Genomic DNA, 57671 nt, shown 5'->3' on the forward strand with positions numbered 1-57671 from the left:
CCTGTGCAGCTTTTTAGTGGGTCAATACAATTGTTAAGAAACATAAAGCTTAGTAAGCCTCTCAAAACACAACCAAAGCAAAGATGGCTTTGATTACAACCATGATCACACCACGCAGCGCCTCCAAGTTCGACCTATTCGCCCAGGCTGGGCGCCATCGCAAGCTTGAAGAGGAGGGCAATCCACCAAGCGATTGCCAAGCATTTCGCCTTCAACGCGCTAGCGGCTTTGGTGGTGCCATTTCTTGGCCGAGCATGCGGCAGCCAAGGTGGCAGTTCAGCCTACCCAGTAGATGTGAGGCTTGAGTCAATCCTGCACATTGGGCCGCCCCAAAGCGGCTGCCGGGTGATAACTGCGTCTGGGGCTGGGGACTTTGGCCTGCACTTGATTGACGCAACAAAGCGCCACAAGATTGCTTCAAACAGGGGCTCCTGTTGATGACATCGCACAAAAATAGGCATTCCCTCCTGTTTCGGCATACATTTAAGGACAATAGTGGCCATGGCTGAAACATGCTTTTCTAAGATGGCCTGCCACAGTTGGTCAGTTTGGATGTCAAGAACGTCTTTGCCAACCTCTAAAGAGTCCGAAGCCTTATATGTCGAAACCTCCTCTCCATCGCGTCATTGTGGTTGGTGCAGGCTTTGGTGGCCTGGAGGCCACCCGCGTGCTGTGCAAAATTCCGCATGTGGAAATTACCTTGATCGACAAGGCCAACCACCACTTGTTCCAGCCCCTGCTCTACCAGGTGGCCACGGCCGGTTTGGCCGCGCCCTCCATTGCGGCGCCGGTGCGCACCATCATGCACGACTTCCCACAGGTGACAACTTTGCTGGCGGAGGTTGTGCAATTCGATGCGGCCAATAAACAAGTCGTGCTGGGCAATGGCGAGCGCCTGTCGTATGACTGGCTGATTGTGGCCGCTGGCGCTACGCACAGCTATTTTGGCAATGACCATTGGGCCGCCCATGCGATTGGTCTGAAGACGCTGCGTGAGGCGTTTGATATTCGCCGCAAAGTGGTCGAGGCGTTTGAAAAAGCCGAGCTGGAGCAAGATGCCAGCAAACGCCAGGCAATGCTGAACTTTGCGATTATTGGCGCAGGCCCCACAGGCGTGGAGATGGCTGGCACGATTGCCGAAATTGCCCGGCATACACTCAAAGGCGAATTTCGCCGCATCAACCCTGCTGATGCGCGTATCTACCTGATTGAAGGCGGCAATCGGGTCTTGCAAACAATGCCTGAGCGCTTAAGCCAGCGGGCCAAAGAACAGCTTGAAAAACTGGGGGTCATGGTGCTGCTCAATGCACGCGTCACCCACATTGATGCCCAAGGACTGCGCTACAACACACCGGGACCGACAGCCGATGCAGCCAAGGAACATGCAATGCCCAGCAGCTGCATCATTTGGGCCGCTGGCGTAGCGGCCTCGCCACTAGCCAAACTATTGGCCCAAGCCACAGGCGCAGACACGGACCGCACTGGCCGCATTGTCGTGACACCGGAGCTGACAGTGGATGCCTCGCAGTCCATTTTTGCGATCGGTGATTTGGCCGCTGCCAAAAGCCATGATCCTGGCGCAGAACCCAGCCCCGTGCCAGGTGTGTCACCGGCAGCAAAGCAAATGGGAAAACTGGCAGCGGCCAATATCCAGCGCCAGATTCAAGGCCAGGCGATGCAGGTCTTTCGTTACAAAAACTACGGCAACCTGGCTACGATTGGGCGCAGCGCAGCCGTAGTGGATTTGCCATTGCCTGGCGGCAAGCACTTGCGCTTCTCAGGCCTGCTGGCTTGGCAATTCTGGCTGTTTGCCCACGTGTATTTCTTGATTGGCTTTCGTAACCGTTTGGTGGTGCTGATGGATTGGGCCAGCGCTTACTGGACTTATCGCCGCTACGCACGCGTGGTGGCCTCTACCGCTGCGAATCAGCCTGTAGAACCGGTGACAGCCCTCCAAGATCCGCCAGTTGCTGTCAACAGTGCGCCCTCAAACCACGGGCCTGTCGCTGAGGCTGCTCGCACAACAGATTCTGGAGCAGCAGTGCCCAACACACCAGACTTGCCGCGATGAAGCAAAGCAGCACAATTGCAGAAAGCCCCAGGCACACGCCTGCCGAAGAGTGTCCAAATAGACTGGAGATCTCCGGTTTGCAGCTGCTAGGCAATGACGGCGCGCCCTTATTGGATATCGGACGCTGGCAGATGCCAGCCGGCGTGCATTGGGTACATGGGGCCTCAGGCGCGGGAAAAACCCGCTTATTACGCCTTTTGGCCGATCTGCCTGCAGCAAATCACAATTCCAACACAGCCCATTGCTCACGAGCGCAGCCAACACAGTCAAGCGTTGGCAGGCCTGCGATTGACTGGCACAGCCCACCTGCCCTGCCACGCCCGCTATCACCGAAGGATGTGTTCTTTGCCGAGCCAGAGCAGCCCATCTGGGACCCGATGACCATCGCGCAGGTGCATGACCAGCTACTCGTGCCCACTGCAGAAAGTGCCGGCTATTTATCTGTAGCTAGCCACGCACGGATGCAGGCAGACTTGCTCGCAGGCTTTGGTCTTAACCCGCACCAGCACAAAGCAATGTCTATGCTGTCCACAGGCACACGTCGCAAAGTGTTTCTGATGGCGGCTTTGCTAGCGCCCCACCCGCTCGTCTTACTTGACGAGCCCAGCGCCGCTCTGGACCAGCGCTCTATCCGAGCGTTGTATTACGCACTGGTTGTGCGCAACCGCATCGCACGACACCAGGTGACGCTGGTAGCAACCGCGCTAGAGCCACACCAACACGGCCAAATCGGCCGTGGCCACTGGCATCTTGGTTGAAGCTACAGGCAATGCATGCAGCTGCGTTAGTAGCTCCTTGACTCAATGGCCATCGTTGCCTGACTTTATCGCAGAATGCAGCGCAGCAGTCTTCGATTGGCGCTGCAGCAAGCCGGCTGCAAGCAAGCTGCTCAAGCAGGCCTGACACTGCACCCAGGATGCTCCGGTCGCACTGGCTACCTCGTTGAGCATCAGGGACTTTTGTGCTAGCAAAGAAGCCACGCGCATACGCAATGCATCTTCTTGCAACCATTCTGGCGATGGCCAGCTTTTGAGCTTGTAGCGGGCCATCGAGTCCACTTTGACGCCAGCATTGTTCCAGTCAGCCACTGCACGCACCAGACGCTGATAACGCAGCGAGGCTTTGGTTTCCTGCGTAGGCCGCGAGACTTCTACAGCAGCCACAACCGCAGGGCCAGACTCTACAGCCTCCTCCAGCACGGGCGCGCGCGCTTTGCGTACTTCGAGCTGCGCCTCTTGCTGTGCACCATCGCCAAACGCAACGGACTGTGCCGCTTGTTGCAGCATGGCTGCATCGGCTGCTGCCGCTTTGGCTGCTGCTGCTTCGGCGGCTGCTGCTTCGGCTGCTGCTGCTTCGGCGGCTGCTGCTTCGGCTGCTGCTGCTTTGGCGGCTGCTGCTTCGGCGGCGGCTGCTTCGGCGGCGGCTGCTTCGGCGGCGGCTGCTTCGGCGGCGGCTGCTTCGGCGGCGGCTGCTTCGGCTGCTGCTGCTTCGGCTGCTGCTGCTTCGGCTGCTGCTGCTTCGGCTGCTGCTGCTTCGGCTGCTGCTGCTTCGGCTGCTGCTGCTTCGGCTGCTGCTGCTTCGGCTGCTGCTGCTTCGGCTGCTGCTGCTTCGGCTGCTGCTGCTTCGGCTGCTGCTGCTTCGGCTGCTGCTGCTTCGGCTGCTGCTGCTTCGGCTGCTGCTGCTTCGGCTGCTGCTGCTTCGGCTGCTGCTGCTTCGGCTGCTGCTGCTTCGGCTGCTGCTGCTTCGGCTGCTGCTGCTTCGGCTGCTGCTGCTTCGGCTGCTGCTGCTTCGGCTGCTGCTGCTTCGGCTGCTGCTGCTTCGGCTGCTGCTGCTTCGGCTGCTGCTGCTTCGGCTGCTGCTGCTTCGGCTGCTGCTGCTTCGGCTGCTGCTGCTTCGGCTGCTGCTGCTTCGGCTGCTGCTGCTTCGGCTGCTGCTGCTTCGGCTGCTGCTGCTTCGGCTGCTGCTGCTTCGGCTGCTGCTGCTTCGGCTGCTGCTGCTTCGGCTGCTGCTGCTTCGGCTGCTGCTGCTTCGGCTGCTGCTGCTTCGGCTGCTGCTGCTTCGGCTGCTGCTGCTTCGGCTGCTGCTGCTTCGGCTGCTGCTGCTTCGGCTGCTGCTGCTTCGGCTGCTGCTGCTTCGGCTGCTGCTGCTTCGGCTGCTGCTGCTTCGGCTGCTGCTGCTTCGGCTGCTGCTGCTTCGGCTGCTGCTGCTTCGGCTGCTGCTGCTTCGGCTGCTGCTGCTTCGGCTGCTGCTGCTTCGGCTGCTGCTGCTTCGGCTGCAGCTGCTTCAGCGGCTGCCGAAGCAGCTGCTTTGGCGATGGCCTCTGGCTTTGCAACCATGGCATCTGTTTGTTCTTGCAGCGCGAGACCACCGGCGATTTGCTCAGTGTTTGCCAAGCTTTGAATTTCAAACTCAAACAAGGAGTTGGCCTTAAACCCTTCTTGCTCTTGCTCTGCCGCATTTTGTTCAAAAATACCGCTCAGCTCCTGCAGCACCTCTGCCGAGAGCAAGGGGGCTGCGGGAGGGGCTTTGCTGCGTGCAGCATCATCTAAGCTGGGCAGCACTCCCATATCGGTTTGCAAACCAAACCCGTCTGGTAGCGCCGCCATCAAGCTGGTGCGCACTTGTTGGTCGTCATAAGACGCCACCAGTTTTTGCAGGAAAGCCGCCTCTTCATCGCGCCCAATCCCCGCGTCCTGAAACACAGGCATGCCATCTGCATCCGTGTCAGCCAGTCTGGTACGGGACACAGCCCGGATCAAAGGCGGCAGCGCGCCCAAACAGGCCAACTGAACTTCTGGCGCGACACGTGAAATGGGAGCCAGTGCTTTGATGCACACAGCCAACACCTCAGGACTTAAGGGCCGCGGCAACACAATCGCCTGCGGCATAGCCTGCCGCACCGACGCATGCACTTCACTATTGGCATCTAGCTGTGCGATCAAGAGCACAGGGCAGCCAATTTTTTTCAATTGGGCCACACGCTGCGGCACCAATAAACTGTCCACATCAGTGGTGATGGCGGAAAACGGGCCCTTGCGCACTAATTCAACGCGCACAGGCAATCTCGATTGCGCTGTTTCAACCCACTGCCGCAATTGCTCCAAATCCTCGGAAGGAAGGGCAAAGTACCCCAGCCGAAACGTCGGGGGCACGGATACCTGATCGCTCATTGGCAATCTCCCAAACGACTTAGATACTAGTAACGCCTGTTAGTTTACATTTATTTGCAAATGAATTGTCGCTTTTCCCACTGCTGCATGCAAATGGGAAAGAAAAACAAACGCACCTTACTAAAAGCTACTTAATCAGCATCGAATGGGGAGCCATTGCTCAACAAATATGGATGGCCTCGTGACCAGGCAGATTGTGACTGGGCCGCATGTGCCCGCTACAGCCGACAGCCTGCTCTAGGAGCCAGTTCAAAACTTGCGCTCAGTCGCGCAATGCAAAAAAGAGGCCGTGCAAGCGCCTCTTTTATGCCGTGTGCGACCGTGAAAAGATCGTAAACAAACTCTTCAACACGCCACGCACTGAATATTCAAGTATGGAAATGCGTTATTTCTGCACGCACTCGATTGGAAGCATCCGGCCAATTTCCAGTGACAGCTCCTTGCCTTTGCCACGGATGGTATTGGGGCCGTTGCTGTAGATCATGCCCGAGCCGCTGGGACGCTGCTGCAACTCAATTGCATCGCCATTGCGCTCAAGCAATGCCTTTTCCTGGTCAATAAAGTACGACACACGCACTGACTCACCGTTTTGGCATTGGTAATCCACCACGTTCACACCAGACTGGGCTGCCTTAGCCTGGTCGTCATGCTTGGTCAGGGTACTGGTACATGCTGCCAAGGCCGCGCAGCAGGTGATCAAAAGTAGGAGTCTCATGTTTCAAATATAAAAAAGTAATGATTTCAGTATAGCCAGATCACGCTGTCTGTCCAAGTCCGATCGGTGCTTTGTAAGCGCCTGCTACCTCTGCTTCCCAGTCAGTGGCGGCCTGCGGCATCGTCAGCCCCCGGCTCGCAGCGCCTGCCCGGCTTGAGCGGTCTACCAAGCATCTGCATCTATACTAGAGAAACTCTGCTAAACCTCGCCTCTGAGATATATGTATACATTGCGCTCACTTTTCAGCTTTGGCCACAGCCCACTGTCCCACTACATCGGCGCAGCCTCTACTGCCCTGTGCATTGCTTTGGCCGCTCTGGGCAACGCAAGCGCGCAAACCAATTCGCATACACAAATTCAAGCCTTGCTGCAAAGCGGCCAAGCCCAACAGGCCCTGGTGCAGGCCGAGCAAGCTCTGGAAAAAACACCCCGCGATCCACAGTTGCAATTTCTCAAAGCAAACGCAGAGCAAGCGCTGGGTCAGACTGAAGCAGCAGACGCCAGCCTGACCGCTCTGACCCAAAATTTTCCTGAGTTGCCAGAGCCTTGGAATAATTTGGCGCAATTGCGTGCCGCGCAAGGCCGTTTGGCAGAAGCGCAGCAATTGCTAGAAAAAGCGTTGATCAGCAATCCGCAGTTCGCCAAAGCCCATGCCAATCTCGCCCAGGTCCTGCTGGCCCAAACGATTGGCCATTTGGAGCAGGCCCAGCAAATTGCCCCTAACGCGCAGCAAGCGGCACAAATCCAAGCCTTGCGTGCTGCCTCGTCTGCCCAGGCCAGTCCTGCGGGCGAAGCCACAATCGTCAATTAAGTCCTTAGTTCAGACCCCATTTTTCTGAAAAAACCAGTTTCGCGATATCCGCGTTTATGATGCGGCAGTGCGCAGACGCGCTCTGACGGCACGACTGGCTCAGCCCAGCTTGGACGCATCAGGCCATCGGTGCTATTGAGCGCCCGCTGCAATTGGATGCTCGCTTCACTTGTCTGCACAACAGGCTAGCGTGCATTGACTGACATTTCTTCTCATCACCGTATTCCGTACTTATATATGCCAACCATTCCATCTAAACGCAACACCATTCGCGCCCTGTTTGCTGGGGCCTTGAGCGCACTCGTCTTGCTGCCTGCATTAGCACAAACGGCAGCGGAAACACAGCCACGGGTGAAACTGGAGACCTCGCAAGGCGATATCGTGGTTGAGTTGGCACCGCAAAAAGCGCCCAAAACAGTGGAGAACTTCTTGCAGTATGTGAACGACAAACACTATGACGGCACGATTTTCCACCGCGTCATCGACGGCTTTATGATTCAAGGCGGAGGGTTCACCGAGGACATGGTGCAAAAACCCGTGCGTGCGCCCATTTTGCTGGAGTCGGACAATGGCCTCAAAAATGAGCGCGGAACCATCGCGATGGCCCGCACAATTGTGCCAAACTCTGCAACCAGCCAGTTCTTCATCAATGTGAACAACAACACACCGCTGGATTACCAACCAGGCACCCCAGGCAACCCAGGTTACGCCGTATTTGGCAAAGTGGTTGAAGGAATGGATGTGGTCGACAAAATCAAAGCCACGCAAGTTGCCAACAAAGGCATGATGGAGAAGGTCCCTGTTGAGGCGATCACCATTATTTCAGCCACCAAAATTCAGTAACACTGGTCTGCCAACAGGCAGGCTGAAGCCATTTTTATCCCTCTGGACCGCGGTACACCACCACGGTCCATGACCACTTCACACAAAGGAAGACCATGAGCAACCCACAAGTCGAACTGCAAACCAGCCTAGGCAACCTCACCATCGAGCTGGACGCAGCAAAAGCGCCTATTTCTACAGAAAACTTTCTGAACTACGTGCGCAGCGGCCACTATGACAATACGATTTTCCACCGTGTAATTGGCAACTTCATGATCCAAGGCGGTGGTTTTGAGCCAGGCATGCAGCAAAAATCCACCAATGCCGAAATTCAAAACGAAGCCAAAAACGGCTTGAAAAACGACAAATATACGGTCGCCATGGCCCGCACCAGCGCGCCACACTCGGCCTCTTCGCAGTTTTTCATCAACGTGGGCAACAACGACTTCCTGAACTACCCAGGCCAGGACGGCTGGGGTTACGCCGTATTTGGCAAAGTGGTTGATGGCACAGCCGTGGTCGACAAGATCAAAGGCGTGGCTACCGGCCGCCGTGGCTACCATGACGACGTGCCAAAAGAAGACGTGGTCATCATCAAAGCCGTCGAAATCCCAGCTGCAGCCTAATGCACAAGGATTGTGCTGCGCCATGAATGCAGGACAGTTGACGATAGACCCCGCTGCAGAGCCCAAGGCCACGACGATTGTCGATTGTGTGGCCGACATGCACCTGCAGCGCAGCCAGCCAGCCACTTGGGCTGGCTTTCGCCATTATTTGGCAAGCACACCGGCACAGCACATTCTGATTCTGGGCGATTTGTTTGAAGTGTGGGTCGGCGATGACGCCCTGCTCGAATCAGGCAGCTTTGAGGCAGAAGTCGCCAGCGCATTGCAGCGCACCAGCCAGTCAGGCAAAAAGCTGTATTTCATGCATGGCAACCGTGACTTTGTCATTGGGCCTGCGTTTGCTGAATTCACCGGTGTGCAATTGCTGCAAGACCCTTGCATTGTGCGCATTGGCACGCAGACCGCTGGCACCGCAGCGCCGCACTGGTTGCTCTCGCACGGCGATGCGCTGTGCACCGACGACCTGCCTTACCAGCAGTTCCGCGCGATCAGCCGCAACCCAGCCTGGCAGCAGCAGTTCATGGTGCAGCCTTTGGCTGCGCGCCGCGCCTTTGCCGCCAGTATTCGCAGCGAAAGCGAGAACCAGAAGCAAGGCCAGAGCCTCGACAGTTACGTCGATCTGAATGCCGATGCAACACGCAGCTGGCTGACAGCGCTCAATACCAACACCTTGATTCACGGCCACACGCACCAGCCGGCCGTGCACGATCTGGGCGACGGTTTGCAACGCATTGTCATGTCAGACTGGGATTTGGACTGCGCCAAGCCGCGCGCAGAAGTGCTGCGCTACAACACGCAGCAGCCCGAGCAAGGCTGGCAGCGGGTGGATATCAGCACCACCCCAGTGGTGGCCTGATACCCGGCTCTACAGCACAAAGCAAAGCGCCTGTCTTCACAGACAGGCGCTTTTTTATGCTTTGAAGGTCTGCCCGCTCATGCGAGCAGGCTCAAGCTTGCATTAAACCTTGTCCAAAGCCTGCTGCAAATCGGCCAGCAAATCGTCAATGTGCTCAATACCAACCGACAAGCGCACCATGCCTTCGGTCACGCCGGCGCTGGCCAGCTCTGCGGCATCCAATTGGCGGTGCGTCGTCGACGCTGGATGCGTAGCCAAAGACTTGGCATCGCCAATATTGACCAAACGCGTGAACAACTGCAGCGCATCCAAGAAACGCGCACCGGCTTCGCGTGCGTTATCGCCCTTGAGGCTGAATGACAAAATGCCCGAGGCTTTGCCGCCCAACTGGCTTTGCACCAAGTCATAGTCAGGATGGCCTGGCAAAGCCGCGTAGCGCACCCACTCGACTTTCGGGTGGGCCTGCAATGCTTCAGCAATGCGCTCGGCATTGCTGCAGATACGGTCCATGCGCAGTGGTAAGGTCTCAATGCCTTGCAAAATCATGAATGCATTGAATGGCGACAGCGCACCACCGGTATTGCGCAGCGGCACCACGCGGGCGCGGCCGATAAATGCAGCAGGGCCCAAGGCTTCGGTGTAAACCACGCCGTGGTAGCTGACATCAGGCTCATTCAGGCGTGCAAAACGCTCACGGTGCTCGGCCCACGGGAAGTTGCCGCTATCCACAATCGCGCCGCCAATGCTGTTGCCATGGCCGCCGAGGTATTTGGTCAGTGAATGCACGACGATGTCCGCACCATGCTCAATGGGGCGCAACAGATAAGGCGATGGCACCGTGTTGTCAACGATCAGCGGGATGCCATGCGCATGGGCAATATCCGCCAAGGCACGGATATCGGTCACATTGCCCAGCGGGTTGCCAATCGATTCAATGAAGATCGCCTTGGTGCGGTCGTCAATGTGGCGCACAAAGCTCTCGGGGTCACGTGCATCGGCAAAGCGCGTTTCAATGCCTGATTGCGGCAGGGTGTGGGCAAACAGGTTGTAAGTGCCGCCATACAGCGTGCCGGCCGAGACGATGTTGTCACCAGCCTCGGCAATGGTTTGGATCGCATAGGTGATGGCCGTCATCCCAGAGGCCACAGCCAGTGCGGCAATGCCGCCTTCCAGCGCAGCGATGCGCTTTTCCAGCACATCGTTGGTCGGATTCATGATGCGCGAATAAATATTGCCCTGGACTTTCAGGTCAAACAAATCCGCGCCATGTTGGGCGCTGTCAAACGCATAAGCGACCGTTTGGTACAGAGGTACGGCCACGGCTTTGGTGGTTGGGTCTGGGCTATAACCAGCATGGACTGCAAGAGTTTCGATACGCATGGCTGTCTCACTTTCAAAGGGTTGTATTGGCAATAAATAAAAAAGGGGCCAGTTGCACAGTGCAATGGCTGTCAGCCACAACAATGCGGCGGCTGTTGTAACGCTGGTGAACGGTGGCGTTTGAGTTCAAGCAAGCGCCGCAGCTCCTGCGTCAGACTCAATGCGGCCAGCCACGAGCTTTTGGGATTGCTAGGCAAAGCCTCATTGGCGATGCGCAAGTGCAGGCGTCCAAAAGCGCCCTGCGCCTCCAGCTCATGCACATTGGTCTGCACCTCGGGGTCAGCAACCAGCTGCACCTCGGTGCGCTCAAAGCCAATACCCGCCAAGGCCACGGCCGCAGCCACATTGGCATTTTTGGGATAGGCCAGCGCCGCGGCTCGGGCTGAGCCCGTATAAATCGTTTCAGCCTGGCGCAGCTGCGTCAAGTCGCGCCCTTGTGCCGCAGGCGTGCCCTGCCAGGCCAATGGTGGTTTGCGGCCAGTGTAGCGCACCCAGTCGAGTCCGGCAGGAGCCGCTGCGGCCAAGGCATCCAAGCCTCCAATCGCGCCGCTGACCGTGCGCAGCAAAGCGCCAGACACATGCGCATGCTGCAGCAACAAGCCATGCAAGGGCGCATCGGCCAATGCGCCCACCGAAGCAACAATCGCATCCACACCTTGCGCCAGCAGCGGTACCACATACTGCGACACGGCGGCATGGCCTGCGCATTCGACCACCAGATCAGGCTGCCAAGCCAGCAAGGCCTGCACATCGGTGCAAACCGCCAAAGGCGTTTGCGCCACTGGTGGCAAAGGCAGGGCTTGCCTGCGCACCACACAAATGGCCGCCTGCGGCGCCACCTCATGCGCAATGGCTTCAATCAGCTGCTGCCCAATCGCGCCATAGCCCAGCACAGCAATGCGCACCGCACGCTGCGGCGTGGCAACTTCGGCTGGCTCAAACACAGTCTGTGACATGGACAAACCCTGGTTTAGCGGTGAATGCCGGTAGGCAGCGTCAGCTGCGCACGCAAACTGGCATCGCGCATGAACTGCGCGGTCAAGGCCAGAATATGCTCGACCTCTTGCGGCGTGTTGTAGGCGCCCAAAGAAAAACGGATCGAGCCGGTATCGAGCAAATTGCACACGACGCCATTGGCATACATGTGTTTGCGCAAAGCGAACGCCTGTGGGTGACGAATGCAGACAATCGTGCTTTGCTCAGCCGCATGGGGCGAGGACAATACCTCTACGCCTTCAGCCCGCAACCCCGCATCCAGCCGGGCGGCCATGGCCAAGGTCCAGGGTGCCATGCGCTCGACCCGCGCCTCGTCAATCATCAGCAAAGCCTGGGCCAGACCGGCTACCGCTGGGTAGTTGATATTGCCACCCTCCAGTACCCGCGCATCGCCTGGTTTGTGGCGCAAGGCCCAACCCGGTTGCTTGCGGTCAACGCTATTGGCGTAAGACGGCCCCATAAAAGCCGGCTGCAACAAGGCCAGCAAGGCCTTGTCGACATAGAGAAAGCCCAGGCCCAGGGGGCCTTGCAAGGCTTTATAAGCGCCGCAGGACAACGCAGCAATGCCCCAGCCTTGCACATCAATGGGCAGCAAGCCCACAGCCTGAATGCCATCGACCACCAGAAAAATGCCTTTTTCCTTGCACTTCCTGGCCAGCGTTTCGATATCGGCGCGCACACCGGTGCTGTATTGCACGTAAGACACCGCAATGATTCGGGTGCGCTCATCGACCTGTGACCAGATCGAGTCGACGGTGACACGGCGCTCTTGCGTGGGTGCCACGCGCACCTCAACCTGGCGCTGGCGCAGATTCAGCCACGGCACCACATTGACCGGGTGTTCCTGGTCATCGAGCACCATATTGTCACCAGGCTGCCAAGGGAAGCCTTGGGCAACGATGTTCAAGCCCTCGGTGGTGTTTTTGGTAAAAGCAATTTGTCGCGCCTGGCCTTTGATCAGCTTGGCCACCTGCACGCGTACGCCTTCGGCAGCCGCCAGCCACTCTGGCTTGTCGGCTCTGGCCATGCTGAGGTTATTGAAAAACTGCTGAATCGCCTGGCTAACTCTAGGCGCGATCGGGCTGCAATATGCCTGGCACGCATACACCCGCTCTTGCAAAACAGGAAAATGGGCACGGAAAGCCTGCTGCCAAGCAGGCGCGTCGGGGCTGTCAATGAAAGACATGGATGGATCTACCTTTTCAACACTTCGCATTATCGATTTTTGGTCGGATCTAAAGAGACATTTACTTATAAATATTATTTATAAGCGCAGCGCTAGAATACGCTCGAATGAAACAAAATTGACATTTTGAATCGTTTTAATCCCCCCCTCTTAATCCTGTTTGGATGTTGTTGTATGAAACTGAGCTTGACCTCCCTCTTCGCTGCGGTCTTGGCCGCTAGCGCGCTTATGACCGGTGCAGCCCACGCCCAAGACTCTGGCGCCACGGTAGCAGCCATTAAAAAACGCGGCGAACTCGTGTGCGGCGTCAGCCAGGGCTCGGCAGGCTTGTCACTGGCCGACAACAATGGCCAATGGAAAGGTCTGGATGTCGATGTCTGCAAAGCGCTGGCGACTGCCACACTGGGCTCGCCCGACAAGGTGCGCTATGTGCCGTTGAGCTCGCAGCAGCGCTTCCCGGCACTGCAAAATGGCGAGATCGATGTGCTCAGCCGCAACACCACCATCACCTCAGGGCGCGACTCGGGCATCAAAATCACCGCGCCCGCCATCGTGTTCTATGACGGTCAGGGCTTTATGGTGCCTAAGAAGCTCGGCATCACCAGCGCCAAAGACCTCAATGGCGCGCAAGTGTGTGTGCAGCCGGGCACCAATAATGAACAAAATCTGGTGGACTGGTTCAGCTCCCACAAGCTGGAGTACAAGCCGGTGGTGATCGAAAACCTGGTCGAGCTGGAAAAAGCCTTCTACGCCGGTCGCTGCGACGTATATCTGTCTGACAAATCCACGCTGGCGGCCAGCCGCTCAGCCCGCGCAGACAATCCAGACGACTTCATCATCCTGCCCGAGAACATCAACAAATCGCCACTCGGCCCTTGGGTGCGTGACAACGACAGCAACTGGATTGCGATTGTCAAATGGACCGTCAATGGCCTGGTGGCCGCCGAAGAGTTGGGCATTAGCAGCGGCAACGTGGACAGCTTTGCCGACTCCAAAGACCCGCAAGTGCGCCGCCTGCTGGGCCTGGATGCCGGCATTGGCAAAGGCTTTGGTCTGGACGAAAAATGGCTCTACAACGTGATTAAAAACGTGGGCAACTACGGTGAAGTCTGGGAGCGCAATGTAGGCCAGAACACACCCATCAAGCTCGATCGCGGCTTGAACAACCAATGGAACCAAGGCGGCTTGCTGTACGCGCCACCATTCCAATAAGCCATTAACCGCGCTGATACAGCTATTTCAAGGCCTCTTGGTTTAAGCCCCAAGAGGCTCTTTGTCGTTTCTCCCAGCCTGTTGGCAGCCTTTTTTATCCGAACGCGCTGGCGTTCCCATTGCAAAGCGAAGACCCATGAATGCCTTGGATCTAGGCTGGCTAAGCCAACGCGCCGGCTTCCAGCTCTCAGAGAGCCTGCTGCGTGTCAGTCCTGACGACAGCTATGCACAGCTGATACTGGCTGGCGCGGTGAACACCTTGGCTGTAGCCGCCATCGCCATTCCGCTCGCCACGCTGCTGGGCTCCTTATTGGGCGTGCTGCGCCTGACCCGCCACCCATTGCTCGACCGCAGTTTGAGCCTGCTGATTGAGCCGATCCGCAACACCCCAGTGTTGTTGCAACTGTTCCTCTGGTATGCGCTGCTGCTGGCTTTACCGCCAATTCGAGAGGCTTGGCAGCCGCTGCCGGGCATCAGCCTGTCCAACCGGGGACTGAGCCTGCCGGCACTCAGTGGGCTGCGCTGGAGCCCCATCGTATTGGGCTTGTTGTTACTGGTACTGGCCCCGTGGTTCAAGCGGCGCTGGCATTGGCCGCTCTGGCTATCTGCGGCCTTGGCCCTGATCGTGGGCGCCCTTGGCCAATACCAAGCCCCACTGCAATGGAGTGTGCCCCAACTGGTGGGCCTGGGCGTGCGCGGCGGCTGGACGCTCAGCCCCGAGCTGACAACCTTGTTGGTGGGCTTGTCGATCTTTCATGCCAGCTACATCTCGGACGTGGTGCGCGGCTCGATTCTGGCTATACCTGCCGGCCAGGTTCAAGCCGGCCTGGCACTGGGCATGCGCTGGCCCAGCCTGGCCCAGACCGTAATCTATCCCTACGCCGCACGCGTAGGCATTCCGCCCTACGCCAACCAATGCCTGATGCTGCTCAAAAACAGCACGCTGGCGATCGCCATTGGCTTTCAAGACCTGATGGCCATCATCAACACCGCGATCACACAAACGGGCAAAGCGGTTGAAGGCATGACGCTGGCGATGGCGTTTTACCTCTGCATCGGCATGCTGGTGGCAGCGGCCTTATCGGCCTACAACCGCCGCATCACGCGCGCCAGCCTGCTCTCATCTGGTGGCATGCGCTTGGGCCACATGCTGCCAACACCAAAGTGGAGCTATGCCGCGCTATTTACTGGTGCTTGGCGCAGTGCGCTGACGGTCGTGCTGGCCGCCGCGCTGGCCTGGCTGGCCTGGCGTAGCATGCAATGGGGCTTGCTGGATGCCGTCTGGACTGGTGGCGCCCAATCATGCCGCGCAGCAGCCGGAGCCTGCTGGACCGTCATCAGTGCCAACATCCAATTGCTGATGTTTGGCACGATTGCCAGCGCCCAGCGCAGCCAGGCCGCAGTGTGCTGCGGTTTGCTGGTCTTGGTCGTACTGGCCTTGTTCTATTTGCCACTGCGCCCGCGTTATCGAGCGCTGGCCGTTGTCGTGCTTGGCAGTCTGATCGTGGCCATTTTGCAGGGTTTTGGGCCATGGCCTGCGCTGCCCACTGTCTCCTGGGGCGGCGTTTTATCGACCTTGACGTTGGCCTTACTGGCCATTGTGCTGTCGATTCCTTTGGCGATTGTTTTGGCGCTGTTGCGCATGCAAGCACCCAGTTGGCTTGCCTGGCCGGTAGCAGCCTGCATTGATGCGATTCGCAGCATTCCGCTGGTGGTCTTGCTGCTGGTGTGCTCGTTTTGGATCCCGCTGTTTTTTCAAGGCGACTGGAGCGCCTCCAAACTCTTGCTGGCGTTGATTGCATTGGTTTTGCACACCAGTTGCATGCTGGCCGAAGTACTGCGCGGCGCGCTGCAGGCCGTGCCCACCGGGCAAACACTGGCCGCTAAAGCACTCGGTATGAGCCAGCTCACCATTATCACCACCATCGTCTTGCCACAAGCCAGACGCTTGGCCACACCGGCGGCGCTGGGCGTGTTTGTTGGTGCGATCAAAGACACCTCGCTGGTGGCCATCATTGGCGTGTTTGACACCTTGGCTGCGGCCAAAGCCGTGATTGCCGCCACCGAATGGCGGCCCTACTTTGCCGAAGTCTATTTGTTTGCTGCGGTCTTTTATTTACTGCTGTGCGTGCCGCTGTCGATCATGGCCAAACGCTCGAATCGGCATTAAGCCCCCATTCGGAGGCCATCAGCAAGCCACAAAAAAGCCACTGTTTGTCAGTGGCTTTTTTGTGTCATTCAGGCAAGCAACTCTTACCAACGATCACGGATAGTGCTGGCAGCCCAGTTACCAAACTGGCGATGCAATGCGGGGGTCAGATACACTTCATCGGCGAAACCGTAGCGGTCGTAATTGGTAGAGACCAAAGTGCTGGTCGTGCACAGTGCGGAGTCGACTTTGCCATTACCAATCCCAATGCCTGGGCCGGCTGCAATGGAGTTGCAAACCGGTGATGAGAAGTTGTCCAGCGCGTAGTACTCAGGCTGGTATTCAACGACGTTGATGTATTGCTCAAAGTCAACATACAAAACGTTGGGCTGGTAGGTGATTTCTTCCATCGAAATCTTGAAGCCCTCGTTAAAGGCAATCGACATTTGCTCCAAGAACGCCACTTGCTCTACCGAGCGTGCCCAGACCGATTTGCCCATGTTGTAAGCGCCGATCACCACAATGTACTTGGCACCGCTGTCGCGCAAGCGTTTGACCTGGCCGGTCAGCTCAGCGCTGATTGGGCGCATTTGTGCAATCGCCTCTGCCTGGGTGATTTCACCATTCAAGGCTTGCTGGGCCAAGACGATGATGTCGCTGGTGCCACTGCTGACCAAGACCAAGTCATTGCCACCGAATGCATCTGCAGACAAGAAGCTGTCAATCTGGTCACTCAATGTCGGTGTGGAGGCATCGCCTGCTGCATCCGGCTTGGCCACAATGCGCGTATTGCCCCATGCGTAAGAAGTGCCGCCACTGATTTGCGGAGTGATCGTTCTGCCATAGGCAGAGGCCACTTCTTCGGTCCAGTTGGCACGAACATCGGTCAGACCATTGATCGTAAAGCGCGAGCCCGACTGGCCAATATCACTTTGTCCATCGCCAAAAGCGATGACGCGAGAAGGGCTCAGCTGTGACTCGACAGAACTAGAACCGCATGCAGCCAAGCTGACTGCTGTGACGGCTGCTGCCAAATAGCTGGCGCAGCGACTCCATTGAAATGCCATGTGTGTACTCCGGTTTATTTGGCGCTAGTTTAGCCGCCTTCATGCCTGTGCTGAAAGATTTACTCAGCATCCGATTGTTAAGAACGCCTTTGCAGTGTTGACGCAAACACGCTCCAAGCGAGGTTTATGCGCTGGCTGCCGCCCGCTGCAAGCGGTCTCGAACACCGTCCCAAGCAGCGTCACTTGGTACTGCTTCAATCCATATGAGTTTGACTCCCTGCGCATCACACTCACGCAGCACACTAAAAAGCTCATGGGCGACCGCCTCTGGGGACTGTGGCATTCTACGCAGCAGCACATCCCCTGAGGCATTTTCCATAGGCGAGCGTGCATAAACGGCGATGTGTTTGGCCTGCTCACCCAGCACGCCTAGAGCCGCAGCAATATCAGAAGCGGCCATTAAACGCACAGTCGCACTAGGGGCATAGTGGGCCGTCAAAGTGCCTGGAGCCTTGGGCTCTTGCTGGTCGAGCAATGCCACAGCAGTGTGCGGGTCAAGCACCTGCATACCGGTAACTTGGGCGATTTTCGCAGCGCCAATGTGGCCGGGCCTTAATAGCACCGGCTGGCCTCGGCTACAGTCAACAATAGTTGATTCAATGCCGACATCACAAGGGCCGCCGTCAATCACCAGCAAATCATCGCCAAATTCTTGCGCCACATGCGCAGCAGTCGTCGGGCTGACACGCCCAAAACGATTCGCACTGGGCGCGGCCACACCCCATACCGGTGGATTTGCGTCGTGGCAAGCACGTAAAATCTGCTGAGCTACTGGATGCGACGGACAGCGCAGGCCAATCGTGTCTTGTCCGGCAGCTGCAGTGTCAGCCACACCAGGGCGGCGCGGCACGATCAGCGTCAGCGGACCTGGCCAAAACGCCTCCATCAAAGCCGCTGCAAAGGCCGGCATGTCAGCGGCAAAATGGGCTGCGCCTGCCTCGTCTGCCACATGCACAATCAGCGGATGGTCTGCAGGGCGGCCTTTGCGCTCGAAAATCTTGGCCACGGCCTCGGCTTGCAAGGCATCAGCGGCCAGGCCATACACTGTCTCAGTCGGCAGGCCGATCAACTGCGTTTGCTGCAAGGCAGCAACAGCTGCTGCAATGGCGTCGGGTGTGGGGGAAGCAATCATGGGCAAATCAACCGGTAAACAAGTCGCTTGGCAGACGCGCGGTGAGCGCCTACGTAAAAGCCCGCCATAGGCGGGCTGCAGACCTCAGCGCATCAGGCGAGGATGTGAGAGAAGTCTTGTGGCAAGCCAAGCAAACCCGCCACTTTCAGCGCATTGCCAAGGGCGGCCTCTGCATTGGGCCCAGTGATGGTGATATGGCCCATTTTGCGACCCTTGCGCGCCTCGTGCTTGCCATACAAATGCAGGTGCACGCCCGGATGGGCCAAGGCGGCAGCCCAATCAGGCGCTACAGCCGTGGCCTGGCCGTCTTTGAACCACAAATCACCCAGAATATTCAGCATGATCGCCGGGCTGTGCAGGCGTGGCTGCAACAAAGGCAGACCAGCCAGAGTGCGCACTTGCAGCTCAAACTGCGACACATCGCAGGCATCGATGCTGTAGTGGCCGCTGTTGTGCGGACGTGGCGCCATTTCATTGGCAATCACCTGGCCATTTTTGAGCACAAAAAATTCGACGCACAACACACCCACGTAGTGGGTGGCCGCGGCAATGCTTTTGGCAACATGCACGGCTTGCTCTTGCACATCGGCATCAATCGCACCAGGCAAGACCAAGGTGGTGGCCAAAATGCCGTTGTGGTGGATATTGCGCTGCACTGGCAGGTTCACCACAGAGCCATCCAGACCGCGTGCCAACACCACCGAGACCTCAAAGTCCAGCTCCATGCGCTTTTCCAACACGCATGGCACTTGCTTGAGCGACTCCCAGGCCTGCTGCAACTCTTGCAGATTGGCCACTTGTACCTGGCCTTTGCCGTCATACCCCAGACGGCTGGTCTTCAAAATACCGGGAAACAAGTCCGCTGCGACCTGCTGCAGGCTGTCAGCCGAATCCACCACGGCAAAAGGCGCGACCGGCACACCATGGCGCTGGAAATGCTGCTTTTCTGCGACGCGGTCTTGCGCAATCGCAATCGCCGCTGCGGGCGGCGCAACGCGGGTGTTTTGGCTCAGTGCCTCAAACGCTTGTGCGGGCACGTTCTCAAACTCGGTGGTGATCGCAGCCACGCGCTGGGTCAGGTCTGCCAAGCCCTGGGCATCGTCATACGCAGCCACAATTTGCGCGTCACTGGCCTGGCCGGCTGGCCCTTGGGCGTCTGGGTCGAGCACCACCGTGTGGTAGCCCATCGCTTGCGCCGCATGCACAAACATCCGCCCCAATTGGCCGCCTCCCATCACGCCCAGGCTTGCGCCTGGCAGTATTGTTTTTCCGTCCTGCGCCTGCCCTAACAACGCATCACTCATAGCACACCTCTTCTCGCAATCACATGCAACGTCACGTCGCGCTTTAACGCTATGTTCTTTAAACCACTGGTGGCAGCGCCATCTCGCGCGCCACTTGGGTTTGTTTGGCTCGCCAAGCTGACAATTGCTCAGCCAGCTGCGAGTTCTGGCGCGCCAGCATCGCCACGGCAAACAAGGCCGCATTGGCCGCACCTGCAGTGCCAATGGCAAACGTGGCGACCGGCACGCCTTTGGGCATTTGCACAATGCTGTGTAAGGAATCAACGCCTTGCAAATGGCGGCTGGCCACGGGCACGCCCAGCACCGGCACAATGGTCTTGGCCGCAATCATGCCCGGCAAATGGGCCGCGCCGCCAGCGCCTGCAATAATGGCTTGCAAGCCGCGCTGCTCAGCCGCTTCGGCGTAAGCAAACATGTCATCTGGCATGCGGTGCGCAGACACCACGCGCGCTTCGTGCGGGATCGAGAATTCTTGCAAAATCGAAACGGCATGCTGCATGGTATCCCAGTCACTGCTGGAACCCATCACAACCCCTACCTGAATGTGTGACATGACTTCGGCCAATCGAGTAAAACGCGGTATTTTACGGCCAAGTGCTAAGAAAAACCCTTTTTTTGCACAGCAATCACTGTCTTTGCGCAAATCAACGCTTGTTTGACCCTGCAGGCCCTGCGTAAAAACTGTGCAAATGCTGCGCCTGCCTGCACGCAATCGCCTTTTGCCCACAAGTCCTTCCAACAGACTTTAAACTCACGCCAGCAGCCTTATATAGATTTAGCCGCTGGTGATGCCAGAGCAAGAAGCCGACAGCCGACACACCAGGCCCTCCAGAACGCCCTTGCCACAACACATTCCAGCTATTTGTCTATTCGTTGACCCCAACGCGTCCTGTGCCATGTGCCTTTGTGCGCACATGCCAGCGATGTCCACAGCCCAATTAGGAGCCCGCGCCCCATGATCGACGTCACCATTGAGAATTTTGAGAGCGAGGTCATTGAAGCCTCGATGCACACCCCGGTACTCGTGGATTTCTGGGCCCCTTGGTGCGGCCCTTGCCGCACGCTGGGCCCGATTCTGGAAAAACTCGAGACAGACTACAAAGGCCGCTTCAAGCTGGCCAAAATCGACTCCGACCAAGAGCAGCAAATTGCCGGTATGTTTGGCGTGCGCAGCATCCCGACCTGCGTGCTGATGTTCCAGGGCCAGCCAGTCGACGGTTTCATGGGCGCTTTGCCTGAAGGCCAAGTGCGCGAATTCCTGGACAAACACCTGCCACCAGCTGGCCCTGAAGAAGAAGCACCTGCCGCCGAAGAAGCGCAGGCTGAAGCGGCAGACGACAACGACTTGCAAACACGCCTGGACAAACTGCAGCAAGCTGTAGCCGACAAGCCTGAAGACGAACAAGCACGCTTTGATTTCATCAAATTGCTGCTTGAGATGGGCTTGGAAGACGAGGCCAAAGTCGCTTTTGCGCCCGTGATCGCACTGGCGGGCACCTCACAGCGGCTCAACGCGCTCAAAATCTGGATGGATGCGCTAGACGCCGCAAGCCTGGCGGGTGACGCCAACGCCAAACTCAAAGCGCTCGATGCCAGTATTGCCCAGAACAAGCGCGATTTTGAGGCCCGTTATGCACGCGCCCAGTTGCTGCTGGCCTACAACCACTGGACCGATGCAATGGATGAGCTGCTGGAGATTCTGATGCGCGATCGCAGTTGGAATGAGGACCGCGCCCGCAAAGCCTATGTAGCGATTTTGGACATCATTGAGCCTGCCAAACCGCCGGTGGCCGAAGGCCAAATCCCACCCGAAGACCCGACAGTGGCAACCTACCGCCGCCGCTTGTCGTCAGTCATCCTGAGCTAAGCCGACCCGGCCATGCTTTGCCCAAGCCTGATTGCGATCAGGCTTTTTTACGCGCGCATGACACTCGGCCAAACAGGCTGCACATCATTTGAATGCCCTATTTGAATGCCGCCTCAGGCGCACAGTGCTTGGCCAGGCGGTGGCGTGCGTTTGTGCGCACCGCGGCATGCCTTTGCATGCTGACTTGTTGTTTAAGAACGTGTTTACCATCTCGGCACAGTCGCTTGCGCGCGGGCAGTGCCCGCGCACAAGGTATCGCTTGAAAAATAATGCAATCAGATCAATCATGCAGTTTGGCCAACTCTAGCGTGAGGCATCTGGGCTTTCATGCAATCCATGCATGCCTCCAATCCAATGTGCTTCAGGAGTTCCATCTGACCAACTTGTGACTTGTGATGGCTTCTTCAAAAGACCCGCACCACGGCCCCCGGCTCAAACAGGGGCTGCTTGAGCGTGTTCAGATTCTGGAGCGCTGGCTTGCCCAGCGCGATAAAACGCTGCATTTGCTGCTTGGCCCTGCTGGCAGTGGCAAAACCACACTTGCGTTGCAGTGGCGCAGACAATTGTTTGCTCACGGTTTTGATACAGCCTGGATCAGCGTGCATGCAGAGGATGAAATGCATGCGCTGGTCGAGAAACTGTTCAACGCATTGGAATCCATCAGCCCCGTAATCAGCCAAAAGCCACACGGACACGATCTACGCCAAGGCCGCTTCCTGGATGTGAGCGCCATTGCGATCTCGTTGATTCACAGCATTCAACGCTACAGCAGACAAGTCGTACTGGTGTTTGATGACTTTCACAATGCCAACGCCCACCAAGCCAAGCTGCTGCTGCAAACCCTGCTCGATTACGCCCCCGCCAACCTGCATGTCCTGATCGTATCGCGCAGCACGCCTGCCCTGTTATTTGAGCGCCTGCGTGCAGCCCAACAAACCTATGAGCAGGACGAGCAGCAACTGCGGTTTAGCGCCACTGAGGTGCAACAGTTGGTGCACCTTTGGCCAGGCTTGCAAACCATCGCATGGCCTCGCCTGGTGCACATGAGCGATGGCTGGATTACCGGATTACAGCTGCTTGCTGCACATGCAAAAAAACACGGCCATGCGCTCGATGGCCACCAAACGTTCATCAAACCAGAAATCACCGCCTATTTCAACCAGGAAGTCTTGTACTGCCTCAGTCCTGAGAGTTTGCGTGGCTTGGTCAGACTGTCCCCAACCAGGCAATTCAACGCGTCGCTGGCGGTGAGTATGCTGGGTGTTGAGACCGGTAAAAATCTACTGATGCAGCTGCAGGCACAGCGCCTCTTCATCTCGCCTGTGGAAAGTGGCGATAGTGGCGCCTGTGCTTGGTGGCGCTTTCATCCACTGTTTCGCGAATTGCTACTGGCCCGGTTTGCGCAGATGCCAGATGAACTTCAGTGCAACACCCACATGCGCTTGGGCCAGTGGTTTGAGCAGCACGGCATGCTGCGCGACACGGTGCAGCACTATGCGGCTGCAGGAGAAATAGATACAGCCATCGCTTGTATAGAAGCCTCAGCACAAGCGCTGTTCTTCAACGGCCATTTGCAGGCCCTGGTTCAGGCAGTCGCAGCCATCCCTGCTGCGCACTTGCAACACAGAAACGGTTTGCTGCTTTGGCTGGCATGGAGCCAGCTGTGTTATCGACAGTTTGATGCCTGTAATGCCAGCATCGCCCAACTGGACTGGCTACTTGCAACCGGGATCGACGACGCCTTCGCTGGTTCGGCCGATGGCGCTTTGCAAGCCCATGTCTGCCTGCTGAAATTTTCACTCGCCTTGCAATCGGATGACCTCGATTTGGCCCATGCGCTACTGCCCCAAATGCTGGAACTACAGCAGCCCCATCAGGCAGTGCTGCAAGGCGGTCGTGGCAATTTATTGGCTTGGTTTTTCTCACGCCAGGGCCTGCACGAGCAGGCTCGACACTACTTGAAAGGCGCAGGCTACTACCGCAGTGACGGTGTGTTGTTGCTCGACTCGCCCTTTGGCAGCCTGATGAGCCAAGCGCTGGAGGGCATGAGCTACTTGCATGAAGGCAATTACCGCCATGCAGAGGACGTACTGCGTGCCGTACTCGCCCAGGCCGAGGCAGGGCCTGGCAGCCATTGCGAGGCCGCCTGCAATGCCGCAGGATGGTTGTGCGAAGTCTTGTATGAAATCAACCATATCGCTGATTTGAGAAACTTACTGGAGCGCTATGGCAACGCGATTGCGAAAGTGGCTTGCCCAGATGCGCAGCTCAGTAGCACGCTCGCACGCAGCCGCTTACTGGCGTTAGAGGGGCACTTTGCCGAATCACACGCGGTGCTGGATGGTTTCATGGACGTGGCACGCAGCCGAAACATGCTCTACCTGGTTGCAGTGCTGGTGCACGAGCAGCTTGAGCTGCAGCTTCGCCAGGCCTCCCCCAGCCAAAGCCCAGTGTATTTGGCCACTTTGGACCAGTTGGCGCAACAAGCCTTGCAAACGCGCCACCATGGTGCCCAACCCATTGCGCAATATGCGGCGCTAGCCCATGCGCTTTGGCGGGTGCATAGCCTCAATGAGCAGAGCGATCCCGCCTTGCTGCTTGGACTGGAGTCCAATCCACTGGTGACAGGCCGGCTCCGTTTGCGCACGGCCGCTTTGGTGGCCATTGCACACCAAAGAGCAGGCCTTGAGACCATTGCTGAGCAAATCGTACTGCAGGTTCTACTCCAAGCGCACACCTGCGGATGCGTCAACACCGTCTTGGATATGGGCCAAGATCTGAGGCAGCTGGTGCAACAAGTTCAGGCACGGAGCCTGGATACCAACCCATTGCTTGGTTTTTATGTGGATGGCTTGCTCCAGCATGCAAGGCAGCGCCAAAGCGCCGTTGCACAGCCGGCACAAAAGCCCGGCGCTAAAGCCGAATCTTTGAGTGAGCGAGAGCTGCAAATTCTTCGCTTACTCGCCAATGATTTGCCCAATAAACGCATTGCAAACGCCTTGGGCGTATCGGCTGAAACGGTGAAATGGCATTTGCGCAATATTTACAAAAAATTGTCAGTATTCAGCCGCAGCGAAGCCGTTGTCGCAGCACGACGCCTGCAGTTGGTCACCGAGTCCATCTGAGAACGTGTTTACGGCCTTTTTGCAGTCGCGCAAGACACAAAAAAACGTGCAAAACGGGCAACGCCGTAATGCGCTTTTTGGTGCCTTGCCCTCTGGGTTGGAGTCCAAAAGGCACGCTGCTTTGTTAAAAATCCTCGCCAGGCAGATAGCCCGACTGCGTTTTTTGCCGCGCATCGTATCCTTTTGGGCTCCAACGCGGTCTGTAAAAAGATCGTAAACACGTTCTGAGACCACGCTCCAACCACAACAAGGAGTTTTGCAGAGTTTCCCCTAGGCATGGATAACCCTAGCCACCCGCATATGGGGGGGTCTTGGCGCGCCCACATCACGCAACATGGCAGCACAGCACACCCAATGTGCTGATTGATTTCAACCCCAATAGGAGACAACATGGTTCATCGCATCAAGTTCGGCGCATTCGTGGCCCCTATGCACAAGCCTGGCATCAACCCCACGCTGGCGCTAGAGCAAGACTTGCAACTCATGCAGCAACTCGACAGTCTTGGCTACGACGAGGCCTGGATCGGTGAGCACCACAGCGCTGGAACCGAGTTGATCAGTAGCCCAGAAATTTTCATTGCCGCAGCAGCTGAACGCACCAAACACCTGCGCTTTGGCACTGGTGTCACATCGATCTCTTACCACAACCCCCTCTGGGTCGCTGAGCGCATGGTGCAGTTGGACCACATGACACGTGGCCGCGTCATGCTGGGGGTGGGCCCAGGCTCTTTGCCAACCGACTCGGCGATGATTGGCCTGACCCCCACCGATACCCGCGAGCTGTTGAGCGAGAACCTGGAAATCATTGTGCGCCTGCTCAACGGTGAAACCGTCAATGCGCAAACCAAAACCCATAAACTGATCGACGCCCGCCTGCACTTGCGCCCCTACTCCGATGCGCTGGAGATCGCTGTTGCAGCGATGGCCTCCCCCACTGGCCCACGTTTGGCTGGCACTTATGGTCTGGGTCTGCTCTCGATTGGTGCGACGATGAACGCCGACGGATTTGATGCCCTGGCCCACCATTGGAATGTGGCGCAGGAGCGCGCCAGCCATTTTGGCAAAACCGTGGAGCGCCGTGACTGGCGTCTGGTGAGCATGTTCCACCTGGCAGAAACCGAAAAGCAAGCGCGCGAGCAAGTGCGCTATGGCATTGAATTCTGGTTCAAATACTTTCAGGAAGTGGCAGCGTTCCCGCAAATGGCTGTCAGTGGCGACACCATCGAGAAAATGATTGATTTCGTCACCGAAGCCAAAGTCGGCGTCATCGGCACCGCTGAACAGGCGCGCGCCCACATCCAGCGCCTGGTCGACCAGTCCGGCGGCTTTGGCACCATGCTGATGATGATGCATAACTGGGCCAACTCGGCCGACACCTACCGGTCTTTGGAAATACTGGCGCGTGATGTGATGCCGCACTTCCAAGGCCATGCAGCGCAAACCCTCGAAGCTGCAGAGCGGGCACGGCAAAGCCGCGAAGCACACGCGGCGGCGCAGCTCAAAGCCGTAGACCACATGACGCAAAAATACGCGTCCGAGTTACAGGCAAAAAAATAATGGCCAAGGCGGCCCCCCATGCCCCCGTGCATGGGGCGCGCCTGACCTTGGCCACTCCCCAGCCCATGAGACCCGCTATGACTAAACCACGCCATTCTTTTTCAAGCATCAGCGCCAATAGCAGTGCAGTGCCGCATATCGTCATTATTGGCGGCACCACCCGCGCCAGCTCTACCAGCGAACGCTTGGCACGGCATTGCGAACGCCTGCTACAAGCCAGAGGCTCGACCACGGCCATGTTCCCAGCTGGGGAATTGGAGCTGCCAATGTACGCACCAGAACGCCAGCAACCGCACCCGGTTGCAGAGCACTTCATCCGCGAAGTGCGCCGCTGCGACGGCATGGTCATTGCGTCGCCCGGCTACCACGGCGGCATTTCTGGCCTTCTTAAAAACGCCCTGGATTACACCGAAGAATTGCGCAGTGACAGCAGGCCGTATCTGCATGGCCGCGCCGTTGGCTGCATCGTGACGGCAGCAGGCTGGCAAGGCGCCAACAGCACCTTGGCGGCATTGCGCTCAGTGGTGCATGCCTTGCGCGGCTGGCCAACGCCGCTGGGTGTGGCCGTGAATTCAACCCAGCCCTTGATTGACGAGGCTGGCGCGCTAAGCCCGGATATTGAGCACCAGCTGAGCATCATGGTGCAGCAAATCATGCAAATCGCGCAGTGGGGACGGGCCAGTGATGCGGCGCTGCCAACGCGCGAGTTAGCGACAGGGACCTAAGAGCCTGTTTACGATCTTTTTGCAGTCGCGCAAGGCACCAAAAAGAAACCGTGCAAGGCGCGACTGTGTCGAGACTTTGAACAGACTCCAAGGTGGTGGTGGTGGTGGTGGTGGTGACTGCAACTTATGCCATATGGCTGGGCCGATGCCTTACCAGCGGCGTCTTGTCAGCCCTCAAATGGCCTGGCGCAACGGCCAGACCTGGCACTTGGAGCGACCGCGTTCACGCTCTTGAAAGACACGTTTTTGCCTGCTTGCAGATGGGCTACCGCCGCTATGAATGCAGCATCTCGCGGAACGATGGGATGCAAAGCCCCACTTGTCAGGACTCGCATGTTTGATGGCGGAGGGTGGGCAGATGTCCTGCCCACGCGGATGGTGCCGTGAACAAACGCACGGCGCTGCACACAACTTGGTATTTTTTCAGCTGCAACTGCCGTGGGCAGCAAAGCATCCAAGCCAACCATCCACAGCAAACAACGGCTCAGCTCTTGGCCCGCAACTCATTCTCAGGCATCTCAATCTTGACTTCCAGCACTTCCAGGTTTTCTTGCCGGTCCAGGCTGACATGGATATCTGCTGGATTAATCTGAATGTACTTGGAGATCACCTGCACCAGGTCTTTTTGCAAGTCGATCAGAAAGTCAGGCTTGCTGGTCGTGCGGTCGCTGCGTTCATGCGCGAGGATGATTTGCAGACGTTCTTTGGCCACCGAGGCGGTTTTTTTCTTGCTGCCAAACAGCATCTCAATCAATGACATACCACTTACCTCCCACCAAAGATGCGTTTGAAGAAGCCGCTCTTTTGAGGATCAATAAAGCGCAGCGGCTTGGTCTCACCCAAGAAACGGTCGACCACGTCCATATAGGCCTCAGAGACGTCTGAGCCTTTCATGTGCACCGCCGGCAAACCCTGGTTCGAGGCTTGCAGCACGGTTTCCGATTCAGGAATCACGCCAACCAGCTCAATGCGCAAAATGTCCTGGATATCTTCCAGCGACAGCATTTGCCCGCCTTCGACGCGGTTCGGGTTGTAGCGTGTGATCAGCAAATGTTCCTTGACTGGGTCTTTGCCATCGATCGCGCGTTTGGTTTTGGACGACAGCATGCCCAAAATACGATCCGAGTCGCGCACCGAAGAGACTTCCGGGTTGGTCACCACCACCGCCTCGTCGGCGAACTTCATCGCCAGCAAAGCACCGCTCTCAATACCGGCAGGCGAGTCGCAAATGATGTACTCAAAGCCCATGCCAGCCAGATCATTCAGGACTTTCTCAACGCCCTCTTCCGTCAGTGCTTCCTTGTCGCGGGTTTGCGAGGCCGCCAGAATGAACAGGTTATCCAGCTGTTTGTCTTTGATCAGTGCCTGGTTCAGGTTGGCTTCGCCCTGAATCACATTGATCAAGTCGTACACCACACGGCGCTCAGCGCCCATGATCAAGTCCAGATTGCGCAGGCCCACGTCAAAATCGATCACTGCCGTCTTGTGTCCACGCAATGCCAGGCCCGACGAAAAGCTGGCACTTGTAGTAGTTTTTCCGACCCCACCTTTACCGGAGGTCACGACAATAATTTTGGCCATGCAATTAATCCTGTGAGAAAAAGAAAATCCACTCTTGACTACAAAGCGCCCATTCAAGTGGTGACTTGTCACCGATTTGAGAGCATAAAAACTTGATAAACCTGACATTCTGCCGACTAGTGCCTGCTGTTTCAATGCCTAGCAGCCTTGATCTACGGGTGATCTGCGCTTAATTACCGCTTTTTCGCCTTCACACACATCACCAACCCATCCAAAACACGATTGCCTGCAGCACCGTACGCCCGCCGCTCAGCCTTTGTTCAAAGGCTCGATCACCAAACGCTCTCCATCGAGGCGCACATGCGCGGGCTTGCTAGCCACATCGGCAGGCAAATCATTTTCAGCGGTACGGTATACACCGGCAATCGAGACCAGTTGCGCTTCCATACACTGGGCAAAAATCCGCGCATTGGTATTGCCGCGCGCACCCGCAATCGCGCGCCCACGCAGCGGCGCATACACATGCACATGGCCATCGGCAATCACTTCGGCACCAAAATTCACGACCGCCAGTACGATCAGGTCTGCACCGCGTGCATACACCTGCTGGCCTGAGCGCAGCGGCTTGTCGACCAAGACAGTCTCGGGAGCCGGCACTTCACGCACGACCTCCACTTCGCGGATCACCTCACGGATCTCGACGCGGGGCGCAGTATCGACGCGGCCAAGTGCGGCATCCGGGGCTTCGGCCAGGCCTGCTTTGCGGGCATCGGCCAGTTGCTGCTCACTGCCATTGCGCACCGCAACGGGAATGGTTTTGAGCGCACGCACCGTGCGTATCAAGGCAGCAAAGTCCAGTGACTGGGTCTCTTTTTGAATCGCCGACAAGTCAAAAATCACCAGGTCGTTGTCAAAAAAATCCGGCTCATCGGCAAAGCGCTCTTGCAAGGCCTTGCCAATCGCCTCGCTATCAGTGCTTTTCAGCAGCAGCGCCACCACAGGCAAGCTGGCACTTTTGAGTTCGAAAGGCGCTTTGCCTTGTTGCGTCATACCAGTAGTAGATGGAGTAGCCATGCGAGTGGAAATGAAAAAGATGGAGAAGGCGTGGCAGCTAGCGTCTCAGTGTGCGGGACGATGTGGGCCACGCCTCACACAGACGCCTGCAGCAATACGCCCAGTCACGCCCAGTCATGCTTAAGCAGCTGCCGCTGCGTTGAGTAAGTCACGGGTGCGCAGTGCTTCTGCACGGGCGGCCGCAGCAAAATCAGCGCCAGAGCTGGCATACAACACCGCTCGCGAAGAGTTGATGGCGACGCTGCCAGGGCCGGTATAACCGGCTTTGACGGTCGCCTCGGCATCACCACCTTGCGCGCCCACGCCGGGAATCAACAAAGGCACGGTGGGAGCGAGGCGGCGCACAGCCGCCACTTCTTGTGGATAGGTCGCACCGACCACCAGGCCCAGTTGGCCGTTGGTATTCCACGCTCCTTGGGCCAATTGCGCCAGGTGCTCATACAGGCGCGGCTGGCCTGGCAGATCAGCCAAGTGTTGCGGCTGGAAATCATCGCCACCGGGGTTTGAGGTACGGCAGAGCAAAATCGCCCCTTTGCCTGGGTATTTGAGATAAGGTGCGACCGAATCAAAGCCCATGAAGGGCGACAAGGTCACGGCGTCGGCTTCGTAGCGCTCAAACGCTTCCTTGGCGTACTGCTCGGCGGTGGAGCCAATGTCACCGCGTTTGGCATCCAAAATCACCGGCACGTGCGGGGCCACGCGGCGCATATGGGCAATCAGCTGCTCCAGTTGGGCTTCGGCGCGGTGCGCGGCAAAGTAGGCGATTTGCGGCTTGAATGCGCAGACCAGATCGGCCGTGGCATCGACGATCGCGGCGCAAAAGTCGTAAATATGCGCGGCATTGCCTTGCCAGTGCGTAGGAAAGCGCGCAGGTTCAGGGTCCAGGCCCACGCACAGCATCGACTGGTTGCGCGTGGCGGCATCTTTGAGCATGTCAACAAAGTTCATGGCCGCAATTGTGGCATTGAATCGCACTGAAGCGGTACAAGAGCGTAACCAAAAACCTTTCTCAACCGCCCTGCTGCCCTCCCCAACCATACAGGGTGTTTTTAGCTGCGCGCAGTGCCGTACAGCAAGTCCACCAAACCGCTGGTGCGCAAAGTGCTTTGCCCCATCGCCTGCTGCCAGGCACCCACACGCGGCGAAACGTAACTGAAGTGCTTTTTGGCACGCGTCAGGCCGGTGTAGAGCAACTCGCGCGTCAGCAAGGGGCTCTCATACGCGGGCAAACACAGCATCACATGGGCGAATTCCGAGCCTTGGCTTTTGTGCACCGTCATCGCGAATGCAGTTTGTGCATGTTGCAGCCGACTCACGGCGATCGAACGCATCGTCTGCTCAGCCTCTGCAGCGGCTGCGCCCGGCGCTGGCTGGGCCGTGCTGGCCTGCGGAAAATACACACGCAGTTGCTGGCGGTTGTGCGCAGCTGGCAGTGCAATGCCCACATCGCCATTGAAAATGCCCAAGGCGGCATCGTTGCGGGTGACCATCACCACGCGCCCTGCAAACCATCCCTGGCTTTTCACCGGCAACCCGTATTCGCGCAGCGACTGGATCACCAAGTCGTTCATCCCTTCAACGCCCCAAGGGCCTTGGCGGGTGGCGCACAAGATGCGGAAATGCGCTAACGCATCGAGCAATTGCTGCACCCAGTGGGCGTGACGCGCTTGCCAAGCAGGCTCTATGTCTGGCGCGGAAGTGCTTGGTCGTTGGTAGGCGGCAGGCCAAGCGGGCATCGCTTGTAAATGCCGCGCCAGCTCGGCATAGCCGCTGGCGGCGTGCGGGCCATCAGCCCCCCAGGCCAGGGCCTGCGCGTCTTGGGCGGTGGCGGGTTCTTTCCAAAACACCGCACGCTGCGCGCTGCTTTGCTGCTGCAATTGCGCCATCAATGCGCCCATGCGCTGTGCGTCGTTGGTTTGCACGGCAAGTGCCAGCTGGCCAATCATGCCACCAAAGCGCCGACTGACGCGCAGCATCGCAATCGCTTGCGATAGGGCCGGTGCGGCCTGCGCTGCTCCAGCGCCCTGGTAGCCATACTCAGATGGCAGGCGTTCGCCGCAGCTGCGCTCTAGATAATCCATCGTGGCTGCACTGTAATGGCCTTGCTGAGCGCCTTCACAGACATCGCCCAGTACCGCGCCAGCCTCCACCGAATCGAGCTGGTCCTTATCGCCCAGCAGGACCAAATGGGCGTGCGGTGGCAGCGCCTGCAAGAGATTGGCCATCATCTCCAAATCGACCATCGAGGCCTCATCAACAATCAGCCAGTCAAGCGCCAAAGGATTGGCTGCATTGTGGCGCAAAGCCCGTGTGCCAGGACTTGCGCCCAGCAGCGAATGCAGGGTGCGGGCCGCTGGAATGCGCAGCAAGGCCTGGTGCAAAGCCTGGTCGGCCAGAATGGCCGCTGGCAACTCTTGCAACGCCAGTTGCAAAGATTCACTCAAGCGGGCTGCAGCTTTGCCGGTCGGAGCGGCCAGCCGGATGCGCAGATCAGCCCGATGGCCCGCCAATGCCAGCGCCGCCGCCATCAGGCGTGCTGCCGTATACGTTTTGCCAGTGCCAGGGCCACCGGTGATCACGCCCAGGCGCTGGCGCAAGGCCAATGCGCAAGCGATTTTTTGCCAATTCGGGGCTGCGGCTGCTTGATCTGCACTGGCCGCATCGACGGGGAACAACTGCGCCAGAATCTGCGCGATGCGCGCTGTGTCGACCTCCGGCGCGCCATCTGCTGCGGGCAGTGGCAAGCAAGCCGTGGTAGCTGGGGCTTGCAGTGCAGCGCCATGCACGCGCCCCAGCAAGCCTTGCGCCGTGCTTTGTTCAAACTGGTAATAACGGCGCAAATACAGTCTGGCAGGCCCGTGTACAGCGCTGCTGACCAGCACCATCGGCGCAGCGGCCACGTCGACATGGCCAGCTGGTGGTGGTGCGGCTGTAGCGGTTTCAATCACAGGACTGCGCAGCACAGCTTGCCAGCCATCTGCATGCACCGGCAATTGCAGCTTGAGCCAAGCCAGCGCGGCCTGGGCCTGCTGGTCAATTGGCCAGTCGAGCAACGCCGCCAACTGCGCCTGCAGCCCTGGCAAGGCCACACAGCTGTGGCCACGGCCTTCGAGCGCGCTCAGAATGGCCACCACCAGCGGCAGGCTCGCATGGCAGTGCGGATCGGCGGCGGCCACCCACTGGGCGAACGCCGCATCCATGCGCCTGAGCCAGCCGGCATCGGCCCATTGCCATAGCCGCTCAATCGTATGTGGCACACCACTGCGCGCGGCGTCTTGTGGCAGCGCATGCACAGTGGCGGGATTCATCAGGCTCAAACGCGTTACTCCTACTCAGTGGCAGCAAAGGGCTGCGGCGCCTCACCGCGCAACGCAGCATCCATGGCCAGCAGCATCGCCACCGGCGTGTCAAAGTGGATACAGCCTGCGCTGGCGTGGTCAATGCCGCGCACAAACCAGTACATGGCACCGCCCAAATGCTGCTCAGGCTGGTAATTGGGCAAGCGGTTGTGCAGTAGCCGGTGCAAGGCCAGCAAATACAGCATCGCTTGCAGGTCATAGCGGTGGTGCAGCACGGCGTCGCGCATCGCCTCTGGCGTATAGGCCGCTGCGCTGTCGCCCAGGCGGTTGGTTTTGTAGTCGACCACCCAGTAGCGGCCTTGCGAGTGCACAACCACGTCAGCAAAACCCATCACCATGCCATGCCACTGGCGGCGCGTCAGCACCGGCCGCGCCAGCCCCGGCCAGCAGTAGGCACGGCACAAGGCATCGAGTTGCTGGGCCTGGGCCTGCTGGACCGGCATCCAAAACTCCAACTCGGCCAGCGTTTGGTCCATCTCGGCCAAGCGTCTGGTCTCTAAAGGCACAGGCGCGTGCGCGCTGCCGCCCTGCCCGACCAAGGCCTGCAGCGGCAAGTCGGTATTCAAAATGCCGGCCAGCCAGGGCTGCAATTGGGGCCACTGCGCATCAAAACCGGCTTGCTGGGCGCGGCGCTGCAAGCGCTGCCACAGCGCCTCATTGGGAGATGGTGGAAAGCCTTCTTGCTGTAGCCATTCCAGCGCCTGGTGCATCCAGTCGCCCAAGCGCGAGCTGCCAGCCAGGCTATGCCAGCCTGCTGCGACCGGTGGCGCGGCCAGCGCTGACAAGGTCGCGTGTGTGCCGCTGCCCTGGCTGGTGGGCAGCACGGAATCGGTCTGCTCGTCATCAGCCAGCCGTGCGGCTGGCTGCCACAAAAACGCGGCGCCACTGGCCACCGGCGTGTCCTCGCCATGGGCGTCTTGCGCCAGTGCGCTGGACAAGGCTTGCGCCTGCTCGGTCAAGACCGCCTGGCCAGCCAAGGCCATGGCTTGCTGCTGCAAGGCCCGCGCGGCCAAGGGTTTGGTGTCTGAGGCGCCACGCGCCAGCATACTGAAGCTGGCAATCGCAAACTGCTGGTCAATACCCGAGGGGTAGGGCTGGGCAGCGCGCCAATCGGCTTGCATCGCCGGTGGTTGGTATTTCTGCTGCAGCTCAGCGCCGATTTCGGCCTGTGTTTGCGGTGCGGGCGGCAGCAAGCGGGCATGAATGTCTGGGCAGTTGGCCTGCCAGGCTTGCACCAAGGGCCACCAAGCCGCGTCGTCCACAGCCTGCTCAGCTTGGCCACACAGCAAATAGCCCAAGGCCGAGCGGTGCAAGTCGCTGCCTTTTTTGCTGTTCATGCGGCGGTTGATCGCAAAGCCCACCCACAGCGCATGCTTGGCACGCGTGAGCGCAACGTACAGCAAACGCAGGTCTTCACGCAGGCGTTCGTCGTCACTGCTGGCGGTACTGCGGCCATCGCGGCCATCGCTGCCGTCCGCCTCTCCCCCGCTGGCCTCGCCTGCGCCCCAGTCGGCACCGCCGCTCTTGACCGGCTTCATGTACGAGCCAAACGGCAGCATCACTACTGGGTATTCGAGGCCCTTGCTTTTGTGGATGGTGACGATCTGAATCAGCTGGGCATCGCTTTCAAGGCGCACGGTTTGCTCTTCAGCCTCCATGCCGCCAGCGCCCTGCTCGCTCAAATGGATTTGCTGCACCAGAAAGCGAATCAGGCTTTGCTCGCCCTCATGGGCTTTGCTGGCGTGTTGCAGCAGCTCGGCGATGTGCAGCACATTGGTGAGCTGGCGCTCACCCAAGCCGTCTTCGGCGGCCAACCATTGGCTGGCCAGCCCGCATTGGTGGATCAGCTGGCGCAGCATCGGCAACACGCCTTGCTTGAGCCAGACTTGCTGCCACTGCTGCAGGCGCTGCAGCCAGTCATCCAGCGCCTCTTCATGGTCGGCCATGTGCAGCAGGCGCTCTGGTGTCAGCGCCATCAGCGGCGTCGCCAAGGCGGCGCGGGCCAGCGCCACATCGGTGGGTTGTGCGACCGCCTGCAGCCAGACGACCAAGTCGCGCGCCTGGGCACTGGCGTAAACCGATTCGCGGTCAGACAAGTAGACCGAACTCAAACCCCGCTGGCGCAAGGCCTGCTGCATGCGCTGGGCATCGCGCCGGCGGTGGACCAAAATCGCAATGTCACCGGGTTGCAGCGGTGTGCGGTCGGCTGCATGGGCCGCGTCTTGGCCACGCTGAAAATACAGCGTATCGGTTTGCAGCCAGGAGACAATTTGCGCGGCGCAATGCTGGGCCAGCCAGTCATTGCCCTCTTCGCTGGACTGGGCCTGCTGCTGTGTGCACAGGCTCAGCGCCGGCACCCGCTGGCCCTGGGCATTGGCCAAAAAAGCACGCAGGCCATTGGCTTTGACGGGTATGAAAGGCAGCGGGTTGGCCGCCAGGGCGCTGGCCGCGTCTTGCGGCTGCGCAGCTGCTGGCGCTTGTCGAAAGAAAAAAGCGCCAGCCCCAGCACGTGCTTCGGCTTGTTCAAACACGTAGTTGACCGCATCGACAACGGCTTGCGTGGAGCGGAAGTTGGTGTCCAGCGCGTAATGCCGGCCCACGGTCTCGTTTTTAGCCGCCAAATAGCTGTATATATCGGCGCCGCGAAAGCCATAAATCGATTGTTTGGGATCGCCAATCAGCAATAAGGCATGGGCCGGGTCGTTGTCCTGCGGTCGGTACAGGTCATGGAACACATGGTATTGACCGGGCGAGGTGTCTTGGAATTCGTCAATCATCGCCACCGGGTATTCGCACAGCAAACGCTGGCGCAGCGTCGCGCCTTGCTCGCTGGCCAGCGCCTGCTGCACGCGCAACAGCAAGTCGGCAAAGTCCATCGCGCCATGCTGGGACTTCAGTTGCTGCCAGCGCTGCTGCGTGTAGCGCACAGCCATGCTGACAATGCCCTGCTTGATCGAAGGCAGGGCTGCCAAGGCTTGCTGCAGTTGTTCCAGCCGCGCCGAAGCCGCGGGCAGCTGCGCACAATCGAGCGGTGGTGCTTTGCTGGTGCGGGCATCGAGCAAGCCTTCGGGTGTCAAGCGCCACAATTGCTTGTCTTGCACGCCGTCGATTGTCGCGCCAGGCTGCTGGGCCCAGCGCGCAATCGCTGCCAGCCACTGGCGGTAAGACTGGGGTTTGAGCTTGACACCGCTCCAATACTTACCGGTATCGCCGTCTTTATCGGTTTGCCCATCCAGCCACTGTTCAAAAGCGGCCAGTTGCGGCACCAGATCCTGCGTCAAGCTGGCCAGTGCGGCTTGCTGCTGGGCCAATTGCACGTGCAGCCAGGCTTGCAGGTCGAGGTGCTCGTTGGCTTCATCGGCTGCGCTGGCTGGCCCTGCGTGGGCGTCGCTGGTCTGCGCATCGCCTGGCAATGCAGGTGCCTGGCTGTTTTGCCATTCATGGCTGTGATCCAGCCACCGCTGGGCATCAGGCCACAGCTGCAAGACCTGCTGCAGCTGCGCTAGCGGCAGCGGGTAGACCTGGTTGCGCCAAAAATCCAACGCCGCCCATTGCCACAGGGTTTGCGTATCGCCGCCTAATTCATCGCCTTGCAACGCCCCAGTCAGACTGGCATAGCTTTGCAGTACCTTGTTGCACCAGGCATCAATGGTGTAGATCGCTGCCTCGTCCATGGTGTCGGCTGCGTTGGCCAATCGCCAGGCGGCCAACTCCCGCAGCGGGCCTGGGGCGTAGTCACTGCGCAAGCTGTGCAGCAAGGCATCGGCCTCAGAGTCGTCGCTCTCGCCGCGAAAAAAACGCGCGGCCTCGCTCAAACGCTCGCGAATACGGGCATTGAGCTCTTGCGTGGCTGCCCGGGTGAAGGTCATCACCAAAATTTGTGAAGGCACCAAGGGCTCACGCGAAGACGCGCTGGCCAACAAATCTGCCCCCAAAGCAGGCGCCGCGCCGTGCCCCAGCACCAAGCGCAGATACAGCGCGGCAATCGTCCAGGTTTTGCCAGTGCCGGCACTGGCCTCTATCAGGCGGCTGCCGTACAGCGGCAAGCGCAGCGCCAAAGGGGGCGTGTCAGCCAAGGGAGAAAAAGCGTGGTTTGACAAAGGCAAGCATTCAAAAAATCAACGATAAGCGGCTCACATCTGCAGGCTATTGACAGCGGCGCTTTGCCAGCAGCTGCATGGACTGTGGCATGGGCTCGCTGGATAGCCAAGCCCCCACATACACTCGCACCATCCTCATTCGCAGCGCCCGCCATCTGCCCCCAATCAATTGCAATTGGCGCGAATGGTTTCTTGTACTGACTGACGCTCAGCCGCGCGAGTCGCCTCATTCATAAAGCCCACGTTACCATCAGCATCAGTCGTCATCACACGCTTACCGGGCTCCAACTGTGCCAATCTACCGCGTGCACGCTCGCAATTGCTTTTGCGGGTTGCGGCATTGGCCTTGTCAATTTCAGCATTTTTTTGGGCAATTTCAGCGCTTTGGCTCTGTGCCTGGGCTTCTTGCTGCTTTTGAATGGCTTCGGCTCTGGCTTTCAGATCCTGGTCGTCCTGGTTTGCAGGTTGCTCGTCGGCATCGGCCTCACCGCTTGCCACTGCTGCAGAGCGGTTGGCATGTGCGCCCGCATGGGGCATAGAAGCACCACGTGGCATTTTGAGGATATTGCGCTCGGGCACCGTGATCGGTGGCGGCCGATCGCTGTAGACTTTTTTGCCGCTCTCATCGACCCACTGCCACTGCGCTAACGCAGCACCAGCGACCAGCATCAGCGCCACACCGGCAGCCACACCCCGAAAACCATTCTTTAGCATATAGAAACCCATCGCATGGAGATACATTGGGGGCTATTGTCCCACCCGCCAAGCCCTGAGCACAGACAATTTGCATGCAGCGATTGCCCGGCCGCTTCTGCCAAACACGCGCCCACCCTGCCTTGAACCACAGCGCCAACACCAAGATGCCAATCACAAGCGGCCATCGCCGTGATGCCTGCTTGCCTGGCATTTTGTATGCCTAAAGGCCGCACATAGCCTACAAATAGACAAAAAAGAGACACTCGGGCAAACAAGGGCCAAACCCCATTTTCCCATTTGACGCCAGCCCCATAAAATCGGCGTTACGCCAGCTAAACAGCTGGCTTTACCGCCTATCTATTGTGGTCTAAAGCCACTGCTCAAAAAAAACAATATGGCGCCGCTTTACTCTGGCATTCTAGAGTGGCAAAAACAATTTGAAATGCAAGCTCTTAACAGAGCGGCTACAATCCGTCTTTTGGAGAAAACCCCATGCGTCTTCTTGGCAAAGCGCTCACGTTTGACGACGTTCTGCTCGTCCCTGCGTACTCAGAAATCCTTCCCAAAGACACTTCTTTGGCGACCCAATTCTCTCGCAATATTCGCCTGAATCTGCCCCTGGTCTCTGCGGCCATGGATACGGTGACAGAAGCGCGCTTGGCCATTGCCATCGCGCAAGAAGGCGGCATGGGCATTGTGCACAAGAACATGACTGCTCAAGAGCAGGCCGCGCATGTGCTCAAAGTCAAACGCCATGAATCTGGCGTGGTGCGCGATCCCGTTGTGATCTCCCCTGACCACACCGTGCGCCATGTGATTGACTTGGCTGAGGAGCAAGGCATTTCCGGCTTCCCAGTGGTTGAAGGCCGCAAAGTAGTCGGCCTTGTCACCAGCCGTGACCTGCGCTTTGAAAACCGTTTCGATCTGCCTGTGCGCGAAATCATGACGCCTAAAGAGCGTTTGATTACCGTGCCTGAGGGCACGTCGCTGCAAGAAGCCAAAACGCTGCTGAACAAGCACAAGATTGAGCGCCTGATCGTAGTCAACGACGCGTTCGAGATTCGCGGCCTGATCACCGTCAAAGACATCACCAAACAAACCACCTTCCCGAACGCCGCGCGCGATGCCGACGGCCAGTTGCGCGTAGGTGCCGCTGTAGGCGTGGGCGCTGGCACTGAAGAGCGCGTTGAAGCCCTGGTGAAAGCCGGTGTGGACGCGATCATTGTGGATACCGCCCACGGCCATAGCAAAGGTGTGATTGACCGCGTGCGCTGGGTCAAGAAAAACTATCCGAATGTCGACGTGGTAGGTGGCAATATTGCCACTGCAGCGGCGGCTTTGGCCTTGGTAGAAGCTGGCGCTGATGCCGTCAAAGTCGGCATCGGCCCTGGCTCGATCTGTACCACCCGCGTCGTTGCTGGTGTGGGCGTGCCGCAAATCACCGCGATTGACAATGTCGCCCAAGCCTTGCTGGGCACTGGCGTGCCATTGATTGGTGACGGCGGTCTGCGTTACAGCGGCGATGTGGCCAAAGCCATCGCAGCAGGCGCCAACAGCGTGATGATGGGCAGTATTTTTGCAGGCACTGAAGAAGCACCGGGCGAGATCGTTCTGTTCCAAGGCCGCAGCTACAAGAGCTACCGCGGCATGGGCTCGATTGGCGCCATGCAACAAGGCAGTGCCGACCGTTACTTCCAAGAGTCCAGCACTGGCAATGCCAATGCAGACAAACTGGTGCCCGAAGGCATTGAAGGCCGCGTGCCATACAAAGGCTCTTTGGTCTCGATCATCTACCAAATGGCTGGTGGCCTGCGCGCTTCCATGGGGTACTGCGGCTGCGCCAGCATTGATGAAATGCGCGAGAAATCAGAATTTGTGCAAATCACCTCGGCTGGTTTCCGCGAAAGCCATGTGCATGACGTGCAAATCACCAAAGAAGCACCGAACTACCGCGCCAGCTAAATAGCAACTCGAACAGGCACTACATCAATCCAACGCATGAGCAGCACGACCATTACCTCCATTCACCGCAAACTGGCCATTGCCTCTTTGGCTGTGGCAGTGGCTTTGGTGCTTGTGTCGTTTGCCGCATTGATGTATGCCTTTCAACTGACGGAGCTCAATGCCCCCCACTGGCCAGCAGTGACCTGGCAGGTTTGCCAGATGCTGGCCATCGTCGTGTTTGCGTTTGGCATGTGGCAAGTGCAAAAGCACCGTCGCTGGAAACAAAAAAATGGTTTTGAAGAAGAGTCTGAGTGGGACTGAGGCCATTTTGACTGCCTGCATACCCACCTCGCTCAGTCCAAACCATTTGCACGACTGCCACACCTGATTACCCCACAGCGCTTATTAGGGAGGCTGTGTAGAACCCTCGTTGCAGAGATGAGTGCAGTATCAAAATGAGCCGCAAGGCGTCTTTAGAAGGCCATCGCGATGGACGAAAAAGATAACACTGCGGATCGCCTGATACCGCGCTCAGACCACAACAGGGCGTTTTGCAGAGCTTCCCTCAGCGCTGTGCTTGCTTAAGCAGCCCAAGAAGCCTCCCATGTCCCATCAAAAAATCCTCATCCTTGATTTCGGCTCTCAAGTCACCCAACTGATCGCACGCCGTGTGCGCGAAGCCCATGTGTATTGCGAAGTCCACCCCTGCGATGTGAGCAGTGACTGGGTGCGCGAATTCGCCGCAGACGGCAACCTCAAAGGCGTGATCCTGTCAGGCAGCCATGCCAGCGTCTACGAAGTCGATGACCGCGCACCTGACGCCGTGTTTGAATTGGGCATTCCCGTCTTGGGCATTTGCTACGGCATGCAAACCATGGCCCAGCAATTGGGCGGCAAGGTCGAAGGCTCTAGCCACCGCGAATTCGGCTATGCCGAAGTGCGCGCGCACGGCCACACCGAACTGCTCAAAGGCATTGAAGACTTCGCCACGCCAGAAGGCCACGGCATGCTCAAGGTCTGGATGAGCCATGGCGACAAAGTCACACAGCTGCCACCGGGCTTCAAAATCATGGCCAGCACACCGACCTGCCCTATTGCCGGTATCGCCGACGAGTCGCGCCACTACTATGGTGTGCAATTCCACCCCGAAGTCACCCACACCGTGCAAGGCCAGGCACTGCTGCAGCGTTTTGTACTGGACATCTGCGGCACACGCCCGGACTGGGTCATGGGCGACTACATTGAAGAAGCGGTTGCGAAAATCCGCGAGCAAGTCGGTGACGAAGAAGTCATTCTGGGCCTGTCTGGCGGCGTCGATTCATCGGTAGCAGCCGCGCTGATCCACCGTGCCATCGGCGACCAACTGACTTGCGTGTTCGTCGACCACGGCCTGCTTCGCAAAGACGAAGGCAAAATGGTCATGGAGATGTTTGCCGGCAAACTGCATGCCAACATCGTCGCCGTGGATGCCAGCGAACAGTTTCTGGGCAAGCTCGCAGGTGTCAACGACCCTGAGAAAAAACGCAAAATCATCGGTGGCGAGTTTGTCGAAGTGTTCAAAGCCGAAGCGGCCAAACTCAAAGCCGGTGGCAATGGCCACAAAGGCGCGACCTTCCTGGCCCAAGGCACGATTTACCCTGACGTGATCGAGTCCGGCGGCGCAAAAAGCAAAAAAGCCGTCACCATCAAAAGCCACCACAACGTCGGCGGCCTGCCAGAGCAGCTGGGCTTGAAACTGCTTGAGCCGCTGCGCGACCTGTTCAAGGACGAAGTGCGCGAGCTGGGTGTCGCGCTGGGCCTGCCGCATGACATGGTCTACCGCCATCCATTCCCTGGCCCAGGTCTGGGCGTGCGCATTTTGGGCGAGGTCAAAAAAGAATACGCCGACCTGCTGCGCGAAGCCGACGCGATCTTCATCGAAGAGCTGCGCAACTTCAAGGACGCAGAAACCGGCAAAACCTGGTACGACCTGACAAGCCAAGCCTTTACTGTCTTCTTGCCAGTGAAAAGCGTGGGCGTGATGGGCGATGGCCGCACCTACGACTACGTGGTCGCACTGCGTGCCGTGCAAACCAGCGATTTCATGACCGCCGATTGGGCCGAGCTGCCTTATGCGCTGTTGAAGAAAGTCTCTGGCCGCATCATCAACGAAGTGCGCGGCATTAACCGTGTGACTTACGATGTGAGCACAAAGCCGCCTGCAACGATTGAGTGGGAGTGATCCCGCGTCTGGCATAGTCAGGCACGACACGGCATAAAAAGCATCTAAGCCCGCGTAATTGCGGGCTTTTTTGTTTTTTGGTTTGGCATTGTCTAGCACCTTCAGGCAACACCAAGCATGTATTTCTCATGGCATCAAACTTGGTATCATGGGAGCTAGATACCATGAAGCTCATAGATACCATGTCGAACGAATCAGTTTGTACATGGTATTGAAAATACATAAGTAATTGTTTTTACTGGATATTTACTGATTTTTTTCTGAGTTTTTAATCATGGTATTTATATAGATCTGGAGCCCCCTCTGATGCTGACCGATACCAAGCTGCGCAATCTCAAACCTCAGGACAAGCTGTACAAGGTGAATGACCGTGATGGCCTCTATGCTGCCGTCACGCCAGCTGGTGCCATTTCGTTTCGCTACAACTACAGCATCCACGGCAGGCAGGAGACAATCACGTTTGGGCGCTACGGCTTGGGCGGCATCACATTGGCTGAAGCGCGTGAGCAACTGGGCGAAGCCAAAAAGATGATCGCCGCAGGCAAGTCACCAGCCAAAGAGAAAGCTCGTGACAAGGCTCGTATCAAAGATGCTGATACCTTTGATGCCTGGGCGCAGAAATGGCTGCGCGGCTATCAAATGGCGGATTCCACACGCGATATGCGCCGGTCCGTCTATGAGCGGGAGTTGCTACCGGCGTTCGGCAAACTGAAGCTACAGGAAATTAGCCACGAGGATCTGCGCGCGCTGACGGATCGGATTGTTGAGCGTGGCGCTCCAGCCACCGCAGTGCATGCGCGTGAACTGGTACTGCAAATTTTCCGCTGGGCGATTGAGCGTGGCCAGAAGGTCGATAACCCTGCGGAATTGGTCCGCCCAGCCAGCATCGCCCGCTTTGAGCCGCGTGACCGCGCTTTAACGCCAGGCGAGATCGGCTTGATGTACCAATACATTGAGCGTATCGGTACGACGCCCTCCATTCGAGCCGCCGCGAAGCTTCTGCTGTTGACGATGGTGCGCAAGAGCGAGCTGACTAACGCCAAATGGAGCGAGATCAATTTCACCGAAGCGCTATGGACGATCCCGAAGGAGCGAATGAAGCGCCGCAACCCTCATTTGGTGTTTTTATCCCGGCAGGCGTTAGACATCTTTATCGCCCTGAAAACCTTCGCAGGTGGCTCTGAGTACGTCTTGCCATCTCGTTACGACACCGACCTGCCCATGAGTAGTGCGACGCTCAATCAGGTGCTGACCTTGACCTATCGGCTGGCACAAAAAGAAGGGCAACCACTAGCTAAATTCGGGCCTCATGATTTGCGGCGTACTGCAAGCACCTTGCTGCATGAGGCGGGGTACAACACGGACTGGATTGAGAAGTGCCTAGCACACGAGCAGCGTGGAGTACGGGCGGTTTATAACAAGGCAGAGTACCGGGAACAGCGCACTGGTATGCTGCAAGATTGGGCCAACATGATTGATGAATGGACGAGTAAGCGCTCAATGTAATGAGATTGATCTGCCTCATATTGTAATGAGGCTGCTATCGGCCAGGAGCAGACGGCCGCGAACCTAACCACTGGTGTGGATCGCTGCCGAGGGAACTCCGAACGGGCCGAGGCTGACGCGGAATGCATTGCTTCAGTTACCGGAGGTCTCGCCTAGCGAATAAGCAGTATGGGCGCATGGACCGCTCGAATGACTGCCGTCGTGGTGCTTCCCACGATCAGAGTCCGAAGCGGCGAATGCCCGTGAGACCCCATAACGAGCATCGATTTGGATCGATCCGCCATGAAGTTGGCGATGACGGTATCTGGCGCCCCAGGAAGCAATGACCAGCTCGCCTTGCGGCCATTTACAGCCACGGCCAACACGGCCCGCTCCAATTCGGCACGATGGGCCTCAGACTGCGCGCCAGCCATCACAAGTTGAATGGGCATGCCGTCGAAGATAGGCGAACCCGCCACATACTCCAACGCCCGCAAAATTGAGCGGCTCCCATCATAGGCAATCACGACGTCGTCGGGCGGCAAAAACTCCTGCGGCGCGACAACGAGAGGCTTTTTACCCGCTCTTAAAACCCGTTCAATTTTTGACCCTATATGGGCAGTGGCAAACTGGCCGGATGCGCCGCGCTTACCCATGACGACCAGCTCAGCGTGGGCTTCACGCTCCAGAATCGTCTCAATAATACCGCCATGCAAATGCACCGGTTCGATCTTCCCGGCGGCGCTCGCCCCTACCCTAGCTTGAGCAGCATCAAGCAGCGCACGACCACTTTGTACAGCAAACCTGCCTTGAGCCTCTTCAATGCGGGTTAATTCTTCCAGAAGTTCACTTTTTACCCCCAGGCCAATAGCGCCGCTGTAGTCGTGGCGAGTCGCAACAGCGCTTGTACGTTGCACCACGTGCAGTAGTTCGACATCGGCGTTTAAGCGCGAGGCTAACCAAGCTGTCAGGTCACACACGGATGTCGCGTACGGTGAAGCATCAATACATGCAAGAATCTTTGACATATCTCTTTTCCTAATGGCCTAAAGACTGAGCGTCTGCGCCGGGTTTGTCATGCGTGGCAAATCGTCCAATGATGGTGGCGCTGGCTTCATTTAACCCAGCCACCTCCACCGACGTCCCTTCTCGTCGAAGTTTAATCACCACCTTATCTAGGGCGCCCACAGCGGAAATATCCCAGAAATGGGCCGCTGAAACGTCGAGCACGACCTTGTCGACGACTTCCTTGAAGTCGATGACGTCGGAGAATCGTTCTGAAGACGCAAAGAACACCTGTCCGGAGTAAGCGTACGTGCGTGTGCGCCCGTCTGCGGAGAGTTGCGAATTGACCGTAAGCAGGCGCTTTACCTTGCTCGCGAAGAACAAGCCGCTCAGGATGACACCGGCCAAGACACCTTGTGCCAAATCATGTGTCCACACCACAACGACGACGGTCGCCACCATCACCACAGAGGATTGCCAAGGATATGAGCGTAAGTTTCGTATCGAGCTCCAGCTAAACGTGCCAATGGATACCATAATCATGACGGCAACCAGCGCAGGCATTGGGATTTTCGCTACGAGCGGGCCCAGCACGACGATTAAGAAAAGGAGGAACGCTCCGGCGACGAATGTAGAAAGGCGCGTGGACCCGCCTGATTTCACGTTGATCACAGATTGGCCGATCATGGCGCAGCCTCCCATCCCGCCAAGAAAGCCCGTCACAAAGTTAGCGATGCCCTGGCCTTTGCATTCCCGACGCTTATCGCTGGGCGTGTCGGTCAGATCATCAACAATTTGCGCCGTCATCATAGATTCAAGCAACCCCACAGCGGCCATGGTCAGCGAATAGGGAAAGATGATGCGTAGCGTCTCCAGGTTAAAGGGCACATTAGGAATCAGAAACGCCGGCAACGACGACGGCAGCTCTCCCATGTCGCCAACGGTGTTAACGGACAGGCCACCGTAGATCGAGATAATTGTGAGTACGACGATGGCAACCAGTGGGGACGGAATAGCCTTTGTCAGGCGGGGCAAGAGATAAATGATTGCCAAGCCAGCGGCCACCATGGCGTAGGTTACCCACGTGACATTGGTAAGCTGGGGCAGCTGGGCAAGGAAAATCAGGATCGCAAGGGCGTTCACGAACCCAGTGACAACCGAGCGCGAGACGTACTGCATGAGCAGATCGAGCCGCAGAAAGCCTGCCACTATTTGAAGCAACCCCATCAGGATCGTGGCGGCAAAGAGATAGTCCGCGCCATGCTCTTTGATGAGCGGGACGACCAGCACCGCTATGGCAGCCGTTGCCGCGGAAATCATGCCCGGTCGGCCTCCAACAAGCGAAATGATTACTGCGATCGAGAATGAGGCGTATAGGCCCACGCGAGGGTCAATGCCTGCGATGATGGAAAAGCCGATAGCTTCAGGGATAAGGGCAAGGGCGACGACGATGCCCGCCAGAATATCGGCGCGCGGAGTGGCCATCCACTCGCGTTGAAACGTGGAAAGAAAAGACATGGATTTGACTAACCTGAAGTTAGCAAGCGAGGCAATCGTGCCGAGTGTGGATAAGAGTTGGTCTCGGAGCGAGCCGTGATTCGCTTGGGATTGTCCGAGGGATAGGCGCCCGGCCGAGCCACCCGGCGTCGCCGGGTCCACTTAGATCGCTATCGTAGCGACGCAGCATCCATTGCAGGAGCTGTATTGCGAGATTGTACATGGATACGTGAAGCGGAGAAAGCTTGACGGCCCACGCCTCACCTCAATTTAGCGTGCGCGCACTACAGGCATCCAGACCATCAAAGCCGATCGTCCGCTTTGGGTCGAAAGCTGCCATCACATGAGTGCTCCCAAGGACGGTAAGCTCGGTTTTGATGGGGCGCCTTGCAAGTGTCGTCCGCGTTCAAGTCAGATAGTTGCCCTGTGTTTGTGCCGTTTGATGGCAGCCGACACAGCTTGACGTGAGACGCAGAGCTCACGGGCGATGGCTGTTTGACTCAACCCTTTGGCTAGGAGCTCTTCAATAGTACTGGCTGCTGCTCTGGGCGACTTGATCTCTTGGAGCAGTCGGTATGCCTCGCGCCGGACGTAAGCGTGTGCCTCAATATCCCAAGTGGGCAAAGAGCCACTATTGATGCCCTGCGACCAGATGGCATCCATCAGACTTTCATACTCTGTCACAAATCTTCGATCGCGCTGATAGGCGCGACGGGCCTCGTCGCTGCGCTTTGGATTGTGTGCCTCGCAATACAGCTTGCTTGGCTTGGCAGCTTTGTCATCTTGTCCAGGTTTGCGTGTGCTCCAAGCTAGCTCACCGTGTTTTGCCCATTCCTGATACAAGATCACTCGTTCTACACAGTCTCGAAAGCCAGCGACCGAGCGGTCGCCACGCATCTCCACTGCATCACAGTATTTGGCATATAGGCGAGATGCGGTATAGCGCCCCAGCTCGCCAGCTAAGGCTTGCTCGTAGCGTTTCACGACAGCATCCGCTTTTTTGATGGCTGCAGCTCTAGCCGAAGCCGTCAGGCCGACGATTTTTGCATTGCCGCGCAGCAGGCGCTTGATGATTAGCGGTGAGTTCAAGTTAGTCGAGTATTCGGTCGTGCGCCAGCAAAGCTCGCAGAAGCACCACAAGTACGGATTGCTCAGCTTGGACTGAATACGCTGCGATGAGGTCTCAGCAACTCTGGTGATCTGCTGATAAATCGGATCGAATCCCTGTTTTTTCATGACTGCGAATGCGCGGTTGTCGTGTCAACTTTATTCTAACTTTTTTGCATGTCTATGCTGGCACCGGCAGGTATCGTCAGGCAACTGATTGATGCTAAGGCACTGCAATGATGGAACGCAAAATACTGATCAACCGCAAAAAACTACACGCCATGATCCCACTGGCTGAGCGGACGATTTACAACATGGAGCAACGTGGTGAATTCCCTCGACGTATTGCTCTGACCAGTCGCAATGTGGCGTGGGACTTGGCTGAAATTGAGGCGTGGATTGAATTGCGCAAGCAATCGAGTATCCCCGCCCCACATTCTGAGGTCGGTGTGTAAACGTCATCGTGTTCAGTGTGAACCAAGACGCGTGCGCGGTGAATGACGCACAGGCTCAACTTGATGCCGATGGCATTCAGCGTAGCGATTTTTTTGTCGCAGACATCCTCGATCCAGCACCAAAAAATGATGTTGCCAGCATGGAACACCCCATTTTTGCGCTACGTGCAGGGGATATGCAGGTACGCAGGTACGAGCGCAACGGGCACACCTTAACTGTTTTGCCGGGCGCAACGGGCTGCGCAACGATCCATGACAAGGATCTTTGGATCTATTGCATTAGCCAGTTGATTGAAGCGGCAAACCGGGGTCGTGAAATTGGGCCGACAGTCCGCTTTACTGCGTTTGATTTTCTAGCTACGACCCATCGCGGTACCAGTGGGCGTGCTTATGAGCGCATGTCAGAGATGCTGCGTCGCCTTAAAGGTACCGTGGTTGAGACAAGCATTGAAACAGCAGGCCTTCGCGAGCGCAGAGGCTTCGGCTTGATAGAAGGCTGGCGAGTGATAGAGAAATCTCAAGACGCTGGTCGTATGGTGGCCGTTGAAGTGGACTTGCCCAAATGGTTGTTTCGTTCCGTCCAGGCCAAGCGAGTGCTGACCTTATCGAGCGCTTATTTTCGTCTGCGTAAACCCCTAGATCGACGTATCTATGAGCTGGCACGCAAGCACTGCGGTGAGCAGCCACGTTGGCGTATATCGTTGGCGGTATTGCATCAAAAAAGTGGCAGCATGGGGGAATTGCGTCGTTTCCGGTTTGACGTGAAGGCGCTGGCTGAGTCGGGGAACCTGCCGGACTACTTAATGGCGATTGACCTGCAGCGGGATATGGTGACGTTCTACGCCAACGGTCCTAAAGGCAAATTAGCCGAAGTGAAGGACATGCTTGCTGGTCGGCCGAACGCTTCGTTGAAGGCCCATCAGAAGGCGCACTCTGCCAGATCGAGAAGACGCTGACGCTCCTGTGATTGCTTGACGGAAACTCAAGAAGGTTTGTTTTGAGACTGTGGATAAGTCGAGCTGCCCTGTGAATCACATCGTGCCTTTAGGAACGCTAGCCTGTGGATAGTATCGTGCTTTCAGGAACGCCTGTATCGTGCTTTCAGGAACAAAAGTTCTAGAAATCTTATATGAATCATAATCTTGCAAAACCGTAACGCGCGCGCGCGGTTTTAACTAATATATATATTTAACGTGATGGTGCCGCTGACCTCTGCGTAGCTTGAGGCAAGGCAGAGGCTTATTCCTCGTGCTGCCACGGGTGAACGCCGCAAGTGAAGCGGGGCCTGAATGTTTAGAGTGCTGGTGAACAGGATCCGGATTGCGTAAGAAAAAAGCGGCACCAAAAAGGAGGAAAGCGGTCAGCGCCTGGGATCTAGTCTGCAGCTGCCTAAACCCCTTTTAGGCATTGCTCCTATGCCTGAGAAACGTTGGCCCCCAATGTACGGATGGAGCCCTTGGTGCGAGGTTCAGCCTGCAGCTTGTGCCTCTTTTCCCGCTCAAAAAGCTTGCGTCAGAGAATGTGGGCGACGTGTCTTGATTATTTTTCCGTACATTGGGGGCCGCTATGTCTGTGCTGTCAGTTAGGGGGAAAAGCAGCTTTGTTAGAGATGTGCTTGTGTAGGCTTGTTGGGCACCTCAGTTTTCTATCGGTATGACAAGCCTTGCGAGTCGCAGTGTCAGAAAGTGCAGAGGACAATTGAATAACGGGTGTTTTCCATTTGATGTACGCGATTAAGTGCGATTTAACGCGATTAAATGCGATGAAACGCGAGGATTCGCGAATAAACGCGAACAAACGCGAACAAACGCGATTTTTCGCAATTTGTGCACTGACAGGTAGTTGTTTGCACATGATCGCGTGTGATTAAACGGCAAGATGTGTGTTGTACCGGTACGGGCATCGCCCGAACCTGTGCATCACCGGCCTTATTCGCTTCGCTCAACGTGCTTCTTGCTCTGCGAGGCTGACAGTCGCTACCGCGACGAACATATTTCAATAAAGGATGAACCTATGGATGAAAGTGATCTAGCAGGCACCAGAAGGCGTGAAGGAAGGCCGCGCAGCCATCGGATAGAGGTGTGGGTCACGCAAGATGAGAAAGCCACGATAGCGCAGTCAGCTGTCAATGCAGGGATGAAAGAGTCAGCCTTCTTACGAGCCCTTGGTCTTAATGTGCGAGTGCGATCCGTGCTGGATCTAGAAGCCGCAACCGAACTGTCTAAAGTGAATGGGGATTTAGGCCGGGTCGCAGGGTTGCTGAAACTATGGCTGGCAGAAAAGCGAGGGGTGGGAGATGCACCAGCTGCGGTTGGGTCAATGATGGATGATTTTCGGATGCTGCAAAAACAGATGCGCGATTTGATTCACGTAGCGATACGCGGTCGGAAATAACGAGCAAAGCCAAGAAGTGGCTGTGGCAACGCAGGCTGCGAGTGATCCTTAGGTGGCGGAGCAAGGGTCGAACTGTTCAAAAAACGGTGGTTTTCTGGACAGATGAAAACACTGCGCTTTCCGTCGTGAAAGTTGCCTATGGGTGTTAATATAGGCATCAATTTTTCAATGTCCTGGTTTTGTCCATGAATCAACGCATTGGGTACGCTCGCGTATCAACTGACGATCAGCACCTAGACCTGCAGCGCGACGCGCTCCAACTGGCTGGATGTGGCGTTATCTACGAAGAAGCGGCTAGTGGCAAGAACACGGCTCGACCAGAGCTTGAACAGTGTCGCAAGGCGCTTCGGGCAGGCGATACCCTAGTGGTTTGGCGGCTAGATCGTCTCGGGCGCAGCCTACCCGACCTGGTGCAGGTCGTTACCGACCTTGAACGTCGTGGCGTCGGGTTTGAAAGTTTGACAGAAAAGATCGAAACCGGCAGCGCGGCGGGCAAGCTGATCTTTCATGTGTTTGCAGCGCTGGCTGACTTCGAGCGCGGCTTAATCCGTGAACGGACTCAGGCTGGTTTGGCCGCAGCGCGTGCACGAGGTCGAGCGGGAGGTCGAAAACCCAAGTTGACTGATAAAGATGTACGCGAGATTAAAGCGCTTTTACGTGATCCAGAAATTCGAGTGGCAGAGGTTGCTCGGCGTTATGGAGTATCGCGGACTACCTTGTATAAGCATGTTGGCGTTATCTCACCAAATACGTAAGCGTCGTTAAGACATCTAATGCGATTAGTAAGTGAATATGCTTCTTTGCTTTTAATTGGATGCCAACTTTTATTGGAAGATCACTGCGCATCGCAAATTGATGTCATGCAAGCCAAAACCGAATATAAATAGAGAATTCCTGAATGTCTAAGTTAGCTGATCTCATCTGGAAAAACGCCGAGCTGCTGCGCGGCGCGTACAAGGAAAACGAATACCGCAAGGTCATCCTGCCCTTCACCATCCTGCGCCGTCTCGATTGCGTGTTGCAACCCACTCGCGAAGCGGTGCGAGCGCGCTATGCCGCCGTGCACGGCAAGGGCTACGACCTGGACAAGATGCTGACTCCTGTCAGCGGCTACCCGTTCTTCAACACGTCCAAATTCACCCTGCCCAACATCGCGGAGACACCCGACGACGTGCGCGACAACCTCGAAGCCCTGATTAACGGTTTCTCGCAGAACGTGCGCGATATTTTTGACAAATTCGGCTTCACTGCCACCCTGGACAAGCTGGCTGAAAAGAACCGCCTCTATCTTGTCGTGCAGCGCTTCGCGGAAACCGACCTCGACCCGCAGAAGGTAACCAACCACGATATGGGGCAGGCGTTTGAAGAATTGCTACGCAAGTTCAACGACGTGTCACCTGCCGGTGAGCAGTACACCCCGCGCGACGTGATTGAACTCATGGTTACGCTGCTGTTCAACGGTGACGACGATATCCTGTCCGTGCCCGGCGTGGTGCGCACCATGTACGACCCCACGGCAGGCACCGGTGGCATCCTGAGTGTGGCCGAAGAGCATCTGCGCAAGTTCAATGACCGTGCTACCTTGAAGTTATTCGGTCAGGAGCTGGAAGACGAAACCTACGCCATTTGCAAGGCGGACATGTTGATTCGTGGACAAGACCCGGCCAACATCGAGAACGGCGACACGCTTGAAATTGACAAGCACTTTGGTAAAACTTTCGAGTACCAAGCGGCCAACCCGCCTTATGGCGTGGAATGGAAGCCTGCCGAATTCGCCGTTAAGAAAGAGCACGCCAAGGGTGCGGCTGGGCGCTTCGGTCCCGGCCTGCCCGCCATCCGCGATGGACAAATGCTGTTTTCTCTGCACCTGCTGTCCAAGATGCAGCCCGTGGTGGCAGGCAAGGGTGGTGGTCGCATCGGCGTGGTTCACAACGGTTCGCCACTATTCACCGGAGACGCTGGCAGTGGCGAAAGCGAAATCCGCCGCCACATCTTAGAGCACGACTACCTCGATTGCATCGTGGCGCTGCCCACGGACATGTTCTACAACACCAACATCACCACTTACTTGTGGTTCATGACGAATCGCAAGAGCGCCGAACGCAAGGGCAAGGTGCTGCTGATCGACGCCAGCGCCATGAGCACGCTGATGAAGAAGAACCTGGGCAAGAAGCGCCGCGAGTTCACGCCCGATTGCGTGGAGCGCATCGCCAAGGCGTATGCCGAGTTCAAATCCGTGGAATGGCATGAAAACCCCGAAGACAAAACCGGGCGCGTGCTCAAAGCTAAGGTGTTCGAGCGTGAGCACTTTTTCTACCGTAAAGTTACTATTGAACGTCCCCTGCGCACGCGCTTCCAAGCTAGTGAACACGGTTTGAAGATTCTGGGCTACGACACGGCCTTTGGCAAACTGTCTCAAGAGCAAAAAGACCTGTTGACCCAGACCATCCAAGGTATGGATGCTCAGGCCACATATATGGATGCCGATTCGTTCCGGACAGCGCTGCATGCCTCTGCCAGCGTGGTTGCTGAGACAAACAAATTTACTGGTAAAGCTGCCAAGCTATCTACCAAATCTGTGGAACTGGCACGCAAGTACCTGGGTACCAAGGACAAGAACGCCGAGCCCACAACCAACGAAAAGGGCGACATCCTGAGCGATTCCGAATTGCGCGATGCCGAGTACGTGCCGTTCAACGATGACATTGAGGCGTACTTCGAAAGCGAGGTACGCCCGCACTGGCCGGATGCGTGGATTAACCACGACGTGAAGGACGCCAAGGACGAAAAAACCGGCGTGGTGGGCACCGAAATCAACTTCAACCGCGAGTTCTACGTGTACACGCCCCCGCGCAGCCGCGAGGCCATTGCGGCGGACATCGAGGCCAAGGAGCACAAGTTTATGGAGCTGCTGCGCGGCATCAAGGGCGAGGTACGCCCATGAAGCCATATGTGAGCTACAAGCCTTCGGGCGTGCCTTGGCTGGGGGAAGTTCCGGCGCATTGGCAGGTTGAGAAAGTGAAGTTTCAAGCGCGCCTACGCGGGGAGAAAGCCGTGGGCACCAATGGTGCGCGTTATGTCGGCATGGAGCATGTCTTGCCCAAAGTCGGCAAGTTCAACCCTGTGGTTGACGGCACCCAGGAAGAGGCGGAAAGCACCGTCAATGTGTTTTCCAAGGGGGATGTACTTTTTGGGAAGCTGCGTCCGTATTTGGCGAAATGCGTTGTAGCAGACACAGATGGCGTGTGTTCCAGTGAATTTTTGGTGCTCGCCCCATCGGATGAAGTCGTGCCTGCGTACTTGAATGCGACCATGTTGATGCAGGAGTTCATTGATGCAGTGGATGCGTCCACCTATGGTGCCAAGATGCCCCGCGCTGATTGGGGGTTCATCGGACAACAGCGTTTGCCACTGCCTCCACCCGACGAACAGCAAGCTATTGCCGACTACCTCGATGCCGAAACCGCCCGCATCGACACCCTGATTTATGAGAAGGATGAGCTGATCGGGTTGTTGCGGGAGTGGCGGCAATCGGTGATTGCGGAAGCTGTTACCAAGGGATTGGACAAAAGCGTAGCCACAAAGCCATCTGGGGTTCCGTGGCTGGGAGATGTGCCGAAACACTGGGTTGGAAAGCGGCTGCGCGATTGTGTGGAAGGTTGTTCCAACGGCGTGTGGGGTGATGAGCCCGACGGAGGTGACGACGACATTCCAGTCATTCGTGTGGCTGACTTTGACCGGAATCGTAGGCAAGTTGTTGACTATGAAACTCTTCGAAAGGTAGACAGCAGCCAGCGTGGGAGTCGGGGACTGCGTCCTGGCGATATGCTGATGGAGAAGTCGGGCGGCGGGGAGCAGCAGCCAGTTGGTATGGTTGTTTCTTATTTCGGACCAGAAGGCGCAGTTTGCTCCAATTTTGTTGCCCGCATGCGTAGCCGTGAGGGTGTCGTACCCAGGTTCATGGTGTATCTCCATGCTTATCTGTATGCGTCACGGGTGAGCAACATCAGTGTCAAACAGACCACCGGCATCCAGAATCTGGATTCAACGGCCTACCTTTCCGAAGCGTGTTTTGTTCCGCCGCATGACGAGCAGCAAGCCATTGCCGACTACCTTGATGCCGAAGCAGTCAAGATTGATGACCTCATTGACCACACCCACGACGAAATCACGCTTCTGAAAGAACTGCGCGCCGCGACCATTGCGGATGCGGTGTTGGGCCGTGTGGACGTGCGGGCAAAAACTTAAAGCAATAGCTGTTGGCGCTTTCCACATAAGCGCCAGCGACCAATTTGACTCATAAAAATTCAACACATACGAGAGACACTCCCATGGCAGCCATCCACACCGAAGAGCAGTTTGAAGATGAGATTTGCGAAGTTCTGAAAGCTCAAGGCTGGCTGGTGGATGGGCCTTTGCCGTTCCAGAAGGGTTTTGCGTATGACAAGGGTTATGACCGCCGCGCGGCGCTGTACCCCGAGGATGCGATTGCCTGGGTGAAGGACACACAACCCGATGCCTGGGAGAAGTTCGCCAAGAACCACGCGAAGAACCCTGAGGCGGTGTTCATCCAGCGGCTGGCGGAAGAGCTGGACAAGGACCGCCCGACCATCAAGAAGGAAACCCCGCAGCTCTGGGGCACGCTATACGTACTGCGCAAGGGCTTCAAGGACATCAACGCCACGTTCAAGATGGCGCAGTTCGCGCCCAGCAACCGGCAGAACCCGACAACTTGGGAGCACTACAAGAAGAACCGCCTGCGCGTCGTGCGTCAACTGCATTACTCGCTGCACAACCAGTTGTGCATCGACTTCGTGCTGTTCCTTAATGGCCTGCCCCTGGCAACCATCGAGCTGAAAACCGACACCACGCAGAACATCGAAGACGCGGTGCGGCAGTACAAGTACGACCGCAACCCGGTGGACGTGGCAACGAAGCAGCCCGAGCCTTTGCTGTCGTTTGGCAAGCGGGCGTTGGTGCACTTCGCCGTGAGCACCGACGAGGTGCAGATGGCGACCAGGCTCGCGGGCGCGGCCACGCGCTTTTTACCCTTCAACCGTGGCAACCCTGATGGCATGGGCGGCGCAGGGGCGGGCAACCCGCCCGACGACGCCTTGGGCTATTCCACTGGCTACCTGTGGCACGAGGTGTTCCAGCGCGATGCGTGGCTGGCGGTGGTGGGCAAGTTCCTGTCGGTGGAGGTGTCTGAGTCCAAGGACGCCAAGGGCAAGAAGGTGTTCAGCACGTCGCTCTTGTTCCCGCGCTACCACCAGTGGGATGCGGTCAACAAGCTGCTGCATGCCACCCTGGCCGAAGGCGTGGGGCAGACCTATCTGGTGCAGCACTCGGCGGGGTCGGGCAAGTCCAACACCATCGGATGGCTGGCGCACCGCCTGGCGTCCCTGCACGACGCCAAGGGCCAGAAGGTGTACAGCAGCGTGATTGTGATTACCGACCGCCGGGTATTGGACACGCAGTTGCAGGACACCATCTACCAGTTTGACCACCAGCAAGGCGTGGTTGAAAAAATTGATGAAAACAGCACGCAATTGGCGAGCGCTTTGGACAAGGGGAAGCTCATCATCATCACCACCTTGCAGAAGTTTCCCTGGGTGTTGGACAAGGTGGGTGGCCTGGGCGACAAGCGCTTTGCGCTCATCTTGGATGAAGCCCATTCTAGCCAGGCAGGCAAGGGCGCGGTGAAGCTGCGCGAGGTGCTGACCAAGGGCAAGGCGGGTGCTGCGGGCGCGGACGCGAAAACCGATGGCGCGGCGGCGGCGGTGCCCGATGGCGACGACGATATCACTGATGAAGACGTGCTCAACACCATCATGGCATCGCGTCAGCGACCACCCAATGTGTCGTACTACGCATTCACGGCAACGCCTAAGCCCAAGACCATGGAACTGTTCGGGCGCACGGGCGCGGATGGAACGCCCGAGCCCTTCCATGTGTATTCCATGCGCCAAGCCATCGAAGAGAAGTTCATCTTGGACGTGCTGCGTGGCTACATCACCTATGGCTTTGCGTTCAAGTTGGAGCAGGCGGGCGACGACAAGGAAGTGAAGACGGGCAAGGCCAAGGCCAAGCTGTTCCGCTACGCGCAGTTGCACCCGACCAGCATCGCCCAAAAGGTAACGGTCATCGTGGAGCACTTCCGCGAGCACGTCATGCACCAGTTGGCCGGGCAAGCCAAGGCCATGGTGGTGTCGGATAGCCGCGTGGCGGCGGTGCGCTACAAGAAGGCATTCGACGACTACATCAAGAAGATGAAGTACACCGACTGCAAGGCGTTGGTGGCGTATTCGGGCGAGGTAACGGACGAGGAATCCAAGGTGCTCAAAGCCAAGGAAGGCGACCTCAACGACCACAAGGAGCACGATGACGGCATCAAGGAGGCATTCAAGACCGACACCTATCAGGTGCTGATCGTCGCGTCGAAGTTTCAGACGGGCTTTGACCAGCCCAAGCTGTGCGCCATGTACGTGGACAAGCGCTTGGACGGCGTGTTGGCGGTGCAAACCCTGTCGCGCCTGAACCGAATGTACCCCGGCAAGGAAACCACCTTTGTGCTGGATTTCCGCAACGACGCCGATGGCATCCTGAAAGCCTTCCTGCCGTTCTACCGCACGGCGAAGATGTCGGCTGTTACCGACCCCAACTTGGTCCATACGCTGCGCCAGAAGCTGGACGATGCTGGCATCTACTTGTGGGAAGAGGTGTTGGCCTTCGCCAAGGGCTATTTCGACCCCAAGGGCAAGCAGGCCACGATTCAAGCGCCGTTGAAGAAGGCGCACGAGCGGTTCAAGGCGCAAACCAAGGAGGTGCAAGACCTGTTCCGTGGCGATGTCTCGTCATACATCAGCGCTTACGACTTCCTGTCGCAACTGCGCTCCTACGACGATGCCGACCTGGAACGCCTGCATGCGTTTTGCCGCATGCTGCTGCCGCGCTTGCAGGGCAAGGCCGGCGGGGATGAAGCGCTGGATGAGTCCGTGCGGCTGGCTGGCTATAAGGTAGTCAACGAGCAAAAGCACAAACTGGACATGCAAGCGGGTACTGCAGAACCGATGAAGCCGATGGGCACGGGTGGGGGGCAGGCCTGGGACGACCCTGAAGAAAGACTCTCCGCCATCATCAAAAAGATGAACGAAGTGTTCTCGGGCAACCTGTCAGATGCCGATTTCAAGGGCTACGCCACCACATTGATCGGCAAGATGGTGAGTGACCCCACATTGCAGGAGCAAGCGCAGGCCAACGACACGGTGGACGCATTCGCCAACGGTGCCTACGAAACCAAACTCAATAACGCTGTTGTGGACGCCTTGGAGAACCACAGCGCTATGGCCGATCAGGCGCTACGGCATGAGAAGGTATTCAAGGGGTTGGCGAGTCTGCTGGTGGAGGAGGTGTATAAGCAACTAAGGGGGGCAAGTCAACCTGCTGTTTAAGTACTGAATTACACCGGATGCCTCGGGTTACTAAGCATCAAACCGAGCAGGCAGGCCTGAAGAAGCTCTGTTTGGAGTTCGCGATATTTTTATGATTGGTGTATGGCATTATTCATGGCATTTAAGGTGCTTGGTATTTTAAGTTGTTGTTTTTAGTTAATTTAAATTTTTTATTTATAATAGAGTGGGAATGATCCCGCGTCTGGCATAGCCAGGCACGACACGGCATAAAAAGCATCTAAGCCCGCGTAATGCGGGCTTTTTTGTTTTTTGTGTGGCACTGTCTGGCATCAGCAGGCAACACCAAGCATGTATTTTTCATGGCATCAAACTTGGCATCATGGGGGATGGATACCATGAACCTTCTAGATACCATGTCGAACGAATCTGTTTGTGCATGGCATTGAAAATTCATAAGCAATTGTTTTTAATGGTTATTTATTGATTTTTTGCTGAATTTTTAATCATAGTATTTCTATAGATTTGGAGCCCCCTCTGATGCTGACCGATACCAAGCTGCGCAATCTCAAACCTCAGAACAAGCTGTATAAGGTGAATGACCGTGATGATCTCTATGTTGCCGTCACGCCT

42 protein-coding genes, 1 pseudogene and 1 other annotated feature (1 of these 44 running past the window's edge) are annotated in these 57671 nt (G+C 57.3%); of the genes and pseudogenes, 24 read left to right on the top strand and 19 right to left on the bottom strand.

What is annotated here, in order from left to right; genetic code table 11:
• The first annotated feature begins 598 nt into the window (after positions 1-598).
• Positions 599-2071 carry an NAD(P)/FAD-dependent oxidoreductase gene (locus E8K88_RS14215; RefSeq protein ID WP_136407342.1) on the top strand — a complete coding sequence of 491 codons (1473 nt, stop codon included), beginning with the start codon at positions 599-601 and terminating at the stop codon, positions 2069-2071.
• Positions 2068-2829 (top strand): ABC transporter ATP-binding protein, encoded by a 762-nt coding sequence (locus E8K88_RS14220; protein ID WP_136407343.1) that lies wholly within the window; start codon positions 2068-2070, stop codon positions 2827-2829. The genes E8K88_RS14215 and E8K88_RS14220 overlap by 4 nt, the downstream gene beginning before the upstream one ends.
• A gap of 42 nt (positions 2830-2871) precedes the next feature.
• On the opposite strand, the gene E8K88_RS18060 is transcribed toward E8K88_RS14220, so the two are convergent.
• Entirely contained in the window at positions 2872-5241 is a 2370-nt protein-coding gene (locus E8K88_RS18060) for a hypothetical protein (protein ID WP_168797340.1), read from the bottom strand.
• A 385-nt stretch (positions 5242-5626) separates the two neighbouring features.
• Positions 5627-5956: an MliC family protein gene (locus tag E8K88_RS14230; protein WP_136407344.1), complete on the bottom strand. Its 330-nt coding sequence runs from the start codon at positions 5954-5956 to the stop codon at positions 5627-5629.
• 220 nt (positions 5957-6176) lie between these two features.
• On the opposite strand from E8K88_RS14230, the gene E8K88_RS14235 reads away from it, so the two are divergent.
• The 4 genes from E8K88_RS14235 (at position 6177) to E8K88_RS14250 (ending at position 9071) form a co-directional block, all read left to right on the top strand.
• Entirely contained in the window at positions 6177-6767 is a 591-nt protein-coding gene (locus E8K88_RS14235; RefSeq protein ID WP_136407345.1) for a tetratricopeptide repeat protein, read from the top strand.
• A 237-nt stretch (positions 6768-7004) separates the two neighbouring features.
• Positions 7005-7610 (top strand): peptidylprolyl isomerase, encoded by a 606-nt coding sequence (locus E8K88_RS14240; protein ID WP_136407346.1) that lies wholly within the window; start codon positions 7005-7007, stop codon positions 7608-7610.
• Positions 7611-7705: 95 nt separating this feature from the next.
• On the top strand, positions 7706-8215 hold the full coding sequence (locus E8K88_RS14245) for a peptidylprolyl isomerase (protein ID WP_136407347.1): 510 nt from the start codon (positions 7706-7708) through the stop codon (positions 8213-8215).
• A gap of 22 nt (positions 8216-8237) precedes the next feature.
• Positions 8238-9071, top strand: coding sequence for a UDP-2,3-diacylglucosamine diphosphatase (locus tag E8K88_RS14250; RefSeq protein WP_136407348.1), 834 nt, complete (start codon positions 8238-8240; stop codon positions 9069-9071).
• A 102-nt stretch (positions 9072-9173) separates the two neighbouring features.
• On the opposite strand, the gene E8K88_RS14255 is transcribed toward E8K88_RS14250, so the two are convergent.
• From E8K88_RS14255 to E8K88_RS14265, 3 genes are all read right to left on the bottom strand, one after another.
• Entirely contained in the window at positions 9174-10451 is a 1278-nt protein-coding gene (locus tag E8K88_RS14255) for an O-acetylhomoserine aminocarboxypropyltransferase/cysteine synthase family protein (RefSeq protein ID WP_136407349.1), read from the bottom strand.
• Positions 10452-10522: 71 nt separating this feature from the next.
• Positions 10523-11407 (bottom strand): aspartate dehydrogenase, encoded by an 885-nt coding sequence (locus E8K88_RS14260; RefSeq protein ID WP_136407350.1) that lies wholly within the window; start codon positions 11405-11407, stop codon positions 10523-10525.
• A 14-nt stretch (positions 11408-11421) separates the two neighbouring features.
• Complete coding sequence (locus tag E8K88_RS14265; protein ID WP_136407351.1) at positions 11422-12633, bottom strand: aminotransferase class V-fold PLP-dependent enzyme; 1212 nt, start codon at positions 12631-12633, stop codon at positions 11422-11424.
• Positions 12634-12807: 174 nt separating this feature from the next.
• On the opposite strand from E8K88_RS14265, the gene E8K88_RS14270 reads away from it, so the two are divergent.
• Entirely contained in the window at positions 12808-13845 is a 1038-nt protein-coding gene (locus E8K88_RS14270) for an amino acid ABC transporter substrate-binding protein (protein WP_136407352.1), read from the top strand.
• Positions 13846-13981: 136 nt separating this feature from the next.
• Positions 13982-16015, top strand: a complete 2034-nt coding sequence (locus E8K88_RS14275; protein WP_136407353.1) for an ABC transporter permease subunit — start codon at positions 13982-13984, stop codon at positions 16013-16015.
• A gap of 83 nt (positions 16016-16098) precedes the next feature.
• Here the strand turns inward: E8K88_RS14275 and E8K88_RS14280 are convergent, their stop codons facing one another.
• The 4 genes from E8K88_RS14280 to purE all read right to left on the bottom strand — a co-directional run bounded on the left by E8K88_RS14280 (position 16099) and on the right by purE (position 20050).
• Positions 16099-17061, bottom strand: a complete 963-nt coding sequence (locus E8K88_RS14280; protein WP_136407354.1) for an SGNH/GDSL hydrolase family protein — start codon at positions 17059-17061, stop codon at positions 16099-16101.
• Between the two features lie 124 nt (positions 17062-17185).
• On the bottom strand, positions 17186-18193 hold the full coding sequence (locus tag E8K88_RS14285) for an L-threonylcarbamoyladenylate synthase (protein ID WP_136407355.1): 1008 nt from the start codon (positions 18191-18193) through the stop codon (positions 17186-17188).
• Positions 18194-18285: 92 nt separating this feature from the next.
• Positions 18286-19497 carry a 5-(carboxyamino)imidazole ribonucleotide synthase gene (locus E8K88_RS14290; RefSeq protein WP_136407356.1) on the bottom strand — a complete coding sequence of 404 codons (1212 nt, stop codon included), beginning with the start codon at positions 19495-19497 and terminating at the stop codon, positions 18286-18288.
• A gap of 58 nt (positions 19498-19555) precedes the next feature.
• Complete coding sequence (gene purE, locus E8K88_RS14295) at positions 19556-20050, bottom strand: 5-(carboxyamino)imidazole ribonucleotide mutase (RefSeq protein WP_136407357.1); 495 nt, start codon at positions 20048-20050, stop codon at positions 19556-19558.
• A 402-nt stretch (positions 20051-20452) separates the two neighbouring features.
• Between purE and trxA the strand changes: the two genes are divergently transcribed.
• The 4 genes from trxA to E8K88_RS14315 all read left to right on the top strand — a co-directional run bounded on the left by trxA (position 20453) and on the right by E8K88_RS14315 (position 26771).
• Complete coding sequence (trxA, locus tag E8K88_RS14300) at positions 20453-21364, top strand: thioredoxin (protein WP_136407358.1); 912 nt, start codon at positions 20453-20455, stop codon at positions 21362-21364.
• Between the two features lie 395 nt (positions 21365-21759).
• Positions 21760-24489, top strand: coding sequence for a LuxR C-terminal-related transcriptional regulator (locus tag E8K88_RS14305; protein ID WP_136407359.1), 2730 nt, complete (start codon positions 21760-21762; stop codon positions 24487-24489).
• 390 nt (positions 24490-24879) lie between these two features.
• A complete protein-coding gene (locus tag E8K88_RS14310) occupies positions 24880-26046 on the top strand; it encodes an LLM class flavin-dependent oxidoreductase (protein ID WP_136407360.1) in 1167 nt (388 codons plus the stop codon).
• A gap of 77 nt (positions 26047-26123) precedes the next feature.
• Positions 26124-26771: an NADPH-dependent FMN reductase gene (locus E8K88_RS14315; RefSeq protein ID WP_136407361.1), complete on the top strand. Its 648-nt coding sequence runs from the start codon at positions 26124-26126 to the stop codon at positions 26769-26771.
• Positions 26772-27255: 484 nt separating this feature from the next.
• On the opposite strand, the gene minE is transcribed toward E8K88_RS14315, so the two are convergent.
• The 7 genes from minE to E8K88_RS14350 all read right to left on the bottom strand — a co-directional run bounded on the left by minE (position 27256) and on the right by E8K88_RS14350 (position 37539).
• Positions 27256-27531, bottom strand: a complete 276-nt coding sequence (gene minE / locus E8K88_RS14320) for a cell division topological specificity factor MinE (protein WP_136407362.1) — start codon at positions 27529-27531, stop codon at positions 27256-27258.
• 5 nt (positions 27532-27536) lie between these two features.
• Positions 27537-28352, bottom strand: a complete 816-nt coding sequence (minD, locus tag E8K88_RS14325) for a septum site-determining protein MinD (protein ID WP_136407363.1) — start codon at positions 28350-28352, stop codon at positions 27537-27539.
• Between the two features lie 249 nt (positions 28353-28601).
• Positions 28602-29366, bottom strand: a complete 765-nt coding sequence (gene minC, locus E8K88_RS14330; protein WP_136407364.1) for a septum site-determining protein MinC — start codon at positions 29364-29366, stop codon at positions 28602-28604.
• Between the two features lie 120 nt (positions 29367-29486).
• A complete protein-coding gene (gene pyrF, locus E8K88_RS14335) occupies positions 29487-30314 on the bottom strand; it encodes an orotidine-5'-phosphate decarboxylase (RefSeq protein WP_136407365.1) in 828 nt (275 codons plus the stop codon).
• 101 nt (positions 30315-30415) lie between these two features.
• Complete coding sequence (gene recD / locus E8K88_RS14340; RefSeq protein WP_136407366.1) at positions 30416-32674, bottom strand: exodeoxyribonuclease V subunit alpha; 2259 nt, start codon at positions 32672-32674, stop codon at positions 30416-30418.
• A 20-nt stretch (positions 32675-32694) separates the two neighbouring features.
• Entirely contained in the window at positions 32695-36825 is a 4131-nt protein-coding gene (locus E8K88_RS14345; protein ID WP_168797341.1) for a UvrD-helicase domain-containing protein, read from the bottom strand.
• Positions 36826-36990: 165 nt separating this feature from the next.
• Entirely contained in the window at positions 36991-37539 is a 549-nt protein-coding gene (locus tag E8K88_RS14350) for a DUF4124 domain-containing protein (protein ID WP_240754546.1), read from the bottom strand.
• Positions 37540-38013: 474 nt separating this feature from the next.
• Between E8K88_RS14350 and guaB the strand changes: the two genes are divergently transcribed.
• The 4 genes from guaB (at position 38014) to E8K88_RS14370 (ending at position 43192) form a co-directional block, all read left to right on the top strand.
• Positions 38014-39483, top strand: a complete 1470-nt coding sequence (guaB, locus tag E8K88_RS14355; RefSeq protein WP_136407368.1) for an IMP dehydrogenase — start codon at positions 38014-38016, stop codon at positions 39481-39483.
• A 36-nt stretch (positions 39484-39519) separates the two neighbouring features.
• Positions 39520-39786: a hypothetical protein gene (locus tag E8K88_RS14360; protein WP_136407369.1), complete on the top strand. Its 267-nt coding sequence runs from the start codon at positions 39520-39522 to the stop codon at positions 39784-39786.
• Between the two features lie 283 nt (positions 39787-40069).
• Entirely contained in the window at positions 40070-41686 is a 1617-nt protein-coding gene (gene guaA / locus E8K88_RS14365; protein WP_136407370.1) for a glutamine-hydrolyzing GMP synthase, read from the top strand.
• 306 nt (positions 41687-41992) lie between these two features.
• Complete coding sequence (locus E8K88_RS14370; RefSeq protein WP_136407371.1) at positions 41993-43192, top strand: tyrosine-type recombinase/integrase; 1200 nt, start codon at positions 41993-41995, stop codon at positions 43190-43192.
• Positions 43193-43344: 152 nt separating this feature from the next.
• Here E8K88_RS14370 and E8K88_RS14375 read toward each other — a convergent pair whose 3' ends face one another.
• From E8K88_RS14375 to E8K88_RS14385, 3 genes are all read right to left on the bottom strand, one after another.
• Entirely contained in the window at positions 43345-44199 is an 855-nt protein-coding gene (locus E8K88_RS14375) for a universal stress protein (RefSeq protein ID WP_136407372.1), read from the bottom strand.
• Between the two features lie 10 nt (positions 44200-44209).
• On the bottom strand, positions 44210-45694 hold the full coding sequence (locus E8K88_RS14380; RefSeq protein ID WP_136407373.1) for a SulP family inorganic anion transporter: 1485 nt from the start codon (positions 45692-45694) through the stop codon (positions 44210-44212).
• Positions 45695-45782: 88 nt separating this feature from the next.
• Positions 45783-45836: a sequence feature (sul1 is cis-regulatory element that is thought to sense ions involved in sulfur or methionine metabolism; They are found in Alphaproteobacteria), on the bottom strand.
• A gap of 248 nt (positions 45837-46084) precedes the next feature.
• Positions 46085-46909 carry a helix-turn-helix domain-containing protein gene (locus E8K88_RS14385; RefSeq protein WP_136407374.1) on the bottom strand — a complete coding sequence of 275 codons (825 nt, stop codon included), beginning with the start codon at positions 46907-46909 and terminating at the stop codon, positions 46085-46087.
• Between the two features lie 107 nt (positions 46910-47016).
• Between E8K88_RS14385 and E8K88_RS14390 the strand changes: the two genes are divergently transcribed.
• From E8K88_RS14390 to E8K88_RS14425, 8 genes and pseudogenes are all read left to right on the top strand, one after another.
• Positions 47017-47235, top strand: coding sequence for a helix-turn-helix transcriptional regulator (locus E8K88_RS14390; RefSeq protein WP_420813581.1), 219 nt, complete (start codon positions 47017-47019; stop codon positions 47233-47235).
• Positions 47236-47273: 38 nt separating this feature from the next.
• The gene (locus E8K88_RS14395) at positions 47274-48191 is read left to right on the top strand and encodes a replication initiator protein A (protein WP_240754547.1); all 918 of its coding nucleotides are present in this window, start codon (positions 47274-47276) and stop codon (positions 48189-48191) included.
• 1057 nt (positions 48192-49248) lie between these two features.
• Positions 49249-49629 carry a plasmid mobilization protein gene (locus E8K88_RS14400; protein WP_136407375.1) on the top strand — a complete coding sequence of 127 codons (381 nt, stop codon included), beginning with the start codon at positions 49249-49251 and terminating at the stop codon, positions 49627-49629.
• Positions 49630-49814: 185 nt separating this feature from the next.
• Complete coding sequence (locus E8K88_RS14405; protein WP_136407376.1) at positions 49815-50384, top strand: recombinase family protein; 570 nt, start codon at positions 49815-49817, stop codon at positions 50382-50384.
• A 143-nt stretch (positions 50385-50527) separates the two neighbouring features.
• Positions 50528-52573: a type I restriction-modification system subunit M gene (locus E8K88_RS14410; RefSeq protein ID WP_136407377.1), complete on the top strand. Its 2046-nt coding sequence runs from the start codon at positions 50528-50530 to the stop codon at positions 52571-52573.
• Positions 52570-53877: a restriction endonuclease subunit S gene (locus E8K88_RS14415; RefSeq protein WP_136407378.1), complete on the top strand. Its 1308-nt coding sequence runs from the start codon at positions 52570-52572 to the stop codon at positions 53875-53877. Before E8K88_RS14410 ends, E8K88_RS14415 begins: the two co-directional genes overlap by 4 nt.
• Positions 53878-53960: 83 nt before the next feature.
• On the top strand, positions 53961-57080 hold the full coding sequence (locus E8K88_RS14420) for a type I restriction endonuclease subunit R (protein WP_136407379.1): 3120 nt from the start codon (positions 53961-53963) through the stop codon (positions 57078-57080).
• 498 nt (positions 57081-57578) lie between these two features.
• Positions 57579-57671: pseudogene (locus E8K88_RS14425) on the top strand (Arm DNA-binding domain-containing protein); its annotated part runs 51 nt beyond the window's last position; the annotation flags it as partial.

This window comes from Lampropedia aestuarii (assembly GCF_004803635.1).
GTDB classification, from domain to species: domain Bacteria; phylum Pseudomonadota; class Gammaproteobacteria; order Burkholderiales; family Burkholderiaceae_C; genus Lampropedia; species Lampropedia aestuarii.

Coding starts and splice junctions, on each gene's coding strand:
- E8K88_RS14215 (WP_136407342.1), top strand. CDS start 599: ATGTCGAAACCTCCTCTCCATCGCGTCATTGTGGTTGGTGCAGGCTTT.
- E8K88_RS14220 (WP_136407343.1), top strand. CDS start 2,068: ATGAAGCAAAGCAGCACAATTGCAGAAAGCCCCAGGCACACGCCTGCC.
- E8K88_RS18060 (WP_168797340.1), bottom strand. CDS start 5,241: ATGAGCGATCAGGTATCCGTGCCCCCGACGTTTCGGCTGGGGTACTTT.
- E8K88_RS14230 (WP_136407344.1), bottom strand. CDS start 5,956: ATGAGACTCCTACTTTTGATCACCTGCTGCGCGGCCTTGGCAGCATGT.
- E8K88_RS14235 (WP_136407345.1), top strand. CDS start 6,177: ATGTATACATTGCGCTCACTTTTCAGCTTTGGCCACAGCCCACTGTCC.
- E8K88_RS14240 (WP_136407346.1), top strand. CDS start 7,005: ATGCCAACCATTCCATCTAAACGCAACACCATTCGCGCCCTGTTTGCT.
- E8K88_RS14245 (WP_136407347.1), top strand. CDS start 7,706: ATGAGCAACCCACAAGTCGAACTGCAAACCAGCCTAGGCAACCTCACC.
- E8K88_RS14250 (WP_136407348.1), top strand. CDS start 8,238: ATGAATGCAGGACAGTTGACGATAGACCCCGCTGCAGAGCCCAAGGCC.
- E8K88_RS14255 (WP_136407349.1), bottom strand. CDS start 10,451: ATGCGTATCGAAACTCTTGCAGTCCATGCTGGTTATAGCCCAGACCCA.
- E8K88_RS14260 (WP_136407350.1), bottom strand. CDS start 11,407: ATGTCACAGACTGTGTTTGAGCCAGCCGAAGTTGCCACGCCGCAGCGT.
- E8K88_RS14265 (WP_136407351.1), bottom strand. CDS start 12,633: ATGTCTTTCATTGACAGCCCCGACGCGCCTGCTTGGCAGCAGGCTTTC.
- E8K88_RS14270 (WP_136407352.1), top strand. CDS start 12,808: ATGAAACTGAGCTTGACCTCCCTCTTCGCTGCGGTCTTGGCCGCTAGC.
- E8K88_RS14275 (WP_136407353.1), top strand. CDS start 13,982: ATGAATGCCTTGGATCTAGGCTGGCTAAGCCAACGCGCCGGCTTCCAG.
- E8K88_RS14280 (WP_136407354.1), bottom strand. CDS start 17,061: ATGGCATTTCAATGGAGTCGCTGCGCCAGCTATTTGGCAGCAGCCGTC.
- E8K88_RS14285 (WP_136407355.1), bottom strand. CDS start 18,193: ATGATTGCTTCCCCCACACCCGACGCCATTGCAGCAGCTGTTGCTGCC.
- E8K88_RS14290 (WP_136407356.1), bottom strand. CDS start 19,497: ATGAGTGATGCGTTGTTAGGGCAGGCGCAGGACGGAAAAACAATACTG.
- purE (WP_136407357.1), bottom strand. CDS start 20,050: ATGTCACACATTCAGGTAGGGGTTGTGATGGGTTCCAGCAGTGACTGG.
- trxA (WP_136407358.1), top strand. CDS start 20,453: ATGATCGACGTCACCATTGAGAATTTTGAGAGCGAGGTCATTGAAGCC.
- E8K88_RS14305 (WP_136407359.1), top strand. CDS start 21,760: ATGGCTTCTTCAAAAGACCCGCACCACGGCCCCCGGCTCAAACAGGGG.
- E8K88_RS14310 (WP_136407360.1), top strand. CDS start 24,880: ATGGTTCATCGCATCAAGTTCGGCGCATTCGTGGCCCCTATGCACAAG.
- E8K88_RS14315 (WP_136407361.1), top strand. CDS start 26,124: ATGACTAAACCACGCCATTCTTTTTCAAGCATCAGCGCCAATAGCAGT.
- minE (WP_136407362.1), bottom strand. CDS start 27,531: ATGTCATTGATTGAGATGCTGTTTGGCAGCAAGAAAAAAACCGCCTCG.
- minD (WP_136407363.1), bottom strand. CDS start 28,352: ATGGCCAAAATTATTGTCGTGACCTCCGGTAAAGGTGGGGTCGGAAAA.
- minC (WP_136407364.1), bottom strand. CDS start 29,366: ATGGCTACTCCATCTACTACTGGTATGACGCAACAAGGCAAAGCGCCT.
- pyrF (WP_136407365.1), bottom strand. CDS start 30,314: ATGAACTTTGTTGACATGCTCAAAGATGCCGCCACGCGCAACCAGTCG.
- recD (WP_136407366.1), bottom strand. CDS start 32,674: ATGAATCCCGCCACTGTGCATGCGCTGCCACAAGACGCCGCGCGCAGT.
- E8K88_RS14350 (WP_240754546.1), bottom strand. CDS start 37,539: ATGCTAAAGAATGGTTTTCGGGGTGTGGCTGCCGGTGTGGCGCTGATG.
- guaB (WP_136407368.1), top strand. CDS start 38,014: ATGCGTCTTCTTGGCAAAGCGCTCACGTTTGACGACGTTCTGCTCGTC.
- E8K88_RS14360 (WP_136407369.1), top strand. CDS start 39,520: ATGAGCAGCACGACCATTACCTCCATTCACCGCAAACTGGCCATTGCC.
- guaA (WP_136407370.1), top strand. CDS start 40,070: ATGTCCCATCAAAAAATCCTCATCCTTGATTTCGGCTCTCAAGTCACC.
- E8K88_RS14370 (WP_136407371.1), top strand. CDS start 41,993: ATGCTGACCGATACCAAGCTGCGCAATCTCAAACCTCAGGACAAGCTG.
- E8K88_RS14375 (WP_136407372.1), bottom strand. CDS start 44,199: ATGTCAAAGATTCTTGCATGTATTGATGCTTCACCGTACGCGACATCC.
- E8K88_RS14380 (WP_136407373.1), bottom strand. CDS start 45,694: ATGTCTTTTCTTTCCACGTTTCAACGCGAGTGGATGGCCACTCCGCGC.
- E8K88_RS14385 (WP_136407374.1), bottom strand. CDS start 46,909: ATGAAAAAACAGGGATTCGATCCGATTTATCAGCAGATCACCAGAGTT.
- E8K88_RS14390 (WP_420813581.1), top strand. CDS start 47,017: ATGATGGAACGCAAAATACTGATCAACCGCAAAAAACTACACGCCATG.
- E8K88_RS14400 (WP_136407375.1), top strand. CDS start 49,249: ATGGATGAAAGTGATCTAGCAGGCACCAGAAGGCGTGAAGGAAGGCCG.
- E8K88_RS14405 (WP_136407376.1), top strand. CDS start 49,815: ATGAATCAACGCATTGGGTACGCTCGCGTATCAACTGACGATCAGCAC.
- E8K88_RS14410 (WP_136407377.1), top strand. CDS start 50,528: ATGTCTAAGTTAGCTGATCTCATCTGGAAAAACGCCGAGCTGCTGCGC.
- E8K88_RS14415 (WP_136407378.1), top strand. CDS start 52,570: ATGAAGCCATATGTGAGCTACAAGCCTTCGGGCGTGCCTTGGCTGGGG.
- E8K88_RS14420 (WP_136407379.1), top strand. CDS start 53,961: ATGGCAGCCATCCACACCGAAGAGCAGTTTGAAGATGAGATTTGCGAA.